Below are 56,269 nucleotides of genomic sequence, written 5' to 3'. Positions count from 1 at the left end.
GTGCCGCAGGGGCTCAGCGACACCGAGGCGGCCTCGCTGCCCGAGACCTTCTTCACCGTCTGGAGCAATGTGTTTGACCGCGCGCGTCTGCAAAAGGGCGAAACCCTGCTGATCCAGGGTGGCTCCAGCGGCATTGGCGTGACGGCCATCCAGATCGCCAAAGCCATGGGCGCGACGGTGATTGTGACGGCCGGAAGCGACGAGAAGTGCGCCGCGTGCCTCAAACTCGGAGCCGACCACGCGATCAACTACAAAACCGCTGATTTCGCCGAAGAAGCCAAAAAGCTGACCGGGGGAAAAGGCGTGAATGTGATTCTGGACATGGTGGCAGGCAGTTATGTCGCCAGCGAGATCGGCTGCCTGGCCGAGGACGGTCGCCTGGTGTTTATCGCGGTGCAGGGCGGGACCAAAGCCGAGTTCAATGCCGGTCTGGTGCTGCGCAAGCGCCTGACGATCACCGGTTCGACCCTTCGTCCACGCCCGCTCGAGTTCAAGGTTGCAATTGCCGCTGCGCTTAAAGATAAGGTTTGGCCACTGCTGGCCAGGGGTGAGATCAAGCCGGTCATCCACAGCACCTTTGCTGCGGCCGATGCCGCCAAAGCCCATGTGCTGATGGAGTCCAACCAGCACATCGGCAAAATCGTCTTGATCTGGTAGATGGGGGCACCATGAAAAAACTGATCGCAGGAAACTGGAAGATGAATGGCAACCTGGCTGCCAATGAGGCCTTGCTGCGCGACATCGCCGCAGGCCTGCCGGCGCAGCCGGCGTGTGCCGTGGCCGTGTGTGTTCCGGCACCTTATATGGCTCAGTTCAAGGCCATGGTTGCCGCCGTGCCCGTCTTGTCGGGGATTGACCTCGGCGCGCAGGACGTCTCCAGCCAGCAGTCAGGTGCGTTCACTGGCGAGGTCAGTGCGGCCATGCTCAAGGAGTTTGGCTGCCGCTATGCCATCGTGGGTCACTCCGAGCGGCGTCATTACCACGGGGAAACGGATGCCGTGGTGGCCGACAAGGCCAAGGCCGCGCTGGCGGCAGGCATCACGCCGATTGTCTGCGTCGGTGAAACGCTGGCCGAACGCGAAGCAGGGCAGACTGGCGAGGTGGTCAAACGCCAGCTGGCGGCAGTGATCCACACCAATGGCCACTGCATCAGCGAAATCGTGCTTGCCTACGAGCCTGTCTGGGCTATTGGCACCGGCAAAACAGCCACGCCGGAAGAGGCGCAGGCGGTACATGCCGTGCTGCGGACGCAGCTCAAGGCTGCGACCGACCAGGTCGCGCGCGTGAAAATTTTGTACGGCGGCAGCATGAATGCGTCCAATGCGGCGTCGCTGCTGGCGCAGGCTGATATTGATGGTGGCCTGATTGGCGGCGCTTCGCTCAAGGCCCCGGATTTTTTGAAGATTATTGCTGCAGCTAACGCCTGATGGGCATAGGTTGCTATTAAATTAGGAATAAATATGAACGCGATGTTAACTGCTCTTCTGGCGACCCAGATGATTACTGCCCTCGTCATGATTGGCCTGATTCTGGTGCAGCACGGCAAAGGCGCTGACATGGGCGCTGCATTTGGCAGCGGTGGCTCGGGGAGCCTGTTTGGCGCCAGCGGCAGTGCCAACTTCCTGTCGCGCACCACCGCCGTGCTGGCTGCGGTGTTTTTTGCCTGCACCCTGGCGCTGGCCTATTTTGGCAACCCGCGTCCGCAGACCGGCACCAGTGTGCTGGAAGGTTCTGCGTTGACGGCGCCAGTACCGGCACCAGCCGCATCGGGCGCTGCGCAGATTCCGGGAACTTCAGCGCCATTACCCGCGGCCCCCGACCTTGCTGTGCCGCCTTCGCCGACCAAACCTGACGCAGGTCAAATTCCGACAAAATAGCGCGATTAAACAAGCCGCTTCCCTCAGGGAGCGGCGCAATTTCAGGGTAAACTCTGAGACTGCCCGGAAAGCCAAAACCGCAAGGTTCCTCATGCCATCCGGGCAGTTAAAAACCGCGGACGTGGTGAAATTGGTAGACACGCTATCTTGAGGGGGTAGTGGCGAAAGCTGTGCGAGTTCGAGTCTCGCCGTCCGCACCATTTACAGGCAATGATCACTCCTGCGCAGGCGAGGCTGATCACCTTGAACTGCAAACTGGCACAAGGTAAAGCAGCTTCCAGAAGTTGAATTGACGATGAACCTCGACCAATACCTTCCCGTCCTGTTGTTTGTTCTGGTCGGCGTTGTTGTCGGCGTTGTGCCCCAGGTGCTTGGACGGCTGCTGGGGCCACACAGGCCGGACAGCGAAAAAAATTCCCCCTATGAGTGCGGCTTCGAAGCGTTCGAAGATGCTCGCATGAAATTCGATGTACGGTATTACCTCGTCGCCATCCTCTTCATTCTTTTCGACCTCGAAATTGCCTTCCTGTTTCCCTGGGCGGTGGCGCTCAAGGAAATCGGTGCGGTCGGTTTCTGGTCCATGATGATTTTCCTGGGCATTTTGGTCGTGGGGTTTGTCTACGAGTGGAAAAAGGGCGCGCTGGACTGGGAATAGCATATAGGGATAACCACGATTCAGCGGCAGCAGGGCTGCCGCCACAAAGGTACGGGCATGTCACTTGAAGGTGTTTTTAACGAGGGATTCATGACCACGAGTTACGACTCGGTGGTCAATTGGGCCAAAACCGGATCGCTCTGGCCAATGACCTTTGGTCTGGCTTGCTGCGCTGTGGAGATGATGCACGCCGGCGCGGCACGTTACGACCTGGACCGTTTCGGCATGCTGTTTCGCCCCAGCCCGCGCCAGTCCGACCTGATGATCGTGGCCGGCACGCTGTGCAACAAGATGGGCCCGGCCCTGCGCAAGGTGTATGACCAGATGTCCGAGCCGCGTTGGGTGCTCTCCATGGGCTCCTGCGCCAACGGCGGCGGCTACTACCACTACAGTTATTCGGTGGTGCGCGGCTGCGACCGCATTGTGCCGGTTGATGTCTATGTGCCGGGCTGCCCGCCCACGGCCGAAGCGCTGATCTACGGCATCATCCAGTTACAGCAGAAAATCCGCCGTACCAACACCATTGCGAGGGCTTGATGGGCCCCTTGCATCCCGCTTCTGCTGAGCAGATCGCAGACACGCTCACCGCTGCTCTGGGCGAAAAAGCCAAACGTGTGACCGTTGCATTCGGCGAGGTCACCGTGGTGGTGGCTGCGCCCGACTACCTCGCTGCTGCGCTGGTCCTGCGCGATACCCAGGGCTGCCAGTTCGAGCAGCTGGTTGACCTGTGCGGCATCGACTATTCTGAATACGCCGACGGCCGCTACGACGGACGGCGCTTTTGCGTCGCTACGCATTTGTTGTCTATCAGCCTGAACCAGCGCGTGCGGCTCAAAGTGTTTTGCGATGACGACGACTTTCCGGTGGTGGCCTCACTCAATGAGGTGTGGAACTCGGCCAACTGGTTTGAGCGCGAAGCCTTCGACCTGTTCGGCATCATTTTCGAAGGCCACAACGACCTGCGCCGCATCCTGACCGACTACGGTTTTATCGGCCACCCTTTCCGCAAGGATTTTCCGACCACCGGCCACGTGGAAATGCGCTACGACCCTGAACAAAAACGTGTGATTTATCAGCCGGTGACGATCGAGCCCCGCGAAATTACGCCGCGTGTGATCCGCGAAGACAACTACGGAGGGCTGCAATAGGCCATTTGTCGTTGCGGGCCTGACCCGCATCCACGGCGGCGGGAACGCCAATATGGATGCCGGATCAAGTCCGGCATGACAAGCCAAAGCAGAACTAAACATGGCTGAAATCAAAAACTACACACTGAACTTCGGGCCGCAGCACCCGGCCGCGCACGGTGTGCTGCGTCTGGTGCTGGAGCTTGACGGCGAAGTGATCCAGCGCGCCGACCCGCACATTGGTCTGCTGCACCGCGCGACCGAGAAACTCGCCGAGAGCAAGACCTACATCCAGTCGCTGCCCTACATGGACCGCCTCGACTACGTGTCGATGATGTCCAACGAACATGCCTACTGCCTGGCCATTGAAAAACTCATCGGCGTAGACGTGCCGGTGCGCGCGCAGTACATCCGTGTGATGTTTTCCGAAATCACGCGCCTGCTGAACCACCTGCTGTGGCTGGGCGCGCATGGTTTCGACTGTGGCGCGATGAACATCCTGATTTACTGTTTCCGCGAGCGCGAGGCGCTGTTCGACATGTACGAGGCCGTTTCCGGCGCCCGCATGCACGCGGCCTACTTTCGTCCGGGCGGCGTCTACCGCGATCTGCCCGAGACCATGTCCCAGTACAGGGTCAGCAAGATCAAGAACGCCAAGGCCATTGAAGCCCTCAATGAAAACCGCCAGGGCTCCTTGCTGGACTTCATCGATGACTTCACGGCCAAGTTCCCCAAGCTGGTCGACGAATACGAGACCCTGCTCACCGACAACCGGATCTGGAAGCAGCGCACCGTCGGTGTCGGCGTTGTTTCGCCGGAACGCGCGCTCAACCTTGGTTTTACCGGCCCTATGCTCAGGGGTTCAGGCTTCGCATGGGATTTGCGCAAGCAGCAGCCTTATGACGTGTATGCCCAGATGGATTTCGACGTGCCAGTCGGAAAAACCGGCGACTGCTACGACCGCTACCTGGTGCGTATTGAAGAGATGCGCCAATCCAACCGCATCATCAAGCAGTGCATTGACTGGCTGCGTGTGAATCCCGGCCCGGTCATCACCAGCAACCACAAGGTGGCTGCGCCCGACCGCGAATCGATGAAGTCCAACATGGAAGAGCTGATCCATCACTTCAAGCTCTTCACCGAAGGTTTCCACGTGCCCGAAGGCGAGGCTTATGCTGCGGTGGAGCACCCCAAGGGCGAGTTCGGCATCTACATCGTCAGCGACGGCGCCAACAAGCCTTATCGCCTGAAAATCCGCCCGCCTGGTTTCCCGCACCTGGCAGCCATGGACGAAATGTCACGCGGGCACATGATTGCCGACGCGGTAGCCGTCATCGGCACGATGGATATCGTGTTTGGTGAAATTGATCGCTAAACCTGATGATTTCCACCATGATTTCTGAACCTACCCCAACGCGTACCCCCGTGCTTTCAGCGCAGGCGCTGGCGCGTTTCGCGCGCGAAGTTGCCAAGTACCCGGCCGACCAGAAGCAGTCTGCCGTGATGGCCTGCCTGACCATCGTGCAGGAAGAGCAGGGCTTTGTCAGCGCGGACAGCGAAAAGCTGGTGGCCGACTACCTGGGCATGGCGCCGATCGCCGTGCACGAGGTCACCACCTTTTACAACATGTACAACCAGCGGCCGGTGGGCACTTACAAGCTCAATGTCTGCACCAACCTGCCGTGCCAGTTGCGGGATGGCGCCAGGGCACTCAAACACCTGGAGCACAGGCTGGGCATCACCATGGGCGGGACCACCGCAGACGGTTTGTTCACGCTGCAGCAGTCCGAGTGCCTGGGTGCCTGCGCCGACTCTCCTGTGGTCCTGGTCAACGACCTCACGATGTGCAGCTTCATGAGCAACGAGAAGCTGGACCAGCTGGTCGATGGCCTCACCTCAGCCGCAGCGAAACAACCATGACGCTTTCCAGCAATCCAAACAATGCCGCAGCGCAAAACGTGCTGTCGGAATTCGCCGCCACCGGCGTGCAGACCTGCTTTCACGGCAGGCACATCAATCCGCAAATCCTGGCGGACCTCGATGGCAGAAACTGGCGCCTGAAGGACTATGAGGCGCGTGGCGGCTACCAGGCGCTTCGCAAGATCCTTGGCAAGGACGGCAATCAATCGGAAGGCGACGCCAGCGTCGCGGGCATGACCCCGGACCAGGTGATCGCCGAGGTCAAGGCCGGCAGCCTGCGTGGCCGTGGCGGCGCCGGTTTTCCGACGGGTCTGAAGTGGAGTTTCATGCCACGCCAGTTCCCGGGCCAGAAGTACCTGGTCTGTAATTCGGACGAGGGCGAGCCAGGTACATGCAAAGACCGCGACATCATGCAGTACAACCCGCACAGCGTGATCGAAGGCATGGCGATTGCTGCCTATGCGATGGGCATCAGCGTGGGCTACAACTACATCCACGGTGAAATTTTTGCGACCTATCAGCGTTTTGAAGAGGCGCTGGACGAAGCCCGCGCCGCCGGCTTGCTGGGCGACAAAATCCTGGGTAGCGCCTTCAGCTTCCAGCTGCATGCTTCGCATGGTTTCGGCGCCTACATCTGTGGCGAAGAAACCGCCTTGCTTGAGTCGCTGGAGGGCAAAAAAGGCCAGCCACGCTTCAAGCCGCCATTCCCCGCCAGCTTTGGCCTGTACGGCAAGCCGACCACCATCAACAATACCGAAACCTTTGCGGCGGTCCCCTGGATCATCCGCAATGGCGGGCAGGCCTACCTCGAATGCGGCAAGCCCAACAACGGCGGCACCAAGATTTACTCGGTGTCGGGCGACGTTGAGTTGCCTGGCAACTATGAGGTGCCGATGGGTACGCCGTTTGCAAAACTGCTCGAACTCGCCGGTGGCGTGCGCAAGGGTCATACGCTCAAGGCGGTGATTCCCGGCGGCTCCTCGGCGCCGGTGCTGCCTGCCTCCATCATGATGGAATGCACCATGGACTACGACTCCATCGCCAAGGCCGGCTCCATGCTCGGCTCGGGGGCCGTGATTGTCATGGACGACAGCCGCTGCATGGTCGAGTCGCTCAAGCGCCTGTCCTACTTTTACATGCATGAGTCCTGCGGGCAGTGCACACCCTGCCGCGAGGGCACAGGCTGGCTGTGGCGGGTGGTTGACCGCATCCACAAAGGGCAGGGTCGCCAGAGCGACCTGGACCTGCTCAACTCGGTGGCTGACAACATCCAGGGTCGCACCATCTGCGCGCTGGGCGACGCAGCGGCGATGCCGGTGCGCGCCATGATCAAGCATTTCCGTCATGAGTTTGAGGCCATGATCAAGCCGCAAACGCCTGCGGCCTCCACCGTCCCAGTTCAGGCTTCCCTGCAAGCCTGATCGCGGAAAGAAATACATATGGTTGAAATACAACTCGACGGCCAGAAAGTGGAAGTGCTCGAAGGCAGCACGGTGATGCACGCAGCTGAAAAGGTCGGCACCTACATTCCGCATTTCTGCTATCACAAGAAGCTCAGCATCGCTGCCAATTGCCGCATGTGCCTGGTAGATATTGAGAAGGCGCCCAAGCCGATGCCGGCCTGCGCCACGCCTGTGACGCAGGGCATGGTTGTGCACACCAAGAGCGACAAAGCCATCAAGGCCCAAAAAGGCGTGATGGAGTTTTTGCTGATTAACCACCCGCTCGATTGCCCGATCTGCGACCAGGGCGGCGAGTGCCAGCTGCAAGACCTCGCCGTCGGCTACGGTGGCAGTGGTTCGCGTTACGAAGAAGAAAAGCGCGTGGTCTTCCACAAGGACGTGGGCCCGCTGATCTCGATGGAAGAGATGAGCCGCTGCATCCATTGCACCCGTTGCGTGCGCTTCGGCCAGGAAGTCGCCGGCGTGATGGAGCTTGGGATGTCGCATCGCGGTGAGCACGCCGAGATCGAGACCTTCGTCGGCATGTCGGTGGATTCCGAGCTCTCTGGCAACATGATCGATATCTGCCCGGTGGGCGCGTTGACCAGCAAGCCTTTCCGCTACAGCGCCCGCACCTGGGAGCTCTCGCGCCGCAAATCAGTCAGCCCGCACGACTCGACTGGCGCCAACCTGATTGTCCAGGTCAAGAACAACCAGGTCATGCGTGTCGTGCCTCTGGAAAACGAAGAGGTCAACGAGTGCTGGATTGCCGATCGTGACCGCTTCTCTTACGAAGCCCTGGGCAGCGACGAGCGCCTGACCAGCCCCATGCTCAAGCAGGGTGGCCAGTGGAAAGCGGTCAACTGGCAGACCGCGCTCGAATACGTGGCCAACGGCCTGAAGCAGATCAAGGCCGACCACGGTGCCGACAGCATTGGCGCGCTGGCCAGCCCGCACAGCACGTTGGAAGAGTTGTATCTGGCAGCCTCGCTGATGCGCGGCCTGGGCAGCGACAACATTGACCACCGTTTGCGCCATGCCGAGTTCAAGCCTGCGGGTAGTGTGCGCTGGCTGGGTACCTCGATTGCTTCGCTGTCGAAGCTGCAGCGTGTGTTGGTGGTGGGTTCCAACCTGCGCAAGGACCATCCGCTGTTTGCGCAGCGGATCCGGCAGTCTGTCCGCAAGGGCTGCGCGCTGAGCGCTATTAATTCTGTAGCGGAGCTGGCTTCTGCTGACGCCTGGGCCATGCCCGTTGCCAATGCTTTGCTGGCTGAACCCGGTGTCTGGGCGCAGGCGCTGGCCGATGTAGCTACTGCGATTGCGGCCGACAAGGGTGTGCCTGCACCGGCCTCCGGCCAGGCGACGGACGCCGCAAAGGCCATCGCCAAGTCCCTGCTGGGTGGGGAGCGTAAGGCCATCCTGTTGGGCAATGCCGCTGCGCACCATGCCAACGCCGGCAGCCTGCTCGCGCTGGCCAACTGGATTGCCGGGCAAACTGGCGCCAGTGTGGGTTACCTGACGGAAGCTGCCAACACGGTGGGCGCTCAGCTGGCGGGCGCTCAGCCGGCCGACAAGGGTCTGAACGCCGGGCAGATGCTGGCCGGCAAGCTGAAGGCTGTATTGCTGCTCAACACGGAGCCTGAATTCGATTCAGCGGCGGGCGCCGCGGCCAAGGCGGCGCTCAATGCTGCGCAGATGGTTGTGACCCTGAGTCCGTTCAAGGCCAACATGGCGTTCAGCGACGTGTTGCTGCCGATCGCACCTTTCACCGAGACGTCCGGTACGTTCATCAATGCCGAGGGCCGCGTTCAAGGCTTCCATGCGGTGGTCAAGCCACTGGGCGAAACCCGTCCGGCCTGGAAGGTGCTTCGCGTGCTGGCTAACTTGCTGGATGTACCCGGTTTTGACTTCGAGTCTTCGCAGGATGTGCTCAAGCAGGTGCCAGGCGCAGGCGCTGCACAGGTGCCGGCGGACCGGCTGGGCAATACCACAGAAGCGGGCATTGACCTTTCCACAGTGGGCGTTCGGCCAGCAGTGGCCAGCATTTACCAGCTCGACAGCCTGGTGCGGCGGGCGACATCGCTGCAACTCACTGCCGATGCGCGGCAGGCTGCTGCTCTTGAAGGGGTGGCTGCATGATTGACACCGTTTTTGGCTTTGGCCAGGGGTTGATGGGCGGCATCTGGCCCGGCACCGTCTGGCCCGTGGTGTGGACGCTGATCAAGATCATTTGCGTGTTGCTTCCGCTGATGGGCTGTGTGGCCTACCTGACGCTATGGGAACGCAAGGCCATTGGTTTTACCCAGATCCGCCTGGGGCCGAACCGGGTGGGACCCCTGGGCCTGCTGCAGCCGATTGCCGATGCGCTCAAGCTGCTCACCAAGGAAATCATCATCCCGACGGCTGCCAGCAAAGGCCTGTTTGTGCTCGGCCCCATCATGACCATCATGCCGGCGTTGGCCGCGTGGGCGGTGATTCCTTTTGGGCCGGACGTGGCGCTGGCTAATATCAATGCCGGCCTGTTGTTCCTGATGGCCATCACCTCCCTGGAGGTTTACGGCGTCATCATTGCCGGCTGGGCATCCAACTCCAAATATGCCTTCCTCGGCGCCATGCGTGCTTCGGCGCAAATGGTCAGCTACGAGATCGCGATGGGCTTTTGCCTGGTGGTGGTGCTGATGGTGTCGGCCAGCTTGAACATGACCGACATCGTGATGGGTCAGGCCAAGGGCATGGGCGTGGGTTACGGCATGAATTTCCTGTCATGGAACTGGTTGCCATTGCTGCCGATCTTTGTCGTGTTCTTCATCTCGGGCCTGGCCGAAACCAACCGCCATCCTTTCGACGTGGTCGAGGGTGAATCCGAAATTGTGGCTGGCCACATGGTCGAATACTCCGGCATGGCGTTTGCCATGTTCTTCCTGGCGGAATACGCCAATATGTGGCTGGTTGCGATTCTGGCTGTGATCCTGTTCCTGGGTGGCTGGCTTCCCCCGTTCGAGTTCCTGTCCTTCATTCCCGGCTGGATCTGGCTGGGCGCCAAGACCTTTGTTGTCGTGACCATGTTTCTGTGGGTGCGTGCCACCTTCCCGCGGTTCCGCTACGACCAGATCATGCGCCTGGGCTGGAAGATCTTCATCCCCGTGACCCTGGTCTGGCTGGTGGTCGTCGGGGCCTGGATGCAGACCCCTTACAACATCTGGAAATGAATATGGCCCCCACGCTTTTCACTTCGTGTAATGCGCTGCCCCCCGAGGGGCCGCATTTTTCCTTGGGGCAGCCCGGCGAAAAATTGATGAGCCCCCACGTTCGCTCACTTCGTGTAGCGCTCTGCACCTTGCAGGCCGCCGCTCGCCAGAGGCTTCGCTTCTGGCGCCTGTCCAAGCCTGCTCAAGCAGGGTTGGAGCCGCAGGCACCAGCCCCGAGGGGGCCGCTGCGCCTGCGGCCCGGCAAAGCCGGTTCCGCGCCCCCGGCTGGTTTGAAGAACCTCTGTGCGCGCCTTATTTCTGCAGGAATCTGATTTATGTCCGCCGCCGCCGTCAAAGACTTCCTCTCCAGCTTCATGTTGGCCGAGCTGTTCAAGGGCATGGCCCTGACCGGCAAGTACATGTTCAAGCGCAAGATCACGATCCAGTTTCCTGAAGAAAAAACTCCCTTGAGCCCGCGTTTCCGTGGCCTGCACGCGCTGCGCCGGTACGAAAACGGCGAAGAGCGCTGCATTGCCTGCAAGCTGTGCGAGGCGGTGTGTCCGGCCCTGGCCATCACCATCGAGTCTGACGTGCGCGAAGACGGCAGCCGCCGGACTTCGCGTTACGACATTGACCTGACCAAGTGCATTTTTTGCGGCTTCTGCGAGGAAAGCTGCCCGGTGGACGCCATCGTCGAGACCCATATCTTCGAGTACCACGGCGAAAAACGTGGCGACCTGTATTTCACCAAGGACATGCTGCTGGCCGTCGGTGACCGTTACGAAAAAGAAATCGCCGCTGCCCGTGCCGTCGATGCCAAGTACCGCTGACATGACCCCCTCCTTGTTGGCTCAAGAAAGATTCGCAGAACATGGACGCTAAAACAGGTCTTTTTTATGTCTTCGCCCTGGTGCTGCTGGTTGCAGCCTTCAAGGTGATCACTGCACGCAACCCCGTGCATGCCGCCCTGTACCTGGTGCTCGCATTTTTTCAGGCGGCGGCCATCTGGATCCTGCTGAAAGCCGAGTTCCTGGCGATCGCGCTGGTGCTGGTCTACGTCGGCGCTGTCATGGTGCTTTTCCTGTTTGTCGTGATGATGCTCGATGTCAACATGGACGGTGTTCGCAAGAACTTCTGGAAGCATTTTCCGCTGGCTGCCACTGTCGGGGCCTTGATCGCGCTTGAAATGGCGGCTGTGCTGATAGGCGGGTTCCGTCCCGGCCAGGAACCCAAGCCTGCGGTCGCACTGGCGGGGGAGGCCGCTGCGCAGGTATCCAACACCAAGGAGCTCGGCAAGGTGCTTTATTCAGAGTACCTCTACCCGCTGGAAATCGCCGCGGTGATTTTGCTGGTGGCCATCATTGCTGCCATTGCCTTGACCCTGCGTGAGCGCAAGGACTCCAAAAACATCAACCCGGCCGACCAGATTCGCGTCAAGCCCGGAGACCGGGTCCGCCTGGTCAAGATCCAGCCAACGGTCGCAGCACCCGTGGCCACAGTTACCGAGGACAAAGCATGATGGTCACATTGGGACATTACCTGACCTTGGGCGCCATCCTGTTTGCGCTGTCGGTGATCGGCATTTTCCTGAACCGCAAAAACCTGATCGTGTTGCTGATGGCCATCGAACTGATGCTGCTGGCGGTCAACATGAACTTTGTGGCCTTCTCGTATTACCTCAATGACATGGCCGGCCAGATTTTCGTGTTTTTCATCCTGACCGTGGCCGCTGCCGAATCGGCCATTGGCCTGGCCATCCTCGTGCTGCTGTTCCGCAACAAGTCCAGCATCAACGTGGACGAACTCAACACGCTCAAGGGATGATGATGACGCTCCCCCCCGACGCGGCTTTCAGCCGCCTCCCCCTCAAGGGGGCGCCGCTGACGGCCCGGCAAAGCCGGCTCCGTGGCGGCCCTGGCATGGCTTCCCTGTTTGCCTGCGCAACTTGCTTGGCGAAAGTAATCTGATATGGCATCCACCCTCAACGCCGCCACCCTGCTGGCTGTTCCCCTGGCACCTCTGGCGGGCGCTTTGCTCGCCGGTATTTTTGGCACGACCTTTGGCGGCAACTGGATTGGCCGCCGCCTGTCGCACACGTTGACCATCCTGGGTGTGCTGGTCGCTTTTGTCATCTCCGCGATGACGCTCAAAAGCGTGGCGATGGACGGCGCGCGCTTCAACGAAACTCTCTACACCTGGATGGTGGTCGGCGGCCTGAAGATGGAAATCGGTTTCCTCGTGGACGGCCTGACAGCGATGATGATGTGTGTGGTGACTTTTGTATCGCTCATGGTGCACGTTTACACTATTGGCTACATGGAAGAGGACGAGGGCTACAACCGCTTCTTTGCCTACATCTCGCTGTTCACCTTCTCCATGCTGATGCTCGTCATGAGCAACAACATGCTGCAATTGTTCTTCGGCTGGGAGGCCGTGGGCCTGGTGTCTTACCTGCTGATCGGTTTCTGGTTCAACAAACCAACCGCTATTTTTGCCAATATGAAGGCCTTCCTGGTCAACCGTGTGGGCGACTTTGGCTTCATCCTGGGCATTGGCCTGCTCGCCGCTTACGCTGGCAGCCTTAACTACACCGAAGTTTTTGCCAAGTCGGGAGAAATCGCCAAGCTCAACCTTCCGGGCACCGACTGGATGCTGATCACCGTGATCTGCATCTGCCTGTTCATAGGCGCTATGGGCAAGTCAGCCCAGTTTCCCCTGCATGTCTGGCTGCCTGACTCCATGGAAGGCCCAACACCGATTTCTGCACTGATCCACGCCGCCACGATGGTGACAGCCGGCATCTTCATGGTGGCCCGCATGTCACCGTTGTTCGAGCTGAGCGACACAGCGCTGAGCTTCATCATGGTGATTGGCGCCATCACCGCGTTGTTCATGGGATTTCTCGGCATCATCCAGAACGACATCAAACGCGTGGTGGCTTACTCGACGCTGTCGCAGCTAGGCTACATGACGGTCGCGCTGGGAGCCTCCGCCTATTCGGTGGCGGTGTTTCACCTGATGACCCACGCCTTCTTCAAGGCCTTGTTGTTTCTGGCTGCAGGCTCGGTCATCATGGGCGTGCACCACAACCAGGACATTCGCTGGATGGGCGGTCTGCGCAAGTACATGCCCATTACCTGGATCACCGCGCTTTTGGGTTCGCTGGCGTTGATCGGCACCCCTTTGTTTGCCGGTTTTTACTCCAAGGACAGCATCATTGAAGCGGTGCATGCGAGCCATTTGCCGGGATCGGGCTTCGCGCACTTTGCGGTGCTAGCCGGGGTTTTTGTCACCGCCTTTTATTCCTTCCGCATGTACTTTCTGGTCTTTCACGGCAAGGAGCGGTTTGACCAGAACCCCGACGCGCATCACGACGACCACGGGCACGGCCACCATGGCGACCACCATGCGCCGCACGAATCACCCTGGGTGGTGACTGCCCCATTGGTGTTGCTGGCCATCCCCTCGGTGGTCATCGGTTTCATGGCTATCGAGCCCATGCTGTTTGGCGATTTCCTCAAGGATGCGATTGCGGTTGATGCCGACAAGCACCCGGCGATGGCCGAGCTCGCGTCGCTGTTCCACGGCCCGGCGCAAATGGCGCTGCACGGCCTGATGACCGCACCTTTCTGGCTGGCGCTGGCCGGCGTGGTCACGGCCTGGTACATGTACCTGGTCAACCCGGCCCTGCCGGCCGCCATCAAGCGGGTCTTCCAGCCGGTCTACGTGTTGCTTGAGAACAAGTACTACATGGACTGGTTCAATGAAAAAGTGCTGGCGCGCGGCGCGCGCGCCCTGGGGACCGGCCTCTGGAGGGGCGGCGACGAAAAAATAATCGACGGTGCACTGGTCAACGGGTCCTGGAAGCTGGTGGGCTGGGTTTCCAGCCTGGTGCGCAAGGCACAGACTGGCTTCATCTACCACTACGCGTTCGCGATGATCATCGGCATCTTTGTGCTGATCAGCTATTTCGCGACCTGGCCGATGATCAAAGAACTGCTCAGCAAATAAGAGACAAGGGAAGAACAAAAATGGGATTGTTGAGCCTTGCCATCTGGACGCCGATTATTTTCGGCGTCGTGCTGCTGGCACTCGGACGTGACGAACAGGCACGCAGCGTGCGCTGGATCGCACTGATCGGTGCCGTGGTCAGTTTTCTCGTGACCCTGCCGCTGTACGGTGGTTTTGAGCTGGGCACGTCTGCAATGCAGTTTGTCGAAAAGGCTGCATGGATAGACCGTTTCGACATCAACTACCACCTCGGCGTGGACGGCATCTCGCTGTGGTTTGTGCTGCTGACGGCCTTCATCAATGTGGTTGTCATCATCGCCAGCTGGGAGTCCATCACGACCCGCGTGAATCAGTACATGGCCGCCTTCCTGATTCTCAGCGGACTGATGATTGGCGTGTTCACAGCGATGGATGGCATGCTGTTTTACGTGTTTTTCGAGGCAACGCTGATCCCGATGTACCTGATCATCGGTATCTGGGGTGGCCCGAAAAAGATCTACGCGGCCTTCAAGTTTTTCCTCTATACGCTGCTCGGGTCGCTGCTGATGCTGATCGCGCTGATCTTCCTGTACGTCAAGTCTAACGGCAGCTTTGATCTGGCGACCTGGTACAGCCTGCCTTTAAGCGGAACGGCGCAGACCTTCCTGTTCTTCGCCTTCTTTGCCGCCTTTGCGGTCAAGGTACCGATGTGGCCGGTGCATACCTGGCTGCCCGACGTGCACGTGGAGGCGCCCACAGGGGGCTCTGCGGTTCTGGCCGCCATCATGCTCAAGCTCGGCGCCTATGGCTTCCTGCGTTTCTCGATGCCGATTGCCCCCGACGCCGCGCGCGAGTGGGCCTGGCTGATGATTGCGTTGTCGCTGATTGCCGTTATCTATGTGGGGCTGGTCGCCATGGTCCAGCAGGACATGAAAAAACTGGTCGCCTACTCGTCCGTGGCCCACATGGGTTTTGTGACGCTGGGCTTCTTCATCTTCAATGACCTCGGCGTGTCCGGCGGCATCGTGCAGATGATTGCGCATGGCTTTGTGTCTGGCGCCATGTTCCTGTGCATAGGCGTGTTGTACGACCGCGTGCATTCGCGCGAGATCGCCAGTTACGGCGGCGTGGTCAACACCATGCCCAGGTTTTCGGCGTTTGCGCTGCTGTTTGCCATGGCCAATTGCGGCCTTCCAGCGACAGCCGGTTTTGTCGGTGAGTGGATGGTGATCCTGGGTGCCATCAAGTTCAACTTCTGGATCGGCCTGGCCGCCTCCACCGCCCTGATTTTCGGTGCGGCCTATACGCTGTGGATGTACAAGCGGGTGTATCTGGGCCCGGTCACCAATGACGATGTCAAAGGTCTGACCGACATCAATAGCCGCGAATTCCTGATGCTGTCCCTGCTGGCAATTGCCGTGATGTTCATGGGCATCTACCCCAAGCCTTTTACTGATGTGATGGACAGCTCGGTCGCCGGCTTGCTCAAACATGTCGCAGTATCCAAACTGCAATAAGCCACCTATCCAGAAGAATTCAGATGATTGACAAACTCAGTTGGATCGCGGTTTCTCCCGAGATCGTCCTGCTCACGATGGCTTGTGTCATCCTGCTGGTGGACCTCGGCGTCAAAAGCCCGCAGCGCACGCTGACCCATGTGCTGACATTGCTCACGCTGGCCGTGGTGGCTGCGCTGACGGCGGTCTATGCGGTCAACGGCAACACGGTCTATGGCTTCGGCAACATGGTCGTCAGTGACCCGATGGGCAACTGGCTCAAGTGTTTTGCCTCCATTGCGATGATGGCGACTCTGGTTTACGCCCGGCCCTATGCGGCGGACCGCCAGATGTTGCGCGGCGGCGAGATGTTCACGCTGGGCCTGTTTGCGCTGCTGGGTATCTTCGTGATGATTTCCGGCCACAACTTCCTGGTGATCTACATGGGTCTGGAGTTGATGGCGCTGTGCAGTTATGCCCTTGTGGCACTGCGCCGCGACAATGCGACGGCCACCGAGGCAGCGATGAAGTATTTTGTGCTCGGTGCGCTGGCCTCGGGTTTTCTGCTTTATGGCATGTCCATGATGTACGGCGCCACCGGTTCGCTGGACGTCAACGAGGTGTACAAGGCGATTGCCAGCCGCCAGGTGAAACATTCGGTGCTGGTGTTTGGCCTGGTCTTCATTGTGGCTGGTCTGGCCTTCAAGCTGGGCGCCGTGCCTTTTCACATGTGGCTGCCTGACGTTTACCAGGGTGCCCCCACGGCCATCACGCTCTTGATAGGCGCTGCGCCCCAGCTTGCCGCCTTTGCCATCTGTATCCGCGTGCTGGTGCAGGGCCTGTTGCCACTGGCCATCGACTGGCAGCAAATGCTCGCGATTCTGGCGATAGGTTCGCTGCTGGTTGGCAACCTCGCGGCCATCGCGCAGTCCAACCTCAAGCGCATGCTGGCGTATTCGACGATTTCGCAGATGGGTTTTTTGCTGCTGGCCCTGCTCGCCGGTGTGGTCAACGGCAACAAGCTCAACGCCGAATTCGCCTATGGCGCGGCCATGTTTTATGTCATCACCTATGTGCTGACCACGCTGGCGGTGTTCGGCATTATTTTGCTGCTGGCGCGTGTCGGCCATGAGTCCGAAGAAATCACTGATCTGGCCGGTCTGAACCAACGCAGCCCGCTGTTTGCCGGTGTCATGGCGATCTGCATGTTCTCGCTGGCTGGTGTGCCGCCTGTGGTCGGCTTCTTCGCCAAGCTCGGCGTGTTGCAGGCGCTGGTGTCGTCACAGCAAACCCCCTACGTCGTGCTGGCGGTGTTTGCCGTGATGATGTCGCTGATCGGCGCCTTTTACTACTTGCGTGTCGTGAAGGTCATGTACTTTGACGCGCCCAACCCGGGCATGCCAACCGCCATCGTCGCGCCCGCCGATGCCCGCGTGGTGCTGACCATCAACGGCGCGCTGGTGCTGTTGCTGGGCCTCATGCCTGGCGGTCTGATGACCTTGTGTACGCAGGCGATTGCCAGCGTCGTGAGGTCGTTGGGGGTATGAACCAGACCTTCTCGGTGTGGCTGCTGGTGGCGCTGGCGCTGCTGGCTGCCAATCTGCCATTCATCAGCAACCGCCTGCTCGTGGTGGTCAGGCTCGCCTCACCCAAGTTGCTGGCCGTTCGTGTGGCGGAGATGGTGTTCTGGTATTTTGTGGTCGGCGGCATCGGCCTGTTTCTCGAACAGCGGGCCGGGCAGATTGCGCCGCAAGGCTGGGAGTTTTATGCGATCACTGCCACGCTGTTCATCACCTTCGCCTTCCCCGGCTTTGTATACCGTTACCTCTTCAAGCACCGCTGAGCATGGCTTCGGCTGAGCTGCCCGCAGGGCTTCCCGATTCGTCGGCGGACCGCCATCTGCGGGAAGAAAAAATCACCAGCCAGGAACTGCTCAAAGGGCATTTCCTGCATGCCTTTCGCGATACGGTCAGGTTGCCCGACGGTCGCGAGGCGACGCGCGAATATGTGCGTCATCCAGGGGCGGTCGTGATCATTGCCCAGCTGGACGACGGCCACGTGGTGCTTGAGCGCCAGTTTCGTTACCCCGTGCAGTCGGTGATGATCGAATTTCCTGCCGGCAAACTCGATGCCGGCGAAGATCCCCTGGCATGCGCCAAGCGCGAGCTGCTGGAAGAAACCGGCTACACCGCGCGGCGTTGGGCCCGGGCCGGCGTGATGCACCCGGTGATTTCCTATTCCACCGAATTCATCGATATCTGGTTTGCCAGAGACCTCACAGCGGGCGAGCGTCAACTTGATGCCGGCGAGTTTCTCGACGTGCTTACCGCCGCACCGGACGAGCTGGTGCAATGGTGCCGCGATGGCCACGTCACCGACGCCAAGACCCTGACCGGCGTGCTTTGGCTGCAAAATGTGTTGTCCGGCGCGTGGGTTTTGGACTGGCAGGACGACGCGTCTTGAGTCCGACGCGATAATCCTTGCATGAAAGTCCTCAACCTCCAGTGTTCGCACCAGCACGCCTTCGAAGGCTGGTTTGGCTCGGAAGAAGATTTTCAGGGCCAGCTGGCCCGCGGCCTGGTCACCTGCCCGCTGTGCGCGGACCCGGCTATCCAGAAAATGCCGAGTGCGCCCCGGCTGAATTTCGGCGTTGCTGTTGATGCGAAGCTGGCGGTGTCGCCATCGCGTGAAGTGTCTGTTCCTGCATCAGCGCCGGCCGCGTTGCCTGGCCATGACGTAGCCGCTGGCAGCCCAGCCATGCGGGCGGAGTTTTTGTCAGCGCTCAGGCACGTTCTGGCCAACACCGACGATGTGGGTGAGCGTTTTGCCGACGAAGCGCGCGCCATGCATTACGGCGACGTCGAGCCGCGCAGCATTCGCGGCCAGGCCAGCCGGGCCGAAGCGATAGAGCTGATCGAAGAAGGCATCGAGGTCATGCCCCTGCCGCTGCCCGCTGCGCTGAAGGAAACACTCCAGTAGATATAAACCCCCACGGTCGCTCATTGCGTGTAGCTTCCGAGGCCTTGCAGGCTGCGGCTCGCGAGGCGCTTCGCCTCTGTCGCCTGTCCAAAGCTGCGCAGGCAGCTTTGGAGCCGTAGGCTCCAGCCCCTCGGGGCCGCGGCCCCTGCGGGCCGGCGGACCCGCACTCGCACCCCTGCTTGAATTGAACGCAAGGATGGCCCTTCGTGACGACTCGAGGCCGCGGACGCTCAAGGGTACAAACCCCGCAGCTCACGCGTGTGCAGAATGCGTTTGCAGGCCACGATAAACGTGGCTGTGCGCAGGCTGACCTTGTTGTCCTGGGCCACCTGCCAGACGCCGGCAAAGGCCTCTTTCATGATGCGCACCAGACGGGCGTTGATCTCGGCTTCGTCCCAGAAAAAGCTCGAAAAATCCTGCACCCATTCAAAATAGCTGACCGTCACGCCACCGGCGTTGGCGATCACGTCGGGCAACACCAGCACATTGCGCTCCTGAAGAATGTCGTCGGCCTCGGGCGTGGTCGGGCCGTTCGCACCTTCGATGATCATGCGGGCCTTGATGCGGCTGGCGTTGTCCTTGGTGATCTGTTGCTCCAGCGCGGCGGGGATCAGGATCTCGCAGTCAACGTCCCAGAACTTGTCGTCGGCCAACACCTCGGCCTGGGCAAAGCCGGCCACACTGCCGCTATCCAGAACGTGTTTGAGCAGTGAGGGCACATCCAGCCCGGCTTCACGGTAAATCGTGCCGCCGTGGTCCTGCACCGCGACAATGCGCGCGCCCGCCTCGGCAAACAGCTTGCCGGCCACGCCGCCCACATTGCCGAAACCCTGCACCGCAATGCGGGAGGTGGCGATGTCCAGTCCTATGTGTATGGCGGCTTCCGCACCCACGGTGAAAACACCGCGGCCGGTGGCTTCGCGCCGTCCCAGCGAGCCACCCAGATCCACCGGCTTGCCGGTGACTACGCCAGTGGCGGTCGAGCCGGTGTTCATCGAGTAGGTGTCCATCATCCAGGCCATGATCTGCTCGTTGGTGTTGACGTCCGGTGCGGGGATGTCCTTGTTCGGGCCGATGATGATGCCGATCTCGCTGGTGTAGCGGCGCGTCATGCGTTCGAGCTCGCCACGCGAGAGTTTTTTCGGGTCTACGCGGATGCCGCCCTTGGCGCCGCCGTAAGGCACATTGACCGCGGCGTTCTTGATGGACATCCAGGCCGACAAGGCCATGACTTCCGACAGCGTGACGTCCTGGTGAAAACGCACGCCGCCCTTGCCGGGGCCGCGTGAGACATTGTGCTGCACGCGGTAGCCCTCAAAGTGCGCCACCGTGCCGTCGTCCAGGTGGATGGGTACATCGACGATCAGGATGCGTTTGGGTCGTTTGAGTGTTTCGGCCCAGCGCGCGAGGTTACCCAGGTGCGGGATCACGCGATCAACCTGCTGCAGATAGTTGCCCCAGGGGCCGAGTTTGTCGGCCTGCAGGTAAGAGGGCAGGGGATGGGCGCCGGCGGCGGCGGGTGACGAGGACGGTTGCGACATGAAAAACTCCTGGTGGACGAATCAATGCCCAGAGCTTAGGCGCATGGCTTTCAACTGTCCAAGGCCGGCTTCATGCGTTCTCATGCAAATAATGCATAACAGAGGGTTGCCGCAGTTTGTCATTGCGGCCTTGAGCCGCATTCCATGCGGCGCGGGCCTGAGGCGGTGGTTCATGCGGCATGGATCCCGGATCCAGTCCGGGATGACAGGCAAGGCTCGGGATGACTATCGCCTCAGGCGTTGAACTGCAGCGCCGCCAGGCGCGCATAGATACCGCCACGCTCCACCAGCTCGGTATGGGTTCCCTGCTCCACCAGCCGGCCGTGGTCCAGCACGATGATGCGGTCGGCCTGTTGCACAGTCGCCAGGCGGTGGGCAATGACCAGGGTGGTGCGCCCCTTCATGGCAGACTCCAGCGCCGCCTGCACCATGCGTTCGCTCTCGGCGTCGAGGGCACTGGTCGCTTCGTCCAGCAGCAGCAAGGGCGAATTTTTCAGCATCGCGCGGGCTATCGCGATGCGCTGGCGCTGGCCACCCGAGAGGCGCACGCCGCGCTCACCCAGAAAGGTGTCATAACCCTCGGGCAGCGTCATGATGAAGTCATGCGCAAACGCGGCCTGGGCCGCCGCTCTGGTTTCCTCGTCGCTGGCGCCGGGCTTGCCGTAGCGGATGTTCTCCAGCGCGCTGGTCGAAAAAATCACCGCATCCTGCGGCACAATGCCGACGCGATGGCGCAGGTCTTCCAGTGCCAGATCGCGCGTTTCCGCGCCGTCCAGCTCGATGCGCCCGGAGGCCGGGTCGTAAAAGCGAAGCAGCAACTGAAACACCGTACTTTTACCGGCGCCGCTGGGCCCGACCAGGGCCACGGTTTCGCCCGGCTGGACATTCAGCGTGAAGTCGGTCAGCGCCGGTTGCAGCGGCCGGGACGGATAGTGAAACGTCACTGCTTCGAATTTGATAGCGCTTCCCGACCGCAGGACGGGGGCTGCAACCGGATTTGATGGTGAAGTGACAGGCGAACGGGTTTCCAGCAGTTCCATCAGCCGTTCTGTGGCGCCAGCGGCGCGAAGCAGGTCGCCATACACCTCGCCGAGCACGGCCGTGGCGCCGGCCAGCATGATCACGTAGACCACGGTCTGGCCCAGGTGGCCGGCCGTGATGTCGCCGCGCAGCACGGCCTGCGTGCCCTGGTACAGGCCCCAGAGCAGCGCACCCGACGTGGCAATGATGATGAAGGCAATCAGCACAGAGCGCGCGCGGGTGCGGCGCACGGCGGTCTCGAAGGCTTCCTGGGTCGAGGCATCAAAGCGTGCCGCCTCGCGCGTTTCGGCGGTGTAGCTTTGCACCACGGGTATCGCGTTGAGCACTTCGGCCGCAATCGCGCTGGAGTCGGCGACACGGTCCTGGCTGGCGCGCGAAAGCTTGCGCACGCGTCGGCCAAACCACGCCGATGGCAGCACGATCAGCACCAGCACACCCATCACCTGGAACATCAGGTAGGGGTTGGTGTACACCAGCATGCCCAGCGCGCCCACACCCATCACCGCATTGCGCAGGCCCATGCTGAGCGAGGAGCCCACGACAGTCTGCACCAGCGTGGTGTCACCGGTCAGGCGCGACAACACCTCGCCGGTCTGCGTGGTTTCAAAAAACTCCGGGCTTTGCCGCAAGACGTGGCCGTACACCGCATTGCGCAGGTCGGCCGTCACACGTTCGCCCAGCCAGCTCACCATGTAAAAGCGCCCGGCCGAAAAAAGCCCCAGTGCCGCTGCCACGCCAAACAGTTCAAAGAAGTGGGTGCGCAGCGCCATCAACTGTTCACCCTTGTCAGCTTCGCTCAAGCCTCCGTCGATCAGGCCTCGCAGCGCCAGCGGAAAGATCAGCGTGGCCACCGCCGCCATCACCAGGAAAACCATGGCCAGCGCGATGCGGCTGCGGTAGGGCCGCAAAAAAGGCAGCAGGCCAGACAGGGAGCGGGGTGCGCCCTTGGATGCGTCGGAGGGAGATGTAGTGGCCATCGCTTCAGTTTAGTCGGGTGCGCTCGTGCGTTCTGGCGCGCAGTTGGCTACAGTTTGCGGCTGCGCCGCGACGCGCTGACGGACGACCCGCGCGGGGGCGGCTTGACCTGTGGGCCCTTTGCAGGCGCCGTGGCAATGCGCGGCCTGGAGGTGGCTTTTCCCGCGACACTCCGCAATCCGGCCAGCGCCGGCGCCAGCACCGTCATGTCGGCATCGGCCGCATACACCGCATAGGCCGGGTACAAAAATTCCGGCGCGCCAGCGACGCGGTGCAGCCGTCCTTCCTGGATGTGTTTGCGCACCACGTTCTGCCGGAAAAAACCCGCGCCGCCGACCGCAAGCAGGTACTCCAGGCCCAGCGGTCCCAGGCTGGACGACACGCCCACGCTGGACAGCTCGGGAAAGGCCAGGCTGTGTTGCGCCGCAAACTCGCGCCCCCAGTCCACATACACATAGTCGGCCGTCTGCGGCGCCTGCCCGCCGGGCGCGGTGCTCACCAGCACCAGTTTCTCCTCGATCAGCAGCTCGATGCGCAGGCCCGGCCGCTGCCGCGGCGCATACGCAATCACGATGTCCAGGGTGCCGTGCGCCACCCGTTCGAGCAGTTCCTCGGCCAGGCCGACCTCGGTGCGCAGCGCCAGATCTGGCGCGCTCTTGCGCATCCACAGCAGCCAGTCCACAAGCAGGGGGTGCCACAGGCTGATCTCGCAGCCCACCGTGACCAGTGCGCGCCGCCCCGGCGGCACCGCCATCTGCTGGCGCGCACGTTCCCAGACCTGCACCAGCGTCATCGCGTGACGGACAAACTGCTCGCCCGCCGGCGTCAGCGAGGCACCGGCCTTGTTGCGCACAAAGAGCTGGCGCCCCAGCATTTCTTCCAGCGTTTTCACGCGCGCGCTGACGGCCGTCTGCGTGACGTGCAGACGCTCGGCCGCCTGCACAAAGCTGTGGCAGGCCACGATCTCCAGGAAGGTGCGGGCGAGGTTGATGTCCATGCTTGTCTCCTTTTTTTGGGCAGGCCTACCTAACAAAATTATTGCATTCAAACGAAATATAAGTCGTTTTACTTTTATACAGGTTAACCCTACATTTGAGACCTGACCCCTGTTCGACAGCCTTCTTCTGTCGTCATGTCAGTTTGAAAGGACATCCCATGACCTCCACTACTTTTTTCTCTGGCTCCACACCTTCCGGCGTTACCGGCAAGCGCTCCGCACCTGCCTCGGCGCTGATCAACAAGGCCGTCGGCGGCGGCCAGGCGCCTTTCAAGGTGCCCCGTTCCGTTGTCAGCGCCATCACGGCTTATCCGTGGATGACGCAGGCCATGCTGGCCAGGATGAGCCCGCGCGCCCGGCGCCTTCTGCGCGCCGATTACTGACGCGGCGCAAAATCCGGCGGTGCACAGGCCCATGCACCGTTTGCCGCTCATGCGTTTCTTCATGTTCCAGATCAAACGCTGGTGACTCCGGCAGGCGCACAATTTCCTGAAGTTGCCCGGTGCGCCTTTTTCTGAGGCGTTGCCGCAGGCGGCGGGTCGACGGCACCATGCCGCCAGAGTCACAGGACGAACCGACATGCTGAAAAACAAAGTGGGCTTGGTCACGGGCGCTTCATCGGGGATTGGCCGCGCCGTCGCGTTGGCGTGGGCACGCGAGGGCGCCCGGGTGGTGGTGTCAGACGTCAGCATTGCTGGCGGCGAGGAAACGGCTGCCTTGATACGCGCCCAGGGCGGCGACGCGCTGTTTGTCGCCGCCGACGTCGGCAAGCCCGAAGACGGCGAGGCGCTGGTAGCGCAGACGCTGGCCCGCTACGGCCGCCTCGACATCGCCTGCAACAACGCTGGCATCGGCGGTCCGCAGGCCTCCACGGCAGACTACCCGCTCGACGGCTGGGCCCAGGTCATCAACATCAACCTGTCGGGTGTGTTCTACGGCATGAAATACCAGATCCCGGCGATGCTCAAAAGCGGGGGCGGCAGCATCATCAACATGGCCTCCATCCTTGGCGCCGTCGGCTTTGCCGGAGCGCCGGCCTACACCGCCGCGAAACACGGCGTGCTTGGGCTGAGTCAGGCTGCTGCGCTTGAATACAGCGCACACGGCGTTCGCATCAACGCCGTCGGACCGGGCTTCATCCACACCCCCATGATCACCGGGCTTGAAGAAGACCCCGCCATCAACGCCATGCTGGTCGGCGCGCACCCGATAGGCCGGCTGGGAAAGCCGGAGGAAGTTGCCGAACTGGTGCTCTGGCTGTCATCGGACAAGGCGTCGTTTGTGACGGGCGCCTACTACCCCGTGGACGGCGGCTACCTGGCGCGTTGAGTACAAACGCCAGCGTGAGTGGTGCATCCGGATTTTCCAGGCAAAAATAGCTATGCATTTGATAGCTGCTAACGACCACGCGACAAGGGCTGGCGGCCTGAAACATGCGTCATCTGGCATGTGCACGGGGTTCTGGCAAAGCGCGTTACACGCCACTTCGTCGGCCAGGCCACACAGCCGCACCCACTTCCCCTACGATAGGGGCTGGCGACAAGCACACCTGCCGTAGCGGTGCGAACGCCGCAACCTGGGCTTACAGCGATGTACCGAATGCCGGTCGGTCAGGAAACCCATATCTTCAAGGACCTCGCCACGCTGATGGCCTGCGCCTCGCCGCTGCGCAGTGGCGATGTATTAGCCGGGCTGGCGGCAACATCGGCCGAGCAGCGGGTGGCGGCGCAGTTTGCACTGGCCGATGTGCCTCTGACAGATTTCCTCAAACACGCTGTCGTGCCTTATGAGGCTGACGAAGTCACGCGGCTGATCATCGACACGCATGACGCTGCTGCGTTGGGGCAGGTCGCGCACCTCACGGTGGGTGGCCTGCGCGACTGGCTGCTGGCCGACAGCACCGTCACTGCCACGCTGACCGCCCTGGCGCCCGGCCTCACGCCGGAGATGGTGGCGGCCGTCAGCAAACTCATGCGCCTGCAGGATCTGATGATCGTCGCGGCCAAGTGCAACGTGGTCACGCGTTTTCGCAACACCGTCGGCCTGCCCGGGCGCTTTTCTGTGCGTCTGCAGCCGAACCACCCGACCGACAACCTGCGCGGCATCGCGGCCAGCATTCTTGACGGCCTGCTGCTGGGCGCGGGCGACGCGATGATAGGCATCAACCCCGCCACCGACAGCCCTGACAGCGCGCACACGCTGCTGTGCCTGCTCGACGAGGTGCGCAACAAGCTGGCCATCCCCACACAAAGCTGTGTGCTCGCGCATGTCACCACCACGCTGGGCCTGATCGCCCGCGGCACGCCGGTGGACCTGGTGTTCCAGTCCATCACCGGGAGCCAAGGCGCCAACCGCAGCTTTGGCATCAGCCTGGCAATCCTGCAGGAGGCGCACGACGCGGCGCAGTCGCTGGCGCGCGGCACGGTCGGCAACAACGTGATGTATTTCGAGACCGGGCAGGGCAGCGCGTTGTCGGCCGGGCAGCACCACGGGGTGGACCAGCAGACCATGGAGGCGCGCGCTTATGCGGTAGCGCGTCACTTCAAGCCCTTTCTCGTCAACACCGTGGTCGGCTTCATCGGCCCTGAGTATTTGTACGACGGCAAGCAGATCACGCGCGCCGCGCTCGAAGACCAGTTCTGCGGCAAGTTGCTGGGCCTGCCCATGGGCTGCGACGTTTGTTACACCAACCATGCCGAGGCCGACCAGGACGACATGGATGCGTTGCTGGCCCTGCTGGTGGCGTCGGGCGTCAACTTCGTCATGGGGGTGCCCGGTGCCGACGACATCATGCTGGGTTACCAAAGTACCTCTTTCCACGACGCACTGGCCATGCGCGACCTGCTGGGCAAACGGCCCGCGCCCGAGTTCGAGGCATGGCTGGGTGCGCAAGGACTGATCGACGGGCAGGGCCGCGTGCGGCCTGGCGGCGTGCCTGCGTCTTTCAGGCAGTTGCTGGGCAAGAACGCATGACGGACGACAAGGCCCCGACCCCTGCCGGTGATCTGCCATCGGCTGTCAGCGAGATGTGGGCAGCGCTGCGGCCGCTGACCGCTGCGCGCATCGGCCTGCCACGCACCGGGGCCTCGCTGGCGACGCCCGCGCTGCTCGACTTTCGCCTGGCTCACGCAAGGGCGCGCGACGCTGTCGGTGCGGCGCTGGACGCTGCCGCTCTGACGGCGGAGCTGGCGCAGCTGGGCCAGCAGGCGCTGGTGTGCCACAGCGCCGCGACAGACCGGCGCAGCTACCTGATGCGGCCCGACCTGGGGCGTCAACTTGACGAGGGTTCGCTGGCCTTGTTGCAGGCCAGCCCTTCGCCGGGCGGGCTGGCCATCGTGCTGGCCGATGGCTTGTCGGCGCAGGCCACGCAAAACCACGCCGTGCCAGTGTTGCGGGCCTTGCTACCGGCATTGAAGGCGCAGGGCTGGACGCTCGCGCCTGTCGTCGTGCTGCATTACGGCCGCGTCGCGGCGGGTGACGCGGTGGCGCGGTGCCTGCAGGCCGAGGCCGTGCTGGTGCTGATCGGCGAGCGGCCCGGCCTGTCCTCGCCCGACAGCCTGGGCGCCTACCTGACCTGGGCACCCGGCGCAGGCGCCAGCGACGCCGACCGCAACTGCGTCTCCAATATCCGGCCCGAGGGTTTGGCGCCTGCGGCTGCGGCGGCCAAGATCGCCTGGCTGCTTGACCAGATGCGGCTTCAAAAGCGGTCGGGCGTGGCGCTGAAAGACGACATGGAACAAGGTCTGCCGCGCGTGCCTGACCGCTGAGCAACTGGGGCGTTCACGTTATGCTATCTATTTAATAGCTGCTTACGCCCATCCGCCAGGGGCTGGAGGCCAAAATCGTTCATAAATGTCAGGGGAGCAGCGCGCGGCGCACTTCCTCGAACACCGCTTCTAACGCAGGCTTGTCCAGACTTACCAGGTCAAAGTGCCCGGCGTGCGCCACATCTCGCAGACTTGACTGCTGACCCCTACCAAGCGCCTGACCAGGCCCCGCCGCGCGCACCCATCACAGCCGCAGTGGGGACGCATACCCCGTCATCTCCAGGTACCCGCGCCCCACGCGCTTGCCATTGCTGTCAATCAGCTCGCTCAGTCCCTCCCAGTAGATCGCCCCAGTGGACTGGCGGCTGTCGAGTTCCTGGTTGTCAATCACCGCGCGCACCGTATAAAAGTCTGCGGGTGTACGCAGGATCCACTCGACCGGGTAACTGGCCTGGCTCAGCGGGCTTTTCCAGCGGCGCACGGGTTTGAAGACCACTTCGCCGCGGCGGAATGTGTACGCGTTGCCTTTTGCGGGGCGGAAAGAGCCGCCGTCCCACACTGCGTTGCCGTCCTTGTCGCGCAGGCGGAAAGCGGTCAGCGCGCTGCCGTCGTCAAGGTTCATGCCAATCCAGTCCCAGCCCACGGCGTCGGGGTGCAGGATCTCCTCGCTCCACTCATGGTCCAGCCAGGCCTTGCCGCTGACCTCGAAGGTCTGGGCCTTGATACGCAGGCTGCCGCTGGTCGCCAACTGCGGCAGGCTGTAGTAATAGCTGGCCTGTTTTGGCTCGGGGCCTTTGCGTGACAGGCCCTGGTCGCCCTGCAGCAGCAGCGGCTGTGTCTCGGTGAACTGCAGGTCCAGCGCAAAGTCGCTTGCAGGCAATTGAGCGCGGTGCGTTCGGCCCTGGCTGTTCAGGGACCACTCGCGCAGCTTGAGCGCCATGGCTGACACCGAGGCGCTGGCAATGTCAAAGCCTTCGCGGGCAATGCGCTGGTCATGCCAGAGCTTGTTGCCTTGCACATCGGTGATGGCGGCATGCGCAAAAATCAGCTGCCTGGCGGCGAACTTCGAGGTCATGGCTTGCGTCGCGTCCACGCGTGAGCGGAAGAAAGTGAGCTGAAAACCGAAAGACCGTGTGCCGGCGTTGGCGTAGCCGGTGACGTACCACCACTCGGTGCGAAAGTCAGGGTGTGCACCAAAGTCGCGCGGAAACTGCAGGGCTTTGAGCGGCAAGCCGAGCGCGGGCCGGCCTGTTGCCATGGCGCCCAGGCCCGCAAGCCCGCCGGCAAGCAGCAGGTGGCGGCGTGGCAGGCCAGAGAGCAAGGGAGGACGCATGGGCTGATTCTCGCAGCAAGGGAGATTCCGTCTTGCGTGGATGCCATGGACGGTCTATCCTTTTATTCATCTTTTCACCGCATGGGCTGTACGTCACACTGACGCCCACACTGGAGATTCTCACCGTGTACAAAAAAATATTGCTGGCTTATGACGGTTCCAAGGCGGGGCAGAAGGCGCTGCTGGACTGCCAGGAGATTGCGCAGTGGAGCCAGGCCTCACTGACCCTGATCGCCGTGACGCCCCTGTACATGGACCTGATCGGCGTGGAAGGCGGCGTCTACGACCGCAGCCTGGCCGAGGCTGAAAAAGAAAAATACCGGGGCATTCTCGATGAAGGTCTGAGCCAGCTGGCTCAGGGCGGCCACCATGCCGCCGGTGAAGTGCTGCTGGGTGAAACCGTGGACGAGATCTCCAAATACGCGAGCAAGATGGGCGCTGACCTGATTGTCGTCGGCCACAAGCACCTCGATGGCTGGGCCGCACGCTGGTGGCGCGGGTCGGTGTCCAAGTCGCTGATTGAACACGCGCCCTGCAGTGTGCTGGTGGTGATCACGCACTGAGCTTTCGGTCCGATACGCGGACTGATCAGGCCAATGCCTCACGGCCAGGGTTGGTGTTTAGTGGCTGATGAAAGAAGTCTGAAAAACAACTTCGCCGCTGGGAATATGCACCACGCGGATTTCCTGGCAGGTCGGGTCGCCCACGCTTTTTACCGCTACGGCTACAGCCAGTGACCGGTCGGCGTACAGCGAGCGAAACGTGGCGAGCGGCAACAGGCTGTGCTGAAGGGAGTTTCTGCTTTCAATGCGGTATTGAGCGGAGGCCATGATGAATTCCTTGTTGGCAGTGATGCGACCATCGTAGGCGCGCCCTGCGGCCTTGTGATGACAATGCGGCGTCGAAAGCGTGACCAAGGTAAGCAAACGAAAAATTTGATTGCCAAAAGCTTTTAGATAGTTGAAAACAATTGCCGGGCGATTATCCTTAAGCAATTCCGGAGCAGGCAGATTGAGTCAGTGGGCAAGTTTTGATAACGCGGCCTGCACCCAAGTGAACCCTATTCTTTCCTGCTCAAGACGTAGCCTTGGGCGCAAACGGTTGTCTCGCAGATCGTCATAAAGTGCCAACTCATCCGCTGTGAGCCGAGGCAAGTCTCGCTGCGTTCGCATCTCGTCTTCACCCCATTGGGATTCAAATGCCATTAAGGTAGCGCGATCCATGAGAAACGAATCGACGTGGCCAAAGTGGGCGCGCAACTGATCAAGAATGGCAAACCCGTGGGTATCGATATCGCCCCAGTAGTAGATTCGACACCGGGTTAGCCATGAAGTTTGAGCCAGCATTTCAAAACCGTAACCTGCACCGAAAATGACAAGGGCGTCCTTGACAGTCGGGAAAGCCAAGAAGTTCACTTCGTTCTCGGTGATGAACACCCGTGAAACGCTGACCTCCAGCCGCGCGAAACTGAGGGCGTCCAGGGTTATATCTTGTTCCGGGCTCGTGATGCCCAATGCATGCTTTGCATCGAGAATGCGAAAGCGGATTCGAAGTGGTTTTTTGCGAAAACCGTAACGCTGTGCAAATTGGCTTGCGCCAGTTGCTGCTGGATCAACTGTTTCTGGTGGCAAAACGAGATCCAGCAACTCCGAGAGTACGCCACGGTATGCCTCGATGAACTTGGTATGTACGCCAGGAATATCTACTTGACGAATATAGATGCCGGGACGTGGATGGGCTCGCATCCAGGAAATGATCTCCAGCAGTCGGTGCCAGTCATTGGATAACTCCAGGGCTCGAAGTGGCCGTCTGGCCAGCCAAGCTAACAATTTCGGCTCGCGCTCGCGTGTGGCAAGGACAAGCGCGGCAAAGTGCGCGGCATCCCGCCGTTTGCCGACGAGTACCAATGCATCGTCGAGGCTATCCACCCATAGTTCGTGTGGAACGCTATTCGTGCCGAACACCCGATGCCTGAATTCCCGCATGGTGACGCGGCAGCATGGCATGGAACGTAGCTCGCCAACCCAGACGCGGACTGCGTCGAAACTGTCAGCCATCTCCCTTGATGTAGGGGTTTTGATAGCCAAGCGCAAGGGGAACAGCGATTTTCCTGTCACGAGACTGGCGAGCAACTCTCCGCGGTCCCAGAGTTTTTGAATTTGTGCACGAAGGTCCGCTGGGCTTGTCCAGCTCATACCGTCGCCTGAGCTTTTTCCGAGCGGTACTCTTCAATGGAAAGATTCCGCAATTTCGAGGCGCGGCCTTCTTCGTTATGTACAAAGCCGACACTTGAAACAAAAGGCTCAATAATGTGAATTTTCTGCAAGGGCGTCACGATGAGCAACTGCAAATTGAGCTCAGCAAACAAACGCAGACCGTACTGCGCTGATTCATCAGATCCGCGTCCGAAAGCCTCGTCAATCACTACGAAGCGGAAGGAACGGGAGCGCACTTCTCCCCACCCCAAACCAAATTGATAGGCCAAACTGGCTGCGAGGATGGTGTAGGCCAGCTTTTCCTTTTGACCTCCCGATTTCCCCCCGGAGTCTGAGTAATGCTCATGTTCGCTGTTGTCTGCACGCCAGCGTTCGCTGGCAGCAAATACGTACCAGCTGCGCACATCAGTGACCTTGCTGGCCCAACGACGATCCTGCTCGGACAGGCCTTCTCGCCCTCGAAATCGCTCAATGATGTGCTTGACTTGAAGAAATTTGGCTTCTGAGTATTGGGCGTCGTCCGAGCCTGTCAGTGCGCCTTCGGTACAGGCGCGCAACTCTGTCTGAAAATCGCGAACATCTGCATCGGGTGTTGGCTGGGCCTCCAGTACGATGAAGCGGTCGGGGTTGTAATCGATGTGATTGAGCGATTCGTTGATCCGTGTAATCCGCTCCCGAATTGTCTCCCGCTCCCGCGCCAACTGCGACTGGAAATTGGCGACTTCGCGTATCGTGTTTTCGTTGAGTAGTTCTTTGAAGCGCGCCTCGAAGCGGGGCAGGTCGTCGGCTTGTAACTCAATGAGCATGGCCCGATATTCAAACCCAGCCTCTACACTGGCATCGACCTCTGCCGTTTCAAGCTTGAATGCTTCCTTGTACGCTGCCATTGACTGAATGATCTTGTCGCGCAGCCGTTTGAGTTTTTGATCTTCTGCATCAATCTTGGTTTGAAGCCAGTCCCGCATATCACGCTCCCGGCTGTCGCACGTCTCGACAGTCAACGGGTGCGCTCCAGGGGCTTCATCCCTTGTGATGTCGAGCTTTGTAAAGTACGCAGCGTGTACGTTGAAGCTTGGCTCCTCCATCAGAGCCTGAATTTGCGTGCGAAGTGCTTCAGCGTCGGTTTTCTTCTGCTCGTTCTTTGAGCGTTTGTCCCGATATCCTTCCTGCCCCTCTAGTTGGGCTTCTATTTTTCTCAACGCCTGTTCAACTTCAACAAGCTGTGCGGCCAGCGTGATGAGCACATCAGAGGCAGACTCCAGCGCATGCTTTTCATCTTCTAGCTTGGCAACTTCAGCAGCGAGTGACTGCCAGTCAAGCTCCATGAAATTGTCATAAACATCAAGTTTTGACAATGAGTCCAAACGCTCTTTTAGCAAACCCTGCTGGGTCTGTATCTTGCTGATGAGGCTTGCCACTTCATCCATTTGTTTCTCTAACTGCCTGGCTTGAGTTTCGAGTGTTGCTATTTTGGCGGAATTACTCCAGCCGAGGACATAACGGCTGCGGTCGTCCAGGCGGTGGCGATCATCTTTTTCATGACGCTCGCCACGGGACTTGATCTGTCCGGCACGGGTGATCGCGTGCACCTCCCTGCGGAACTGTTCTTGTGTGGTGCAGCAGGCTACATCGAAGCGGTGAAAAACCTCCCGCTCCAGCCAAGCGTAGAAAGGGGAGTCAGGCTTGATCGCCAGCTTGCGCGCCAGGGAATCACGATGAAGACTTGGCGTCTCTGCACGCACACCTGTTCGCACTCTGAAATAAACCAGCCGGCCTCTTAAATGTGTTTTATCCACCCACTCAGATACTTCGGCGTAATGGATATCTGGTACCAAAAGCGACAGTCCGAAGGTATGCAGCAGCCGTTCGGCAGCGCCTTCCCAATCGCGTTCTTCGTCCCGCACTCGAAGCAGCTCGCCGGCAAAAGGCATGTCACCCTCAGACAGGCTCACGGCTTGACATAAGGCTGTACGCATGGCGATCTGGTCTGCTGGAATATTGCTGCGCCTTGCCTTCAGGCTTGTGATCTCGGCAGCCAAGCCATCATGCGTTTGCTTGCCTTGGCGAAGTGTCACCGAATGCTCGGTCAAATCGTTTTGAAGATCGGCATCCCGGTTCTGCTCCGCCTGCTTCATACCCGACAGACTATGCCGCTGCGATAAAAAGTCGGCTGCCGACCCCATCTTGAGCAAGCCAACAGACCGAGCGAGGGTGCTGTAGTTCGTTGCTTTTTCACGTCGCCTGTCAGTTTCTTTCAATTTTTCGCTGATGGTTGTGGCCAGCTGTTCCAGCCGCTCGCCCCCGTTTTCGGCAATGCTGCGTTTAAGTCCGCTCTCCTGGATGCGCTGCGAATTACGGAGCCCGTCGAGGCGCTGCACATGCGCGTCCAGGCGCTCCCATTCCTCTCCCAGCGTCGTGATGCGCCGGTTGAGCAAACCAAGCTTCAAACCTGCAAAGTAAGGCCTGAGCGCGTCGCGGCAACTGCGCAGCTCGTCGGTGTTTATAGAAAGAAAAGCATGACGCTCGCAATCCGCGACCAGCGGCGTGAGCAGTTCCACCTGGCGTTTGGCTTTGAGCACGGCCTCGTGGGCTCGGTTCAGATCGTCAAAATGGCCGATGAGCGCTGTGATGCGCGGTGCCACATCAAAAGGCTCAAGCATGTGGCTGCGTACAAAGTCAGTTAGATTCCCGACAGACTTCATCGACACCGTCTGATGAAACAACTCCATGGCCTGGTCGTTTTCAATGCCGAAGCGGCGGCGAAACCAGGCACCGTAGGGTGGAAAGCTGTCGGCTATTTCCGCACCGCCTGATCGCAGTTTCTTGCGCAAGGCTGCGATATCCGTACCGAAATGCGCGAAATCTGTAGCGATCGACAAGGAACGCTCCGCACCGACAAACAGCCGGGCGGGCTGGCTCTGCGCATCCTTCATCCAGAACACCTGCGCCAACGTGACGGTTTGGTCGTAACCCTCGTTGTAAAAAACGCCGAGAATGACGCTGTAGTTGTTGTGGTCCCGCAGTGGCACAGGCTTTGATGCACCGCTGGTTTCATTGCGCTCGGATTTATAGTGCCCGAGCACATAGGACCGCAGCGTGCGCTCCTTGTTGTCGGCGCCGGCAGCCTTGTTGTAAGCCACCCGGTGCGCGGGAACCAGCAGCGTCGTCACGGCATCCACCAGCGTGGATTTTCCCGAGCCGATATCGCCGGTCAGCAATGCATTTTTGCCATCCGGGTGCAGTATCCAAACGCGGCCGTCAAATGTTCCCCAATTGAAAACTTCCAGGCGGTGCAAGCGGAAACCCGACAAGGTGTCGTCCGCAACGAAATCCAGCTCCGGAGCTTGCTTGTCATTCATCCGCAGTACCTTCCAAACCAGCCTGGAGTTGCAGCCGGTACCTGTTGAGCCGGGTGTCGAAATCTGCGAGCCATTGCGCGTCGATGAAGGCTTTGAGGATACGCCGGACCTCAAATGTCCCCGCTTTGCTGGCCTGAGTCCCGCTACTGGACTTGAGTCGGCGCAGGAAGCCGAGGTCCACGATCTTGTTCAGATGGGTGTCGAGCTGATCGATCAGCTTGGCCTCGTTGCTTTTATCTGGCAGGAACACCCGGATGATGTCGACGATCTGATCAAGCGAGAGAATGAGCCGCGTGTCACTTCCGCTCGCATCGAACTCTGCCAGCTTCTTGCGTAACAGGGCCAACAGCAGGCTCACGGGAAAAGAAAGTGGACGCCTGGCGATCAATCTGGGTAACTTTTCTGCTGACGGGTCATCCACACCTTCAGAAAATTGCGGTCGAGACCGCAAAAAGGCATAGCCTTCTGCTTCGTCCAGCACCAAGTCTAGGCCCAGCACCGAGACATAGTCGCGCACGCGCGACTGCAAGCTGAAGAGCGCACTCCATAGCCGGGCATCCGTTTCTTGGTAAACGACGCCCTTGAGCAGGGGAATAACCACTGCCGACAAGTCGTAAGCTCCCGGCACCGGGCCAGACGCCGCCGCCAGCCCTGACGTGATGGGGTGTTCGCCATCGTCTTCTGTCATTCAATCTCCCCGTGTTTATCGAACGAATATCACGCGCGGTAAATGTGCCCGCCGTGGATGTGTCAGACCATCTCGCCCCGGGCCGTCCCAGGCGATGATTTCAGTCGTTTCTTCATCGACAACTGCGCTGAAAGCCTCGTCTGCGAGCTGTAAATAGGCGACCAGTTCGGCCAGTCCTTGCCGTAGCGGCTGTATTTCCGTCAGTTCCCGCAATGTGACCCGTGAGCGATTTTGCAAAGTATGGCGGATATGCCCGGCAAGTTGCACCTTGTCAACAACCACCTGCGCGAACAGGGCGGCGGCATTCAGGTCGTCGTCGCCAGACTCCAGTGCCACGTCGGCAATCACGGGCTTGAACGCCGGCACATGCAGTGGTCTTTCCATGGGCAATTCAACATCGGCCGAAGTAGCCGCAACAGTCATCACTTCCCCGATGGGTGGCGACTCACGCAGCGCTAAAGCCTGGCCTTCTATGCTGCGGAGAATATCCATGATTCGGCGGTTTTCCAACCATGCCTGATCGTCCAGAAAACGTCGCAGTTGTTGCGACAGCTGTGCCACAGTTCGCTGAGCGTGCTCACCTGCCTCCAGCCAGTCGTAATGCACCCGGCGGGTGCGGACGTCTGGCTTGAGATCAGCAATCGGCGGCAGCGTCAGCACGCGGTCCAGCAGCGTCGTCAGCTCCTCCTGGCGGCGGCTCGACATGAGAAAGTCCCAAAATGCGCGAAAGCTGCGCCCTTGGTCGGAATCGGAAATCACATCGCGCTCGCCCATGATGTCTTCCAGCAGTGAGCCCTTGGCGCCGTCCCACAAGGCAATGCGTTCACGCACGCGCCGGTCCAGTTGGCGAAAATTCTGTTCCACCTCGCGAAAATCGGTTAGCAAGTCGCGAGCCAAAGCTGTGAACTGTTGAAAACGCTCTTTGAGTTCAGTGTCGTCCAGCAGTGGAATATTTCCCTCCAGCACCTGAGCGATTTCTGCGTCGATTTCATCTCGCCGTTTGTGGAGTTTGATAACGCGAGTCTGCGGGTCAGTTTCGCTTCCGTCGCTCATCTGCTTGAGCAGTTCAAACAGCGTCAACAAACGCGATTCGGTGCCTACGAAGGCGCGTTCAGTCAGCGTGGCAAGCCATGCAATGGCCTTTTCGGTGGCCGGCGTCAGGTCGAACTGCGCTTCATCAGAGCCTGCTGCATAGAACTTTCGCAGCCATCCCTTTTCGTGTGCGGCCCAATCGTTAAGGTATTCGAGAGCAGACTTGGGAAAGGTTTCCGAGCCTACATGGGCTCTCAGGCCAAACAATTCGTCTTCCAGTGCTTCGGCCAAATCTGCTTGCGCCATGGCGCGAGCGTTGGGTGTGATAAATACGCGCTGCAAAAAACTCGCAATCAGGGGCGCATGATCCGAACGTAAAAGACGCCAGGCGGGATGGCTCTGGCGCAAGAGGTTGAGCGTGGTGTAGTCGAGGCTCAACTTGCAGTCTCCGGAACAGAAAAACCGACCATCTCCTGCTTCTCCGTCCTGAGGGGCGAGCCGTAGCCTGTGTTTGACACGCCGGGTTGTAGTGGCTCAACGGGACCAGACCGGTATTCAGCACCCAAGCAACGGCCAATTGCCGTCTGCAACGATCCTATTGTCCCAGGTACAAAAAGTGTCGGAATATGAGTCGGGTTCATGATGAACAAGTGGTGGCTGCGGGTGTTTCCGTTCGGTGCGTCCGGGCTCCACAGGATAGCGGGTAAGTGGCTCGATCTGGCTGCACCGGCACCTCACCAATCCTCCTTGACCGCAAGCACCGCGTCCTTGCCCGCCGCTGCCCGCCCGGCCAGCCAGGCGGTGACGGTGCCGGCCACGATGACGGCTGCGCACAGCGCCAGCAGCCGGTCCCAGGGCAGCGCCAGGTCCATGGTCCAGTGAAAGCTCTGCGGGTTCACCACATGCACCAGCACCAGCGACACGGCCAGCCCCAGGCCCAGGCCGGCCATCGCGCCAGCCAGCGTCCAGGCCGCGCCTTCGCCGGCCACCAGCGTGAGGATTTGCCGGCGCGTCAGGCCCAGGTGCGCGAGCAGGCCAAACTCCTTGCGCCGCGCCAGCACCTGGGCGCTGAAACTGGCCGCCACGCCAAACAGGCCGATGGCAATCGCCACCGCCTGCAGCCAGTAGGTCACGGCAAAGCTGCGGTCGAAAATCCGCAGCGAGGTCGCGCGGATCTGGCGGCTCGATGCAAACTCGATCAGCTCGCCGGCACCCGGCGACTGGGCCTGCGCCAGCGCGCGCACCGCCTGCTGCAGCGGCGCATCGGCGGCACCGGGCACCAGCCACAGCGCCAGGTCGTTGACACGCCGGTCGCCGGTCAGGCGCTCGAAGTCGCGCTGGTCCATGGCAATGGCGCCAAACTGGCGGGCGTAGTCGCGCCAGACACCGGCCACGAAGAAGTGTTCGCCCCCCCGCTTGTCGCCTTGCGTGCTGGGCGGCTGCTTGGCAGGCGCAGCTTGGACTGCTCCTGAATTGATAGCTGGTGACGTCCGTCTGTCAAGGGCTAGAGCCCCAAAAGACTGTGAAAGCGGCGTGAACACCGTGCCGGGGCGCGCGCCGTACAAATCGAGCATGGGTTCGCTCACATAAATACCGACCAGGCCGGCCGGCACCGGCAGCGGCTCGCCCACCAGCGGCAGGCTGCCGGCCGGGTCCTGCAGGTCGCGCGCGATCAGCGCGACCGCCGGCTGGTTCGCGTCGAGCAGCAAGCTGGTCACGCGCAGCGAGCCGACGCGCGCCACGCCCGGCAGTTGCGCCAGCGCCTGCACAAATTCCGGGCTGAAAAACACCGTGTCGCTGGCCGCCGTCTGGCTGGCGCTGCGCACATACAGGTCGGCCGGCAGCACCACGTCCAGCCAGTGCGTGACCGAGTCGCGAAAGCTCGCCACCATGACCGTCAGCGCCACCGCCAGGCTCAGCGAGGCGACCACGCCGCTGACGGCCACGGCCGCGCTGCCGCGCACGCGGCGCGCGCGTTCGACCGCCAGCAGCGGCAGCAGGCGCCGCTCCACGCGCGGGGCGATACGGTCGTAGAGCAGGGCGATCAGCCAGGGCAGCGCGCTGATGCCGCCCACCAGCAGCAGCCCGACCGAGAAATAAGCGCCCAGCGCGATGCCGGCCACCGGCGGGCTCAGGGCCAGCAACGCGCCGACGCCCACCAGCAGCAGGCTCAGGCGCCACGGTGTGCCGCCGGCCGGCGGCGCACCCAGGCCCTTGAGGGTTTGCGCGGGCGGCAATTTTTGCGCGGCGCGCGCCGGCCACCAGCCGCCGACCAGCGCCGCAGCCATGCCGAGCAGCCCGTAGACCAGCGCCGCGCCAGCATCCCACTGCAGGGCTGGTTTCACGCCCGAGAAATAGCCACCGCCCAGGTCGCCGCCCAGCAGCCGCAAGGCCAGTGCCGCCAGCGCCGTTCCCAGCGCGATGCCGGCGGCGCTGCCGACCGCGCCCAGCAGCGCCGACTCCCACAGTACCAGGCGCAGCCGTTCGCGCCCGGTCAGGCCCAGCACGCCCAGCAGGGCGAACTGCTGCGCGCGTTTGGCGACGCTCAGCGACAACACCGAAAAAACCAGAAAGGCGCCGGTGAACAGCGCTACCAGCGCCAGCACGGTGAGGTTGACGCGGTAGGCACGCGAAAGATTACTCACGCGCTGGGCGTCATCGCCTGGCTCGGTGGCCGTGATGTCGGCTGGCAACTGGAGCGAGGCCAGAAAAGCGGCACGGTCGCTGCCGGCCAGGCTTCCGGGTTGCAGGCGCACGTCGATGCGCGAGAGCTGGCCGACGCGGTCAAACAAATCCTGCGCGGCACCAATGTCCATCACCGCAAGCGGCGTGCCGCCGGCGCTGACGCTGCCCGCGACAGCCACGTCCAGCAGCTGAAGGCCGCTTTGCAGACGCAGCCGTTCGCCCGGCAGGGCCTGCCGCGCGGCGGCATTGAGAAAGACGGTGCCGGGCGAAAATAGCGCCAGACGGTCAGCGCCGGCAGCAGGCATCGGCATCAGCGCCGGTGCCAGGGTGGCCACCACCAGCGCATCCACACCGACCACGCGCAGAGCCACGCGTTGGTTGTCCGCGGCGATGGCATAGGTGTCGAGCGCCAGCACCGGGCTGGCGGCAACCACCTGCGGGTGCGCGGCAACCCGCGCGTAAAGCGCCTCGTCAAAGCCGCCGCGCGCAGCGCGCAGCTCCAGGTCGGGCTGGCCGTTGACCGAGCGCACCGCCTGCGAGAACTCGCTGAGCGCCGAGTTATTGATCAGGTGCACCGAAAACGCCAGCGCCACACCCAGCATCACCGCCATCACGGCCGCGGCGTTGCGCCACTTGTGGTGCAGCAGTTCCTGCCAGGAGAAGGTGAAAAGAAGGGCGCGCATGGGTCTGATTGTGCCTTTTAGCGTGCGAATGCTGATTGAGCTATTGTTCAACCCGAGGCATTGAACAAAGCATTGAAAAAAGGTTTAATTTTCCATGCGACTTCCCACTTATGACGATGTTGTTGCCGCCGCTGCGCGGCTGGCAGGCCATGCGCATCACACGCCGGTGCTGCGTTCGGCCACCGCCGATGCGCGCTGGGGTGCGCAATTTTTCTTCAAGTGCGAGAACTTCCAGCGCATGGGCGCCTTCAAGTTTCGCGGGGCCTTTAACGCCTTATCGCGGTTTGACGCCGCGCAGCGGCGGGCCGGCGCCATTGCGTTTTCCTCGGGTAACCACGCGCAGGCGGTCGCGCTGTCGGCGCGGCTGCTGGGCATGCCGGCGCTGATCGTGATGCCGCAGGACGCCCCGGCGGCCAAGCTCGCAGCCACGCGCGACTACGGCGCCGAAGTCGTGCTGTATGACCGCTTCACTGAAGACCGCGAGGCGCTGACGCAGCGGCTCGCGACGGAGCGCAGCATGACCCTGATCCCGCCTTTTGACCACCCCGATGTGATCGCTGGCCAGGGCACGGCCGCCAAAGAACTGCTTGAGGAAACCGGCGCGCTGGACCGGCTGTATATCTGCCTGGGCGGTGGCGGGCTGACGAGCGGCTCGGCGCTGGCAGCCCGCGCGTTGGCACCGCAGTGCAAGATTTACGGCGTCGAACCCGAAGCCGGCAACGACGGCCAGCAGTCGCTGCGTGCGGGCCACATCGTGCACATTGCCACGCCAAAAACCATTGCCGATGGCGCGCAAACCCAGCACCTGGGCGATTACACGTTCGGCATCATCCGGCGCGATGTGGATGACATCCTGACCGTCAGTGATGTGCAACTTGTCGAGGCGATGCGCTTCTTTGCGGAGCGCATGAAGATGGTAGTAGAGCCGACCGGCTGCCTGGCTTTTGCAGGCGCGTGTGCGGACGCATACGCTGACGCAGACGCGATTCGGGGTGCCCGCATTGGTGTGATTGTGAGCGGCGGCAATGTAGATCTGGCGCGTTATGCGGAGTTGCTGGGCTCGCGCTGAGCGGGCAGTGGCGCTGTCCGCCCGCCCTAAGCTGTGATGCCTTCGCTGCTCAGGTGCAGTACCCGGTCGGCGCGTGCTGCCGCAGTTTCGGAGTGCGTGACCAGCACCAGCGAGGCGCCGTGGGTGCGCATTTGTGCCACCAGCGCATCCATCACTTTGGCGGCGGTGGTCGGGTCCAGGTTGCCGGTGGGCTCGTCGGCCAGCAGCAGGCTGGGCCGGTGTACCAGCGCTCTGGCAATCGCCACACGCTGCAATTGCCCGCCCGAGAGCGTTTGCGGCAGGCGCTGGCCCATGCCGCCCAGGCCCACGGCCTCCAGCAGGGCCTGCACCCGGGCATCGTCGTGCAGGCCAAGCAGCAGCAGGGGCAGGGCGACGTTCTGCGCCACGTCCAGGTGCGGCAACACGTGGAAGGCCTGAAAGACAAAGCCGACCTTTTCACGGCGCAGCAGCGCGCGCTGGTCGTCGCTGAGCGCGCCCAGGTCCACGCCGTCCAGGCTGACCGAGCCTGTGTCCCAGGTGTCGAGCCCGGCCATGCAGTTGAGCAGCGTTGACTTGCCGACGCCGGACTCGCCGACGATGGCGACAAATTCGCCGGGCGCCACCTCGAGCGAGACGTCGCTGAAGACGGGGACGTCGCCGTAATGTTTGCCGAGCTGGTGGATGCGCAGGCTCATGGCAAGAAGCCCGGCGTTAAATCTGTCATTGCGGGCGTGACCCGCCATCCATGCTGCGCCAGCGCCTGACATGGTTCATGCGGCATGGATCCCGGATCACGTCCGGGATGACGGGCGGGGGATTTTTCCGGGTTCAAGACGCCTCCAGCGTGGTCACGAGATCAAGCACCTGCTGCACTGCGTCTGGCGCATCGCAGGGTACCACCTGCCGGTCCGGCATGGAGCGCAGCCAGGTGATCTGGCGCTTGGCGAGCTGGCGTGTGGCGGCGATACCCTTGTCGCGCAGTTCCGCCATCGGAAAGAGGCCATCGAGTCCGCGCGCCTCGCTCGCGTCCAAGGCGTCCAGGATTTCCCAGGCTTGGCGATAACCGACGCAGCGCATGGACGGCAGGTCGGGGTGCAGGTCGCCGCGCGCGCGCAGGGCACGCACCTCGTCGAGAAAACCGGCGGCCAGCATGGCGCCAAAGCGCTGCGCAATCCGCGCGTGCAGCCAGGTGCGGTCTTGCGGTTCAAGAGAAATAAGGGCTCCAGCCCTTGTCGAATGGGCGTTAGCAGCTACATTTTCGATAGCATGCTGCTTCTGGAAAAACGACAGTGGCCGACCCGACACGCGGTACACCTCCAGCGCGCGCGAGATGCGCTGAGAATCATTGGGCGCCAGCCGCGCGGCCGTCAGTGCGTCCACCGCCGCCAGCTCGGCATGCAGGGCTGGCCAGCCCTTGTCGGCGGCTTCGGCTTCCAGCGCGGCACGGGTGGCCGGGTCGGCTTTGGGCATGTCGTCCAGCCCGTCGCGCAGGGCCTTGAAGTACAGCATGGTGCCGCCCACCAGCAGTGGCAGCTTGCCGCGCTCACGGATGTTGTCAATCAGCCGCGCAGCGTCTGCGACGAACTCTGCGGCGCTGTAGGCCTTCAGCGGGTCGCGGATGTTGATCAGGTGGTGCGGCGCGGCGGCCAGTTCGGCGGGCAGGGGTTTGGCCGTGCCAATGTCCATGCCCCGGTAGACCAGGGCTGAATCGACGCTGATGATTTCTACCGGGTGCCGGGCGGCGACAGCCAGCGCTGCGGCGGTTTTGCCCGACGCCGTGGGGCCCGCAATGCCTATCCATCGAGCCCCCATGCTGCGTTCGTCCGACATCGTGTCAGGCCTTCGCAGAGGCAAACGGTGCCGGCTCGCCGTGTTTCTGAACCAGCGTCCAGGCGATTGCGGCGATGCAGATGCTCCAGAAAAGGATGCCGTGGACCAGCGGAAACACCGTGCCGTCCATGTGCGCGCCCAGCCAGCCACCCATGGCAAAGGCGGCAACCATCATCAAAAAGCCATTGAGCGCTGAGGCCGCACCGGCCGCGCCGGGGAAGGGCCCAACCGCACCGCTCTGGCTGCAGGGCTGGTGCACGCCGTGCGCCAGGATAAACAGGTAAAACGGCAGCAGGATGGCCCAGACCGAACGGACACCGGCCCAGGCCAGCGCGGCGCTCAGCAGGCCGCCGGCCAGGGTCAACACCGCCGCCACGGCCACCGAACGCCGCACGCCGAAACGCGGCAGCAGACGCCGGCAGGCAAAGGTGCCGAGGATGTAGACGAAGGACATGGAAAACATCACCAGGCCGTACTGCGTTTTACTCAGCCCCAGCACCCCGATGAACACAAAGGACGACGAAGCCAGAAAGGTGAACAGCCCGCCATAAGATGCGGTGGACAGCAGCGAAAACGCCACAAAGGTGGGGTTGCGCACAATCGTCCACCAGGTGCGGGTCAGCATGCGCGGCTCGAGCGCACGCGGATTTTTCAGGCCCAGGGTTTCCTCGAAGCGCAAGGCGATCACGGCCAGCGAGAGCGCGCCGAACACCGCCAGCGCGAGCAGGGCGGCGCGCCAGTTGAAGATGTCCGACAGCAGCCCGCCCAGCGGCGCGCTCAGGCAGGCGATCACGCCCAGGCCGGTCAGCCCGCGCGACATGGCGCGGGCACCGGCCACCGGCGTGTACAGGTCGCGCACGATGGCGCGCGCGCACATCACGCCCGCACCCATGGCCGCGCCCTGCACGATGCGCCAGACTACCAGCAGCGCCATCGACGGCGCCAGAGCGCTGCCGATGGCCGCGACCACATAGGCGGCCAGGCCGCAGAGCAGGATGGGCCGGCGCCCGAAACGGTCGGACAGCGGGCCCCAGAACAGTTGCGAGACACCGAAAGCCAGCAGCAGGGCACTCAGCGTGAGCTGCGCCTGTGCCACGGGCGCGCCGAACCCTTCGGTCAGCGCGGGCAGGGCCGGCAGGTACAGGTCGGTGGTGATCGGCTGGATGCCCAGCAGCAGGGACAGCACCAGCACCACCAGGGCTGTTGACATGGTCGGTACGGGTGCGGCTGCGGTGGCGGGAAGAGCGGAAGGCGGGATGACGGACATTGATCTGAGGGTATCAGATCGAGCCCCTTATTTCAGGCTGAAGAGCTGCGCCAGCGCCTGCCGGTACTGCGACTGGCCGACCCAATTGGTATTGTGGTGCGAGCCGCCTTCAACCAGCACGAACAGCTTGGGCTGCGCTGCCGCTTCATACAGCTTGCGCCCCAGGCTGGGCGCGATCAGGCGGTCGTCGCCGCCGTGCACCACCAGCAGCGGCGAGCCGATCTTGCCCACCTTGCGGGCGGCCTCGAAACGCTGGGTGATCAGCAGCGAAACCGGCATCCAGCCCCACCTGGACGTGCTGACCACGTCGGCAATCGAGGTGAAGCTGCCTTCCACAATCGTGCCGCTTTCGTCGCTGACCTCGGTGGCCAGGTGGATGGCAATCGGGCCGCCCAGAGAATGGCCGAAGACGTAGCGGGGACGATCCGGGTATTTTTTCGCCAGCCAGTCCCAGGCCGCGTGCGCGTCTTCGTAGGCGGTCTCTTCAGAAGGCAGTGCCTGGGTGCTTTTGCCAAAACCGCGGTAGTCCACCCCCAGCACCGAAAAGCCCAGCTCCTGCATGCGGCGCATGCGTGGCGCCGAGCCGGTCACGTTGTAACGCGCGCCATGCAGGTAGAGCAGAACCGGTGCGTTCGGCCGCGCCGCCGGCAACCACAAGCCGTGCAGCCGTGCAGCTTCTGCGTCGGCCCTAGGCTGGAAGTCGATCCAGACATCTTCCATACCCTCTGCGGCTGCCAGGCCGCCGCCCCAGGTCCGGTCGCTGGGTTGAAAAATCCAGGCGCGCTGCCGCTCGTCGAGCGAGCTGCAGCCCGCCAGCACGGCAAAACCAAGAGCCAGTGCCATGGCGGCAAAAAGGGTCCAGCGTTTCATGAGGAAGATGGAGTGACAAGGGCGGCAAAAGTTCGCAGCAGCGTGGATGGTTGCCGCGTCTTCCGTTCTAAACTGGGGCGATGTCTCCTCTGCTTTCTTCGCCTGCGGGCGCCCCGGACCGACCGGTCGGGCTGACTGGCCCCTCTACCATGGCGCGCGTGCTGGGCGTGGCGGGCCTGCTGCCTTTCATCGCCGGTGCGGCAGCCGTCTGGCTGGTGGGGCCGCAGGATCGCCTGCCAGCCGCAGCGCTGCTGGCCTACGCTGCGCTGATTGCCAGCTTTCTGGGCGGTATCCATTGGGGTCTGGCCATGCGCGATTCGCCTGCCGATGCGGCGCAACTGCTGTGGGGCGTGAGCCCCAGCCTGCTAGGCTGGCTCGCCGTTTTACTTCCGCCGCGCTGGGGCCTGCTGCTGGCGCCTGCCACGCTGATCGCCTGTTATGCGGTGGATCGTCAGCTCTACCTCCGCTTCGGCCTGGGCTCCTGGCTGGGCCTGCGCGCGGGCCTGACGCTGGTGGCCTCGCTGTCCTGCCTGCTGGGCGCGCTCGCCTGGTGGCTGCGATGAGTCCGGACGGTGACCCCGTAGATTCCTAACGCCCGCGCAAAAAAAGGCTGTCCAGCTCTTTGACCGTGATCTGGCGCCAGGTCGGCCGGCCGTGGTTGCACTGGTCCGAGCGTTCGGTGGCTTCCATCTGGCGCAGCAACGCGTTCATCTCATCGATGGTCAGTTTGCGGTTGGCGCGCACTGCGCCGTGGCAGGCCATGGTTGAGAGCAACTCGTTTTGCGCGCGCTGGATCACGGTGCTGGCGTCGTGTTGCGCCAGCTCGGCCAGAACGCTGCGCGCCAGTTCCACCGCATCGCCCTGCGCCAGGCTAGTCGGCACGGCACGCACCGCCAGCGTGCGCGGCGAAAACGGGGTGATCTCCAGGCCCAACGCCTGCAAGGTGTCGATGTGCGCCTCGGCCGTGGCCACCTCTTGCGGCGAGGCGGCAAAAGTCGCGGGAATCAGCAGCGGCTGGCTGCTGATGGCGGTGGCGCTGTCGAGCTGGTTTTTGAGGCGCTCGTAAACAATGCGTTCGTGCGCGGCGTGCATGTCCACGATGACCAGGCCCTGGGTGTTTTCCGCCAGCACATAGATGCCCTGCAGTTGCGCGATGGCGCGTCCCAGCGGCCAGTCGCTGGCGGGCAGATCGGTAGCAGCCGTTGCGACGGGGTCTGTCGAAGCGCCGGTCAGGGGATACCCCCCGGCAGACTCGGGGCGAACAGCGAAGGGGGCGGCAGACGATGGGGGGGACGGCCACATGGCCTCGAAGTCGGAGGCGCGCGGGTTGCCATGTCGCGGCTGGTACGCTCCGAAATTGATAGCTGGTTGCGCCCACGGGGAAAGGGCTGGAGCCTGATTTGACTCAAAACTACCGGGAATGATGCCCTTGGGCGCGGCCAGCGCGGCAGCGGCCGCACGCGGCGCAGCCAGTGCGTTTTCGACCGCGTGCCGCACCGCCTGGTGTACCTCGCGGCTGTCGCGAAAGCGCACCTCGATTTTGGTCGGGTGCACATTGACATCCACGCGTGCCGGGTCCATCGCCACGTACAGCGCGTATACCGGCTGGCGGTGGCCATGCAACACGTCTTCGTAGGCGCTGCGTGCAGCATGGGTCAGTACCTTGTCGCGCACATAACGCCCATTGACATAAGCGAACTGCTGGTCAGCCCGTGCCCGCGCCGCATCCGGAATGCCGGCGCGCCCGGTGACGTGCAGCGCGCCGGCCCGGTAGTCGACCGCCACGCTGTGCGCCAGCAGCTCGCTGCCCAGCACATCGGCCAGTCGCTGACCGTGCGCGTCATCACCCGTGCAGGCGCGCCACTGCTCGACCAGCTTGCCGTCGTGCCAGATCGCAAAACCCACATCAGGCCGTACCAGCGCATGGCGGCGCACAGCTTCAATGCAATGCGCTAGTTCGGTCGCGTCGGTTTTAAGGAACTTGCGGCGCGCCGGTGTGGCATAAAACAGCTCGCGTACCTCCACGGTCGTGCCGCGGCTGCGTGCGACCGGCTTGAGCTCACCGGAGCGGCCGTCGAGCTGCCAGGCATGGGCGGCCTCTGCGCCACTGCCTTCGGTGCGCGACAGCAGGCTCATGTCGGCGATCGAGTTGATGGCGGCCAGCGCCTCACCGCGAAAGCCCATGGTGCCGACAGCCTCCAGGTCTTGCAGCGAAGCAATCTTGCTGGTGGCGTGGCGTTTGAGCGCCACGGCCAGCTCGTCACGCGGGATGCCGGATCCGTCGTCCTCGACAGCAATCAGCCGCACACCACCGGCCTGCAGCCGCACGGTGACCTGCGTGGCACCAGCGTCCAGCGCGTTGTCCACCAGCTCGCGCACCACCGAAGCCGGGCGTTCCACCACCTCGCCAGCGGCGATCTGGCTGATCAGCTCGTCAGGCAGTTCGCGGATGGGGCGGCGGGGAGGGGGTGGGGGGGTGGGGGCTACGGGGATCACCCTGCGATTTTAGGGGGAAGCGCTGCGTGCGACAGCAGAACACATGTGCATCACGCTGCGTCAATGGTTCGCCATGGGCAGTAGGGCCAACTCCTCACTCCCACCCCTCGCCCCTCCCTCGCCCCGCTGGGCGATGGAGGGGGACTTCATTTGGCCGCGTGAGCTGCGACCACGTGCATACATGACAGTCGCGTATTCCGACCTGACGCGCTGCGCGCGCCAGGTCTCCCCGCATTCGGTCCCGTTTCCGATTTCTTTCCCACCACCCTTCTGTCTGCGCCGAGGAGCACAGGCAAAAGCGGATCAGGGCGAGCGATTGTCTGAGCCGAAGGCGAGTTCGAGCTCGACCCCGCTTTTGACGAGCACCGCAGGCTGCCCGCAGCGAAGCGGAGGGACGCAGACAGCAGGGGCGCCTTTTTCTTTGCTTACTTTCTTTTTGGCGACGCAAAAAGAAAGTGAGTTGCCGCCGGGCAACCCCCCGGCTTGATCGAAGCACCCACAAAACACAAGCTTGTAATGGCTTGGGGATTTCTGCATGGCAAAATCCCGCCATGGAAATAATCGCCTTTCTGATGGACTTCATCCTGCATGTGGACAAACACCTGGAGGCTTTCACCCGAAGCTACGGGATGTGGGTCTACGCCCTGCTATTCCTCATTATTTTTGTGGAGACCGGGGTGGTGGTCATGCCCTTCCTGCCCGGGGACTCGCTGTTGTTTGTGGCGGGTGCCCTTTGTGGCGTTGGCTTGCTGAACCTGCCGCTGGTCATGGGCCTGCTGGTGGTGGCCGCGATTCTCGGCGACCAGTGCAACTACGCCATTGGCCGCTACTTCGGGCCCAAAGTGTTTCAGTGGGAGCAGTCGCGCTTTTTCAACAAACGTGCGTTTAACCAGGCGCATGATTTTTACGAACGTTACGGCGGTATCACCATCATCCTGGCGCGCTTCATGCCTTTTTTGCGCACCTTCGCGCCGTTTGTAGCAGGCGTGGCCGAGATGAATCGCGCGAAGTTCACCGCTTACAACGTGGTGGGTGCGCTGATTTGGGTAGTCGGTCTCACCAGCGCTGGCTACTTCTTCGGCAACCTGCCCTGGGTGCAGGCCAACCTGAGCAAAATCATCTGGGCCATGATCCTGATCCCGGGCCTGGTGGTGCTCTACGGCGCCTGGAAGGCCAGCCGCAGCACAGCTACCGCGGCGTGACGCGGCTCGCCAGCGGCGGGCTGCGGTAGTCGGGCTGGATGCGGCAACCCTTGCCGTAGGCGGCCTCGTAGCCCCGGCACAAGGCCAGCACTTTTTGTGGTGTGGGTTTGTCGCCCTGGGTGACCCAGTCGAGCAGCGCGGTGAAAAGTGCAGGGTATTGCGCTTCAGCCAGGTAGCTGTGGGCGGACTCGTCGGTGAAGGTCTGTACCAGCAGGTGCGCTGTGCCGGCCCGTTCACGCACTTCCCGGTAGGCGGACTCCAGCTCGACGAACGCGGTCGGGTCGTTGGCGCCGTGGATCATCAACGTGGGCACGTTGACGCGGCCATCGGGGGCGCTGTCTTTGGCCAGCACGGCCACGGCCTGCGGATCAGCCCTGTAGCGCAACACGCCGGCGTTGAGCGCGGTGTCGTTGGCCGAGCCGCTGTAGACCGCCGTTGAATTGTCAAACGGGTTGCGTTTGTCCAGGCGCAGCTGGGTCAGATCGCGAAACAACCAGGTCGCCCAGTTCATGTGGCCGACCAGCGATTGTTCGCTTAGCTTCAGCACATTGACGATGGTGGCGAGATTCGCGCTTTGTTGCGCGCTGCGCTGGGCGGCGGGCTTGCGCACGCCGGTGCAGTCGTCGATCCGCGTCAACAGGTCCGCGCGGGTGAGGTTGGCGTCCATCGGCAAGCCTTGCCACAGCGGGTAGGGCGGCTCATCGGGCTTCGGGTGGTTCTTGCAAACGTACTGGTACACCACACGCAGGTCCAGCCGGAAGGTGTAGGCCAGCTGGCCGCCACCGAGCACGCTGTTGGTCAGCAACACGCCATCGTAAGGGCCGCGCTGGCCGCCTGCTGTGGCGTAAATTTCTGCCGCTTTGGAGGCCACGCCGCCGCCATAACTTTGCCCGTGTAGCAGCGTGCGGCGCGTCGCGCCGAAATGCTGCACAAAGATCTGCCGCAGGCGCTCGGTGTCTTCTGCGGCCATGGTCACACCGTAGCCGCCGCGGCGGTAACTGGAGCCAGCCCAGGCGTAGCCGGCCTTGACGGTGACGGCCCAGCGTTTGAGGTCTTGTTCACTGCGCTCGGCTTTGGCCGGGCCGGTGTCTGCCGGGCCGCCGTGGGCATGCATCACCAGCACCTGTTTGTCCCAGTTGGCGGGGATGGCGATACGGTAAAACGCGCCGCGCCCGTCCTCCCCGCCGTAGCATCGGGCGCCGGCCGGCACTTCGGCCGGGCAGGCCTGCAGTTGCGGCGGCGGGGCATCGACACGCGGCGCTGCACAGCCGTAGCTGACCAAAACAACCAGAGCAAGGACGGAATAAAGTGGTATGGGCAAGTTCATGGGGGGGGATCTTAGGCCTTGCCGATCTGCGCGTCATGGTGGAAAACCAGTGGGTTCCAACCGCCGGTTGGCTGAAAGTAGTAAGTGCGCGTATTATTTATGCTGAAGCGGCGCCGGGTGGTTGCCGCACCGGAGACACTGTCAGATGAATGCACCGCAAACCCTGTCGCGCTGGAGCCAGCCTGGCTCCAGCCGCGTGCCTTTCTGGGCCTATACCGACGCCCAGCTCTACCAGCGCGAGCTGGATCAGATTTTTTATGGTCCGCACTGGGCTTACGTCGGGCTGGAAGTTGAAATCCCCAACACCGGTGACTTCAAGCTCAGCCACGTGGGCGAGCGCCAGGTGATTCTGGTGCGCGACCGTGTGGCGCCCAAAGACCGGGCCACCGACCACGGCATCCGTGTCGTGGAGAACCGCTGCGCCCATCGCGGTGTGCGCTTCTGCCAGCACCCGCAGGGCAATGCCCGCAGCTTTGTCTGCCCCTACCACCAGTGGACCTACAAGCTCAACGGTGACCTGGCCGGCCTGCCTTTCAAGGACGGCGTCAAGGACGGCGACTGCGTCAACGGCGGCATGCCGGAGGACTTTGAGCTGAAAGACCATGGCCTGACCAAGCTGCGCGTGGCGGTGTTGCATGGCCTGGTGTTTGCAACTTTCAGCGAAACGGCGGAGCCGCTGGAAGACTACCTGGGCCCCAATGTCATGCCCTGGCTGGAGCGGATCTTCAAGGGTCGGCAGCTGACGCTGCTGGGCTACAACCGCCAGCGCATTCCGGGCAACTGGAAATTGATGATGGAAAACATCAAGGACCCTTACCATCCGGGCCTGTTGCACACCTGGTTCGTGACTTTTGGCTTGTGGCGCGCCGACCAGAAAAGCCGCATGGTGATGGACGAACATGGTCGCCACGCGGTCATGATCTCGCGCCGCAACGAGGGCGGGCAGAATGCCGCGGTGACCGAAGGCGTGACGTCGTTCAAGGCCAGCATGGCCTTGCACGACGACCGCCTGCTTGACGTGGTGCCCGAGGCCTGGTGGACGGTGGACGACCCGTCGAATCCCGGCACCCCCATCACACCCACGGTGACCATGATCACGCTGTTCCCCAGCCTGATCATCCAGCAGCAGGTCAATTCGCTGAGCACGCGGCATATCGTGCCGCGCGGGGAGGGCGAGTTTGACTTTGTCTGGACGCATTTCGGCTTTGCCGACGACACGCCGGAGATGACCCGACGCCGCCTGCGTCAGGCCAACCTGTTTGGGCCTGCCGGTTTTGTCAGCGCTGACGACGGCGAGGTTATCGAGTTCAGTCAACGTGGCTTTAAACAGGCTGGAGATGCTGGCAGCACCTTGTGCGAGCTGGGCGGTACCGGCACTGAAGGAGCAGAACACATGGTGACTGAAACCCTGATTCGCAGCATGTACGCCTACTGGCGCAAGGTGATGGCGTTATGAGCAGCGCCGTTGAATCCATGCTGTTGCACCACCAGGTTGATCAACTCAACGCGGCCTATGCTGCTGCCTTGGACGAAAAGCGCTTTGACGACTGGCCGCTGTTCTTTATTGAAGATGGCCAGTACAAGGTGCAGGGGCGCGAGAATTTTGACCGGGGTTTGCCGTTGGCGTTGATCGCTCTTGAAAGCCAGGGCATGATGAAAGACCGCGTTTACGGCATCACACAAACCATCTACCACGGGCCCTACTACATGCGGCATGTCGTCAGTCCGGCCCGCATCACGTCTTATGACGATGAAGTGATCATGGCAGTGGCAAATTACGCGGTGTTCCGTACCAGACCTGGCAGCGTCAGCGAGGTTTATAACGTGGGTCGCTATATTGATGAGGTCGTAAAAAAAGGCAACTCCTGGAAGTTCAGGAGTCGCCTCTGCGTGTACGACAGTGAAATGATTCTCAACTCACTGATTTACCCCATCTGATTCGACCAGTTGAGGTATTGCGTACAGACAGGCGGGTTGGTTGGGAAGACTACTTGTTCTTGCCAACTTCATTACCAATCAACGCGCCAGCTGCTGCGCCGCCAACTGTGCCCAATGTTCCGCCCAATACCGCGTTGCCAAGCACACCGCCGGCGACCGCGCCGACGCCGGTGCCAATCTGTGCATTGGTAGGATTGGTACCGCAACCCGTCAGGGCAATCAAGGATGCTGCGGCAACGGAAAGTAAAAGTTTTGGTGTCATGATCAATACCTTTGTAAAAAATTGAAGACTCTGTTTGCCAAAGCTCTGTTTACCGAAAGTTTGGCTCGCTTGAGGTCTTTAATTTAGACGCATGGCAGCGCTTGTCGTGTAGGTAAAAGACGGCTTTGGCTGTGCGTTCCTCGCTCGATTGCGACCAGTTGTAACGCCTTTGTCGAGGTCGCAATAGCTACAAAGGCTACAAAGGGCGATTTCTTGCCAGTGGCGGATTTTTCGCGAAGTAGCTGCCGATGCCGCGCATCAACGCATCGGCCAGTTGCACCTGGTAGGCCTCGCTGCGCAACTTGGCCTCTTCATCGGGGTTGCTGATGAAAGCGGTTTCGACCAGCACGCTGGGAATGTCGGGTGCCTTGAGAACCGCAAATCCGGCCTGCTCGACCCGCGGCTTGTGCAGTTTGCCGACGCTGCCGATCTCGCCGAGCATGGCGCTGCCCAGCTTGAGGCTGTCGTTGATCTGCGCCGTAGTGCTCATGTCCAGCAGGGCTTGTTGTACCTGCGCATCCTTGGCCTTCACGTTGACGCCGCCCACCAGATCAGCGGAGTTTTCCTTGTCGGCGATCCAGCGCGCCGCACTGCTGGAGGCGCCTTTTTCGCTGAGTGCAAACACGCTGGCGCCTTGCGGACGCGGCGTGAAAAATGCGTCGGCGTGAATGCTGATAAACAGGTCGGCCTGCACGCGCCTGGCCTTTTGCACGCGGATGTGCAGTGGTACAAAAAAATCGGCGTCGCGCGTCAGGTAAGCGCGCATGTTGGGGGTGGCGTTGATGCGCTCGCGCAGGCGCAGCGCAATCTGCAGCACCACGTCTTTCTCGCGCGTGCCGCCAGGGCCGATGGCACCCGGATCTTCGCCGCCGTGGCCCGGGTCCAGCGCCACGATGATGAGCCTGTCGGTCTTGTTGCGGCTGCCCGCACCCGCGCCCACCGTTTCTGACGGCGGCGTGGGGGCGGCCGCAGTGGCTGACGACTTGTCTGCGGCTGGGGGGGGCAGCGCACGGGTGGCGGGGGCGGGGCGGTCGCTCTGACGGGCGATCAGCTCGCCCAGCGGGTCTTCCGCCTGCGCCGCTGGCGTTTGCGCTTGCTGCTTGTCCTTGAGGCGCGCGGCAATCAGCGCTTCCAGCGGGTCCACCACCTGGGTCGGGTACAGGTCGAACACCAGCCGGTGCTGGTAGGCCGCGACCGGTTGCAGGGCAAAGACCTGCGGCATCATGGGTTGCTTGAGCTCGACCACCAGGCGCACCACGCCTGGCGCGTTTTGCCCGACACGGATGCCGGCGATGTTCGGATCGTCGGGTTTGACCTTGGCCACCAGCTCACGCAGCGCGGGGATCAGGTCAATGCCCTCGATGTCCACCGCCAGGCGGGGCGGCTCGGCGATGAAGTAGTACTTGGTCTTCAGCCCCGCATCGGACTCGATGGTCACGCGGCTGTAGTCCCGGGAGGGCCAGATCCGCACCGCAAGAATGGTCAGGCCGCGCGCGATTTGCTGCACGCCCAGCAGCAGCACCAGACTGCCCATTTGCAAGGCATGGCGCCGGTTGAGTATCTTCGTCATGGCAGGAGCGCCGCGCCGGCCGCGCTGCGGGCGGTGAGGGTGACGGCGCGGACATCGCCTTCCAGCAGCTCGACCGCGATGTTCAGGTCTGCGGCCGGCAGATGATCGCCGGCCTTCTCCGGCCACTCAACCAGTTTCAGGCCGGGGCTGGCGAAGATGTCGCGAAACCCGGCTTCTTCCCATTCGTCCGGGTTGTTGAAGCGGTAAAAGTCAAAATGCCAGATGTCCAGGGCCAGGAGTGCGCCCGCGGTGGCAACGTCCACGGTGTAGGCCTCGACCACGGCATAGGTCGGGCTCTTGACGCGGCCGGTCACGCCCAGGGATGTGAGCAGGTGCCGCGCGAAGGTGGTTTTACCGCTGCCGAGGTCGCCGTGTAATTCGATCAGCAGATTGCGCTCCGCCGTGCCGGCCTGCAACTTCGCGGCCAGCGCCGCAGCGAAAGCCTGGGTGTCGGCCTCAGTGGTCCAGGCAATACTTTTTACAATGAGCGGGTGATCGTCAATAGCCATCAATTCGTTTCTCAAATTCAAACGTGGGCGCGCGAGCTTGGATTTTCGCAAATCGGCATTGCAGGCGTTGATCTGTCATCGGCGGAATCCGGATTATCGGCCTGGCTCGCAGCCGGCTTTCATGGTGACATGAATTACATGGCTGCGCACGGCCTCAAGCGTGCGCGGCCTGCCGAACTGGTGCCTGGCACTGTCAGCGTGATCACGGCGCGCATGGACTACCTGCCCGCATCCACACCGCAGGAGCCGGGGCAGTGGCAGGCCACGGAGCTGGCGCGGCTGGAGCGACCGGGCGAAGCGATTGTGTCGGTGTATGCGCGGGGCCGCGACTACCACAAGGTCATGCGTACGCGCCTGCAGAAACTCGCCGAACGCATCGCTGGCCATGCGCAGCCGCTGGGCCACCGCGCCTTCACCGATTCCGCGCCTGTGCTGGAAGCCGAGCTGGCGTCGCGCAGCGGGCAGGGCTGGCGCGGCAAACACACGCTGCTGCTTAACCGCGAGGCGGGTTCCATGTTTTTTCTGGGCGAGATTTATGTGGATGTGGCCCTGCCCCCCAGCGAGCCGGTGACGCCGCACTGCGGCAGCTGCAGCGCCTGCATCGATATTTGCCCGACGCAGGCCATCGTGGCGCCGCACCGGCTGGATGCGCGCCGCTGCATTTCCTACCTGACCATCGAACACGCAGGCGCCATCCCGCTGGAGCTGCGGCCCCTGATCGGTAACCGTATTTACGGCTGCGACGACTGCCAGCTGATCTGCCCGTGGAACAAGTTTGCGCAGCGCAGCGCCTTGCCGGATTTTGACGAGCGCCAGGGCCTGACCGGCCAGCAACTGACCACGCTGTTCGCCTGGAGTGAGGACGAGTTTTTGCGCCACACCGAAGGCAGCGCGATCCGGCGCATCGGCCACGAGCGCTGGCTGCGCAACATCGCGGTGGCCATGGGCAATGCCATCCATGCGGGCGCTGGCGAGCCGGATGTATTGCGGGCTGCCCTGCAGGCGCGGCGTGACCATGCCAGTGAGGTGGTGCGTGAACATGTGGTGTGGGCGCTTTCTGTTCCTATTATGAGTGAAATAGGCCACCAGCCCTTGTCGGACGGGCGTGAGTAGCTCCTGATTTTGTAGCATTTTGTGCTGCTGCCGTGCGGCTCCCTATAATCACCGGGTGCCAGTAACCCCGTCTTACCGCCCGCTTTGGGCCCGCCTTGCCACGTGGCTGGGGTTGGTTGCCGTCTTTGCGGCACTGATCGCGCCGGTGTCCATGCTGGCCGAGGACGTGCGCACCGGTCAGCTTGGCGGGCTTTGCAGCGTCAGCACCACAGGCCCAGGCGCGGCCTTCGACGCATCGGGCAACCCGGATGAGGCATCCTCAGGAGCGCACTGCGACCTGTGTGGCTCGGCCGGTGCGGGTTTACCAACGCTGCAACGATCCTGCGCAATAGTTGCCCCCGTCACCACGCGGCTGGCGGTCTTCGACGATGCAGTTCGCGCTGTACCAGCGCCGGGGCTGCCTTTCAGCCGCGGCCCGCCTGCAGGTTGAAGTGAACCGCCTCTGACGAGGCTTGTTGCGCGGTTGCCTCACAAGCAACGCGCGATTTTTGACTTTTTGCCCGCCGCCCGGCCCGCCGCAGCCGTTCATGCCCATCACCGATGCGCAACACCCTGATCCCCTTGAATGCTCAAAGGAAGAAAACCATGAAATCAACATTTTTTGCCGCCATGCTGGCACTGAGCGCCGGCATGGTGTCGGCCCAAACCATCGAAGTAAAAAACGCCTGGGTCCGCACCGCCGTGCCCGGCCAGTCCGGCACCGGCGCCTTCATGACCCTCACCGCCAAAGACGGCGCGAAACTGGTGGGCGTGTCCACGCCGGTGGCTGACGTGGCCGAAGTGCATGAGATGAAGATGGAAAACGACATCATGCGCATGCGCGCCGTGCCGGTGCTGGACCTGCCAGCCGGCAAAGCCGTGCAGCTCAAGCCCGGCGGTTACCACGTGATGCTGATGGCGCTGAATCAGGCGCTGCCGAAAGGAGCCACGGTGCCCCTGACGCTGACCTTCAAGGACGCCAAAGGGCAGGAGAGCAAGGTCGAGCTCAAACTGCCGGTGGCTGCTTCCGCGCCGGGAGCGGCCATGCCAGCATCCGGCACGGGCCACAAGCATTGACTATTTGCCGGCCTTGCCGCCCAGCCGCCGATAAACCGTCGCGCGGCTGATGCCCAGCGCCCGCGCGGCCTTCATCACGTTGCCGCGGGCTTCGCTGACGGCCTTGTGGATCAGCGCGGTCTCGACATCTTTCAGCGGCAGGGCAGGGGCCGGCGCGGCGCGGCCACCGAGTCGGCCCGGCACCGCCGCCTGACCGCGCAGCAATGGCAGCGCGTGCAACCGCAGCCCGGACCACAGCGGCACGTCCATGGCTTGCGGGTAGCCGAGGGTGGCGCTTTTGGCGGCGTCAAACAGCATCTCGTAAGGCATGGCGAACAGCTCGCTGCAATGCACAGCAGCCGGGTTGCCGGCCTGCAGCGCGGGCACCATCTGGCGGGCAGCCGGGTTGGCGCCCAGCACCCAGCCGTCCGGGTCCAGCCCCACCAGCCCGTCCATGTCGTCGCCCAGGCTATGGCTGGACCAGTTCAGGCGGATCAGCAGATCGTGCGGACGGCTCTGGATCAAGGCGTTTTCGATGCTGCGTGCCGACTGCACCACCAGATGCTTGAGCTCGGGGCGTTCCACCGTGTCCACCCCGGTCAGGTCCAGCATGCCGACGCAGTGGCCATCGGGACCGAACAGCGGCGCGCCGGCGCAGCTGTAAGCCGAGTTGGCATTGAAAAAATGCTCGCCGCGGTGCAGCCAGACCGGCTGCAGCTCGGCCAGTGCCGCGCCGATGGCGGTGGTGCCCACGCTTTGTTCGGACAGGTCCACGCCGATGCGGGTGATCAGGTCGACGCGCCGGTCGCGC

At 62.2% G+C, this 56,269-nt stretch carries 54 protein-coding genes and 1 tRNA gene (1 of these 55 cut by a window edge); 34 read left to right on the top strand and 21 right to left on the bottom strand.

Features of this window, described 5'->3' with window-relative positions; genetic code table 11:
• The 21 genes from ACESMT_RS05805 to ACESMT_RS05705 all read left to right on the top strand — a co-directional run.
• A protein-coding gene (locus ACESMT_RS05805; protein ID WP_372825629.1) for an NAD(P)H-quinone oxidoreductase crosses the window boundary here: on the top strand, positions 1-657 show its 3' portion. The gene continues 330 nt to the left of window position 1, outside the view; the window shows 657 of its 987 coding nt (coding positions 331-987); its start codon lies off the left edge, out of view; the stop codon is at positions 655-657.
• A gap of 11 nt (positions 658-668) precedes the next feature.
• The gene (gene tpiA, locus ACESMT_RS05800) at positions 669-1,427 is read left to right on the top strand and encodes a triose-phosphate isomerase (protein ID WP_372825628.1); all 759 of its coding nucleotides are present in this window, start codon (positions 669-671) and stop codon (positions 1,425-1,427) included.
• A gap of 33 nt (positions 1,428-1,460) precedes the next feature.
• Positions 1,461-1,877, top strand: coding sequence for a preprotein translocase subunit SecG (secG, locus tag ACESMT_RS05795; protein WP_372825627.1), 417 nt, complete (start codon positions 1,461-1,463; stop codon positions 1,875-1,877).
• A 115-nt stretch (positions 1,878-1,992) separates the two neighbouring features.
• Positions 1,993-2,077, top strand: a tRNA-Leu gene (locus ACESMT_RS05790).
• Between the two features lie 95 nt (positions 2,078-2,172).
• Positions 2,173-2,532, top strand: a complete 360-nt coding sequence (locus tag ACESMT_RS05785; protein ID WP_372825626.1) for an NADH-quinone oxidoreductase subunit A — start codon at positions 2,173-2,175, stop codon at positions 2,530-2,532.
• Between the two features lie 57 nt (positions 2,533-2,589).
• Positions 2,590-3,069 carry an NADH-quinone oxidoreductase subunit B family protein gene (locus ACESMT_RS05780; protein WP_332776398.1) on the top strand — a complete coding sequence of 160 codons (480 nt, stop codon included), beginning with the start codon at positions 2,590-2,592 and terminating at the stop codon, positions 3,067-3,069.
• Complete coding sequence (locus ACESMT_RS05775; RefSeq protein ID WP_372825625.1) at positions 3,069-3,680, top strand: NADH-quinone oxidoreductase subunit C; 612 nt, start codon at positions 3,069-3,071, stop codon at positions 3,678-3,680. The genes ACESMT_RS05780 and ACESMT_RS05775 overlap by 1 nt, the downstream gene beginning before the upstream one ends.
• Before the next feature lie 100 nt (positions 3,681-3,780).
• A complete protein-coding gene (locus ACESMT_RS05770) occupies positions 3,781-5,034 on the top strand; it encodes an NADH-quinone oxidoreductase subunit D (RefSeq protein ID WP_372825624.1) in 1,254 nt (417 codons plus the stop codon).
• A gap of 17 nt (positions 5,035-5,051) precedes the next feature.
• Positions 5,052-5,579 (top strand): NADH-quinone oxidoreductase subunit NuoE, encoded by a 528-nt coding sequence (gene nuoE / locus ACESMT_RS05765; RefSeq protein ID WP_372825623.1) that lies wholly within the window; start codon positions 5,052-5,054, stop codon positions 5,577-5,579.
• Positions 5,576-7,000: an NADH-quinone oxidoreductase subunit NuoF gene (nuoF, locus tag ACESMT_RS05760; RefSeq protein ID WP_372825622.1), complete on the top strand. Its 1,425-nt coding sequence runs from the start codon at positions 5,576-5,578 to the stop codon at positions 6,998-7,000. Before nuoE ends, nuoF begins: the two co-directional genes overlap by 4 nt.
• An 18-nt stretch (positions 7,001-7,018) precedes the next feature.
• Positions 7,019-9,160 carry an NADH-quinone oxidoreductase subunit NuoG gene (gene nuoG, locus ACESMT_RS05755; RefSeq protein WP_372825621.1) on the top strand — a complete coding sequence of 714 codons (2,142 nt, stop codon included), beginning with the start codon at positions 7,019-7,021 and terminating at the stop codon, positions 9,158-9,160.
• Complete coding sequence (gene nuoH, locus ACESMT_RS05750) at positions 9,157-10,230, top strand: NADH-quinone oxidoreductase subunit NuoH (protein ID WP_372825620.1); 1,074 nt, start codon at positions 9,157-9,159, stop codon at positions 10,228-10,230. Before nuoG ends, nuoH begins: the two co-directional genes overlap by 4 nt.
• Positions 10,231-10,544: 314 nt before the next feature.
• Positions 10,545-11,039 carry an NADH-quinone oxidoreductase subunit NuoI gene (nuoI, locus tag ACESMT_RS05745; RefSeq protein ID WP_372825619.1) on the top strand — a complete coding sequence of 165 codons (495 nt, stop codon included), beginning with the start codon at positions 10,545-10,547 and terminating at the stop codon, positions 11,037-11,039.
• 41 nt (positions 11,040-11,080) lie between these two features.
• On the top strand, positions 11,081-11,728 hold the full coding sequence (locus tag ACESMT_RS05740) for an NADH-quinone oxidoreductase subunit J (RefSeq protein WP_372825618.1): 648 nt from the start codon (positions 11,081-11,083) through the stop codon (positions 11,726-11,728).
• A complete protein-coding gene (gene nuoK / locus ACESMT_RS05735; protein WP_372825617.1) occupies positions 11,725-12,033 on the top strand; it encodes an NADH-quinone oxidoreductase subunit NuoK in 309 nt (102 codons plus the stop codon). Before ACESMT_RS05740 ends, nuoK begins: the two co-directional genes overlap by 4 nt.
• 144 nt (positions 12,034-12,177) lie before the next feature.
• Positions 12,178-14,220, top strand: coding sequence for an NADH-quinone oxidoreductase subunit L (gene nuoL / locus ACESMT_RS05730; protein WP_372825616.1), 2,043 nt, complete (start codon positions 12,178-12,180; stop codon positions 14,218-14,220).
• A gap of 20 nt (positions 14,221-14,240) precedes the next feature.
• On the top strand, positions 14,241-15,716 hold the full coding sequence (locus ACESMT_RS05725; RefSeq protein ID WP_372825615.1) for an NADH-quinone oxidoreductase subunit M: 1,476 nt from the start codon (positions 14,241-14,243) through the stop codon (positions 15,714-15,716).
• Positions 15,717-15,739: 23 nt separating this feature from the next.
• The gene (gene nuoN / locus ACESMT_RS05720) at positions 15,740-17,242 is read left to right on the top strand and encodes an NADH-quinone oxidoreductase subunit NuoN (RefSeq protein ID WP_372825614.1); all 1,503 of its coding nucleotides are present in this window, start codon (positions 15,740-15,742) and stop codon (positions 17,240-17,242) included.
• Positions 17,239-17,538, top strand: coding sequence for a DUF2818 family protein (locus tag ACESMT_RS05715; protein WP_372825613.1), 300 nt, complete (start codon positions 17,239-17,241; stop codon positions 17,536-17,538). The genes nuoN and ACESMT_RS05715 overlap by 4 nt, the downstream gene beginning before the upstream one ends.
• Positions 17,539-17,540: 2 nt before the next feature.
• Positions 17,541-18,158, top strand: a complete 618-nt coding sequence (locus ACESMT_RS05710; protein ID WP_372825612.1) for an NUDIX domain-containing protein — start codon at positions 17,541-17,543, stop codon at positions 18,156-18,158.
• Positions 18,159-18,179: 21 nt separating this feature from the next.
• Positions 18,180-18,674 carry a DUF1178 family protein gene (locus ACESMT_RS05705; RefSeq protein WP_372825611.1) on the top strand — a complete coding sequence of 165 codons (495 nt, stop codon included), beginning with the start codon at positions 18,180-18,182 and terminating at the stop codon, positions 18,672-18,674.
• 230 nt (positions 18,675-18,904) lie between these two features.
• Here the strand turns inward: ACESMT_RS05705 and ACESMT_RS05700 are convergent, their stop codons facing one another.
• The 3 genes from ACESMT_RS05700 to ACESMT_RS05690 form a co-directional block, all read right to left on the bottom strand.
• Positions 18,905-20,215: a Glu/Leu/Phe/Val dehydrogenase gene (locus ACESMT_RS05700; protein WP_372825610.1), complete on the bottom strand. Its 1,311-nt coding sequence runs from the start codon at positions 20,213-20,215 to the stop codon at positions 18,905-18,907.
• A gap of 233 nt (positions 20,216-20,448) precedes the next feature.
• Positions 20,449-22,233, bottom strand: a complete 1,785-nt coding sequence (locus ACESMT_RS05695; protein WP_372825608.1) for an ABC transporter transmembrane domain-containing protein — start codon at positions 22,231-22,233, stop codon at positions 20,449-20,451.
• Between the two features lie 47 nt (positions 22,234-22,280).
• A complete protein-coding gene (locus tag ACESMT_RS05690; RefSeq protein WP_372825607.1) occupies positions 22,281-23,228 on the bottom strand; it encodes a LysR family transcriptional regulator in 948 nt (315 codons plus the stop codon).
• A 158-nt stretch (positions 23,229-23,386) separates the two neighbouring features.
• Here ACESMT_RS05690 and ACESMT_RS05685 point away from each other — a divergent pair, with 158 nt between their 5' ends.
• From ACESMT_RS05685 to eutC, 4 genes are all read left to right on the top strand, one after another.
• A complete protein-coding gene (locus ACESMT_RS05685) occupies positions 23,387-23,611 on the top strand; it encodes a hypothetical protein (RefSeq protein WP_372825606.1) in 225 nt (74 codons plus the stop codon).
• A gap of 196 nt (positions 23,612-23,807) precedes the next feature.
• The gene (locus tag ACESMT_RS05680) at positions 23,808-24,557 is read left to right on the top strand and encodes an SDR family oxidoreductase (RefSeq protein ID WP_372825605.1); all 750 of its coding nucleotides are present in this window, start codon (positions 23,808-23,810) and stop codon (positions 24,555-24,557) included.
• A gap of 261 nt (positions 24,558-24,818) precedes the next feature.
• A complete protein-coding gene (locus tag ACESMT_RS05675) occupies positions 24,819-26,201 on the top strand; it encodes an ethanolamine ammonia-lyase subunit EutB (protein WP_372825603.1) in 1,383 nt (460 codons plus the stop codon).
• Positions 26,198-26,995, top strand: coding sequence for an ethanolamine ammonia-lyase subunit EutC (gene eutC / locus ACESMT_RS05670; RefSeq protein WP_372825602.1), 798 nt, complete (start codon positions 26,198-26,200; stop codon positions 26,993-26,995). The genes ACESMT_RS05675 and eutC overlap by 4 nt, the downstream gene beginning before the upstream one ends.
• Before the next feature lie 244 nt (positions 26,996-27,239).
• Here eutC and ACESMT_RS05665 read toward each other — a convergent pair whose 3' ends face one another.
• Entirely contained in the window at positions 27,240-28,328 is a 1,089-nt protein-coding gene (locus ACESMT_RS05665) for a lipocalin-like domain-containing protein (protein WP_372825601.1), read from the bottom strand.
• Positions 28,329-28,453: 125 nt separating this feature from the next.
• Between ACESMT_RS05665 and ACESMT_RS05660 the strand changes: the two genes are divergently transcribed.
• Positions 28,454-28,891 carry a universal stress protein gene (locus tag ACESMT_RS05660; RefSeq protein ID WP_372825600.1) on the top strand — a complete coding sequence of 146 codons (438 nt, stop codon included), beginning with the start codon at positions 28,454-28,456 and terminating at the stop codon, positions 28,889-28,891.
• A 57-nt stretch (positions 28,892-28,948) separates the two neighbouring features.
• Here the strand turns inward: ACESMT_RS05660 and ACESMT_RS05655 are convergent, their stop codons facing one another.
• From ACESMT_RS05655 to ACESMT_RS05630, 6 genes are all read right to left on the bottom strand, one after another.
• Complete coding sequence (locus tag ACESMT_RS05655; protein ID WP_372825599.1) at positions 28,949-29,323, bottom strand: hypothetical protein; 375 nt, start codon at positions 29,321-29,323, stop codon at positions 28,949-28,951.
• 21 nt (positions 29,324-29,344) lie between these two features.
• On the bottom strand, positions 29,345-30,523 hold the full coding sequence (locus tag ACESMT_RS05650) for a DUF3322 domain-containing protein (RefSeq protein ID WP_372825597.1): 1,179 nt from the start codon (positions 30,521-30,523) through the stop codon (positions 29,345-29,347).
• A complete protein-coding gene (locus ACESMT_RS05645; RefSeq protein ID WP_372825596.1) occupies positions 30,520-33,903 on the bottom strand; it encodes an ATP-binding protein in 3,384 nt (1,127 codons plus the stop codon). The genes ACESMT_RS05650 and ACESMT_RS05645 overlap by 4 nt, the downstream gene beginning before the upstream one ends.
• Positions 33,896-34,591, bottom strand: a complete 696-nt coding sequence (locus tag ACESMT_RS05640) for a DUF4194 domain-containing protein (protein ID WP_372825595.1) — start codon at positions 34,589-34,591, stop codon at positions 33,896-33,898. The genes ACESMT_RS05645 and ACESMT_RS05640 overlap by 8 nt, the downstream gene beginning before the upstream one ends.
• A 15-nt stretch (positions 34,592-34,606) precedes the next feature.
• Entirely contained in the window at positions 34,607-36,061 is a 1,455-nt protein-coding gene (locus ACESMT_RS05635; protein WP_372825594.1) for a DUF3375 domain-containing protein, read from the bottom strand.
• A gap of 296 nt (positions 36,062-36,357) precedes the next feature.
• Positions 36,358-38,991, bottom strand: coding sequence for an FtsX-like permease family protein (locus ACESMT_RS05630; RefSeq protein ID WP_372825593.1), 2,634 nt, complete (start codon positions 38,989-38,991; stop codon positions 36,358-36,360).
• Positions 38,992-39,085: 94 nt separating this feature from the next.
• Here ACESMT_RS05630 and ACESMT_RS05625 point away from each other — a divergent pair, with 94 nt between their 5' ends.
• Complete coding sequence (locus ACESMT_RS05625) at positions 39,086-40,060, top strand: threo-3-hydroxy-L-aspartate ammonia-lyase (RefSeq protein ID WP_372825592.1); 975 nt, start codon at positions 39,086-39,088, stop codon at positions 40,058-40,060.
• Positions 40,061-40,086: 26 nt separating this feature from the next.
• Here ACESMT_RS05625 and ACESMT_RS05620 read toward each other — a convergent pair whose 3' ends face one another.
• The 4 genes from ACESMT_RS05620 to ACESMT_RS05605 all read right to left on the bottom strand — a co-directional run bounded on the left by ACESMT_RS05620 (position 40,087) and on the right by ACESMT_RS05605 (position 44,006).
• Complete coding sequence (locus tag ACESMT_RS05620; RefSeq protein WP_372825591.1) at positions 40,087-40,734, bottom strand: ABC transporter ATP-binding protein; 648 nt, start codon at positions 40,732-40,734, stop codon at positions 40,087-40,089.
• A 133-nt stretch (positions 40,735-40,867) separates the two neighbouring features.
• Positions 40,868-41,869 (bottom strand): tRNA (adenosine(37)-N6)-dimethylallyltransferase MiaA, encoded by a 1,002-nt coding sequence (miaA, locus tag ACESMT_RS05615; RefSeq protein WP_372825590.1) that lies wholly within the window; start codon positions 41,867-41,869, stop codon positions 40,868-40,870.
• Positions 41,870-41,873: 4 nt separating this feature from the next.
• The gene (locus tag ACESMT_RS05610) at positions 41,874-43,079 is read right to left on the bottom strand and encodes a multidrug effflux MFS transporter (RefSeq protein WP_372825589.1); all 1,206 of its coding nucleotides are present in this window, start codon (positions 43,077-43,079) and stop codon (positions 41,874-41,876) included.
• 84 nt (positions 43,080-43,163) lie between these two features.
• The gene (locus ACESMT_RS05605; RefSeq protein ID WP_372825588.1) at positions 43,164-44,006 is read right to left on the bottom strand and encodes an alpha/beta hydrolase; all 843 of its coding nucleotides are present in this window, start codon (positions 44,004-44,006) and stop codon (positions 43,164-43,166) included.
• A gap of 80 nt (positions 44,007-44,086) precedes the next feature.
• Here ACESMT_RS05605 and ACESMT_RS05600 point away from each other — a divergent pair, with 80 nt between their 5' ends.
• A complete protein-coding gene (locus ACESMT_RS05600) occupies positions 44,087-44,569 on the top strand; it encodes a DUF3429 domain-containing protein (RefSeq protein WP_372825587.1) in 483 nt (160 codons plus the stop codon).
• Between the two features lie 25 nt (positions 44,570-44,594).
• Here ACESMT_RS05600 and mutL read toward each other — a convergent pair whose 3' ends face one another.
• Positions 44,595-46,499 (bottom strand): DNA mismatch repair endonuclease MutL, encoded by a 1,905-nt coding sequence (mutL, locus tag ACESMT_RS05595; protein ID WP_372825665.1) that lies wholly within the window; start codon positions 46,497-46,499, stop codon positions 44,595-44,597.
• A gap of 306 nt (positions 46,500-46,805) precedes the next feature.
• A complete protein-coding gene (locus ACESMT_RS05590; protein WP_372825586.1) occupies positions 46,806-47,039 on the bottom strand; it encodes a hypothetical protein in 234 nt (77 codons plus the stop codon).
• Positions 47,040-47,053: 14 nt separating this feature from the next.
• Here ACESMT_RS05590 and ACESMT_RS05585 point away from each other — a divergent pair, with 14 nt between their 5' ends.
• Positions 47,054-47,704, top strand: a complete 651-nt coding sequence (locus ACESMT_RS05585) for a DedA family protein (RefSeq protein ID WP_372825585.1) — start codon at positions 47,054-47,056, stop codon at positions 47,702-47,704.
• On the opposite strand, the gene ACESMT_RS05580 is transcribed toward ACESMT_RS05585, so the two are convergent.
• Entirely contained in the window at positions 47,691-49,031 is a 1,341-nt protein-coding gene (locus tag ACESMT_RS05580) for a hypothetical protein (RefSeq protein ID WP_372825584.1), read from the bottom strand. The two genes, ACESMT_RS05585 and ACESMT_RS05580, sit on opposite strands and share 14 nt — an antisense overlap.
• Before the next feature lie 145 nt (positions 49,032-49,176).
• On the opposite strand from ACESMT_RS05580, the gene ACESMT_RS05575 reads away from it, so the two are divergent.
• Together ACESMT_RS05575 and ACESMT_RS05570 are read left to right on the top strand one after the other, a co-directional pair.
• On the top strand, positions 49,177-50,487 hold the full coding sequence (locus ACESMT_RS05575; protein ID WP_372825583.1) for an aromatic ring-hydroxylating dioxygenase subunit alpha: 1,311 nt from the start codon (positions 49,177-49,179) through the stop codon (positions 50,485-50,487).
• The gene (locus tag ACESMT_RS05570; RefSeq protein ID WP_372825582.1) at positions 50,484-50,969 is read left to right on the top strand and encodes a nuclear transport factor 2 family protein; all 486 of its coding nucleotides are present in this window, start codon (positions 50,484-50,486) and stop codon (positions 50,967-50,969) included. The genes ACESMT_RS05575 and ACESMT_RS05570 overlap by 4 nt, the downstream gene beginning before the upstream one ends.
• Positions 50,970-51,018: 49 nt before the next feature.
• Here ACESMT_RS05570 and ACESMT_RS05565 read toward each other — a convergent pair whose 3' ends face one another.
• From ACESMT_RS05565 to tsaE, 3 genes are all read right to left on the bottom strand, one after another.
• Positions 51,019-51,231 carry a glycine zipper 2TM domain-containing protein gene (locus ACESMT_RS05565; protein WP_372825581.1) on the bottom strand — a complete coding sequence of 71 codons (213 nt, stop codon included), beginning with the start codon at positions 51,229-51,231 and terminating at the stop codon, positions 51,019-51,021.
• A 196-nt stretch (positions 51,232-51,427) separates the two neighbouring features.
• Positions 51,428-52,801, bottom strand: a complete 1,374-nt coding sequence (locus ACESMT_RS05560; protein ID WP_372825580.1) for an N-acetylmuramoyl-L-alanine amidase — start codon at positions 52,799-52,801, stop codon at positions 51,428-51,430.
• Positions 52,798-53,310 (bottom strand): tRNA (adenosine(37)-N6)-threonylcarbamoyltransferase complex ATPase subunit type 1 TsaE, encoded by a 513-nt coding sequence (gene tsaE / locus ACESMT_RS05555; protein ID WP_372825579.1) that lies wholly within the window; start codon positions 53,308-53,310, stop codon positions 52,798-52,800. Before tsaE ends, ACESMT_RS05560 begins: the two co-directional genes overlap by 4 nt.
• A gap of 15 nt (positions 53,311-53,325) precedes the next feature.
• Here tsaE and queG point away from each other — a divergent pair, with 15 nt between their 5' ends.
• The 3 genes from queG (at position 53,326) to ACESMT_RS05540 (ending at position 55,479) form a co-directional block, all read left to right on the top strand.
• Positions 53,326-54,423: a tRNA epoxyqueuosine(34) reductase QueG gene (gene queG, locus ACESMT_RS05550; RefSeq protein WP_372825664.1), complete on the top strand. Its 1,098-nt coding sequence runs from the start codon at positions 53,326-53,328 to the stop codon at positions 54,421-54,423.
• A 55-nt stretch (positions 54,424-54,478) separates the two neighbouring features.
• The gene (locus ACESMT_RS05545) at positions 54,479-54,853 is read left to right on the top strand and encodes a DUF2946 family protein (RefSeq protein WP_372825578.1); all 375 of its coding nucleotides are present in this window, start codon (positions 54,479-54,481) and stop codon (positions 54,851-54,853) included.
• Between the two features lie 155 nt (positions 54,854-55,008).
• The gene (locus ACESMT_RS05540; protein WP_372825577.1) at positions 55,009-55,479 is read left to right on the top strand and encodes a copper chaperone PCu(A)C; all 471 of its coding nucleotides are present in this window, start codon (positions 55,009-55,011) and stop codon (positions 55,477-55,479) included.
• On the opposite strand, the gene ACESMT_RS05535 is transcribed toward ACESMT_RS05540, so the two are convergent.
• The coding region (locus ACESMT_RS05535; RefSeq protein ID WP_372825576.1) for a helix-turn-helix domain-containing protein at positions 55,480-56,269 on the bottom strand (790 nt) is incomplete at its 5' end.

It is taken from the genome of Polaromonas sp., from assembly GCF_041689105.1.
GTDB lineage: Bacteria > Pseudomonadota > Gammaproteobacteria > Burkholderiales > Burkholderiaceae_C > Polaromonas.
This window is presented reverse-complemented; position numbering and strand designations above follow the sequence as displayed.

Bases quoted from the DNA above. Each gene is read 5' to 3' on its own strand.
- tpiA (WP_372825628.1), top strand. From the start codon at position 669: ATGAAAAAACTGATCGCAGGAAACTGGAAGATGAATGGCAACCTGGCT.
- secG (WP_372825627.1), top strand. From the start codon at position 1,461: ATGAACGCGATGTTAACTGCTCTTCTGGCGACCCAGATGATTACTGCC.
- ACESMT_RS05785 (WP_372825626.1), top strand. From the start codon at position 2,173: ATGAACCTCGACCAATACCTTCCCGTCCTGTTGTTTGTTCTGGTCGGC.
- ACESMT_RS05780 (WP_332776398.1), top strand. From the start codon at position 2,590: ATGTCACTTGAAGGTGTTTTTAACGAGGGATTCATGACCACGAGTTAC.
- ACESMT_RS05775 (WP_372825625.1), top strand. From the start codon at position 3,069: ATGGGCCCCTTGCATCCCGCTTCTGCTGAGCAGATCGCAGACACGCTC.
- ACESMT_RS05770 (WP_372825624.1), top strand. From the start codon at position 3,781: ATGGCTGAAATCAAAAACTACACACTGAACTTCGGGCCGCAGCACCCG.
- nuoE (WP_372825623.1), top strand. From the start codon at position 5,052: ATGATTTCTGAACCTACCCCAACGCGTACCCCCGTGCTTTCAGCGCAG.
- nuoF (WP_372825622.1), top strand. From the start codon at position 5,576: ATGACGCTTTCCAGCAATCCAAACAATGCCGCAGCGCAAAACGTGCTG.
- nuoG (WP_372825621.1), top strand. From the start codon at position 7,019: ATGGTTGAAATACAACTCGACGGCCAGAAAGTGGAAGTGCTCGAAGGC.
- nuoH (WP_372825620.1), top strand. From the start codon at position 9,157: ATGATTGACACCGTTTTTGGCTTTGGCCAGGGGTTGATGGGCGGCATC.
- nuoI (WP_372825619.1), top strand. From the start codon at position 10,545: ATGTCCGCCGCCGCCGTCAAAGACTTCCTCTCCAGCTTCATGTTGGCC.
- ACESMT_RS05740 (WP_372825618.1), top strand. From the start codon at position 11,081: ATGGACGCTAAAACAGGTCTTTTTTATGTCTTCGCCCTGGTGCTGCTG.
- nuoK (WP_372825617.1), top strand. From the start codon at position 11,725: ATGATGGTCACATTGGGACATTACCTGACCTTGGGCGCCATCCTGTTT.
- nuoL (WP_372825616.1), top strand. From the start codon at position 12,178: ATGGCATCCACCCTCAACGCCGCCACCCTGCTGGCTGTTCCCCTGGCA.
- ACESMT_RS05725 (WP_372825615.1), top strand. From the start codon at position 14,241: ATGGGATTGTTGAGCCTTGCCATCTGGACGCCGATTATTTTCGGCGTC.
- nuoN (WP_372825614.1), top strand. From the start codon at position 15,740: ATGATTGACAAACTCAGTTGGATCGCGGTTTCTCCCGAGATCGTCCTG.
- ACESMT_RS05715 (WP_372825613.1), top strand. From the start codon at position 17,239: ATGAACCAGACCTTCTCGGTGTGGCTGCTGGTGGCGCTGGCGCTGCTG.
- ACESMT_RS05710 (WP_372825612.1), top strand. From the start codon at position 17,541: ATGGCTTCGGCTGAGCTGCCCGCAGGGCTTCCCGATTCGTCGGCGGAC.
- ACESMT_RS05705 (WP_372825611.1), top strand. From the start codon at position 18,180: ATGAAAGTCCTCAACCTCCAGTGTTCGCACCAGCACGCCTTCGAAGGC.
- ACESMT_RS05700 (WP_372825610.1), bottom strand. From the start codon at position 20,215: ATGTCGCAACCGTCCTCGTCACCCGCCGCCGCCGGCGCCCATCCCCTG.
- ACESMT_RS05695 (WP_372825608.1), bottom strand. From the start codon at position 22,233: ATGGCCACTACATCTCCCTCCGACGCATCCAAGGGCGCACCCCGCTCC.
- ACESMT_RS05690 (WP_372825607.1), bottom strand. From the start codon at position 23,228: ATGGACATCAACCTCGCCCGCACCTTCCTGGAGATCGTGGCCTGCCAC.
- ACESMT_RS05685 (WP_372825606.1), top strand. From the start codon at position 23,387: ATGACCTCCACTACTTTTTTCTCTGGCTCCACACCTTCCGGCGTTACC.
- ACESMT_RS05680 (WP_372825605.1), top strand. From the start codon at position 23,808: ATGCTGAAAAACAAAGTGGGCTTGGTCACGGGCGCTTCATCGGGGATT.
- ACESMT_RS05675 (WP_372825603.1), top strand. From the start codon at position 24,819: ATGTACCGAATGCCGGTCGGTCAGGAAACCCATATCTTCAAGGACCTC.
- eutC (WP_372825602.1), top strand. From the start codon at position 26,198: ATGACGGACGACAAGGCCCCGACCCCTGCCGGTGATCTGCCATCGGCT.
- ACESMT_RS05665 (WP_372825601.1), bottom strand. From the start codon at position 28,328: ATGCGTCCTCCCTTGCTCTCTGGCCTGCCACGCCGCCACCTGCTGCTT.
- ACESMT_RS05650 (WP_372825597.1), bottom strand. From the start codon at position 30,523: ATGAGCTGGACAAGCCCAGCGGACCTTCGTGCACAAATTCAAAAACTC.
- ACESMT_RS05645 (WP_372825596.1), bottom strand. From the start codon at position 33,903: ATGAATGACAAGCAAGCTCCGGAGCTGGATTTCGTTGCGGACGACACC.
- ACESMT_RS05640 (WP_372825595.1), bottom strand. From the start codon at position 34,591: ATGACAGAAGACGATGGCGAACACCCCATCACGTCAGGGCTGGCGGCG.
- ACESMT_RS05630 (WP_372825593.1), bottom strand. From the start codon at position 38,991: ATGCGCGCCCTTCTTTTCACCTTCTCCTGGCAGGAACTGCTGCACCAC.
- ACESMT_RS05625 (WP_372825592.1), top strand. From the start codon at position 39,086: ATGCGACTTCCCACTTATGACGATGTTGTTGCCGCCGCTGCGCGGCTG.
- ACESMT_RS05620 (WP_372825591.1), bottom strand. From the start codon at position 40,734: ATGAGCCTGCGCATCCACCAGCTCGGCAAACATTACGGCGACGTCCCC.
- miaA (WP_372825590.1), bottom strand. From the start codon at position 41,869: ATGTCGGACGAACGCAGCATGGGGGCTCGATGGATAGGCATTGCGGGC.
- ACESMT_RS05610 (WP_372825589.1), bottom strand. From the start codon at position 43,079: ATGTCAACAGCCCTGGTGGTGCTGGTGCTGTCCCTGCTGCTGGGCATC.
- ACESMT_RS05605 (WP_372825588.1), bottom strand. From the start codon at position 44,006: ATGAAACGCTGGACCCTTTTTGCCGCCATGGCACTGGCTCTTGGTTTT.
- ACESMT_RS05600 (WP_372825587.1), top strand. From the start codon at position 44,087: ATGTCTCCTCTGCTTTCTTCGCCTGCGGGCGCCCCGGACCGACCGGTC.
- ACESMT_RS05590 (WP_372825586.1), bottom strand. From the start codon at position 47,039: ATGCAGAAATCCCCAAGCCATTACAAGCTTGTGTTTTGTGGGTGCTTC.
- ACESMT_RS05585 (WP_372825585.1), top strand. From the start codon at position 47,054: ATGGAAATAATCGCCTTTCTGATGGACTTCATCCTGCATGTGGACAAA.
- ACESMT_RS05580 (WP_372825584.1), bottom strand. From the start codon at position 49,031: ATGAACTTGCCCATACCACTTTATTCCGTCCTTGCTCTGGTTGTTTTG.
- ACESMT_RS05575 (WP_372825583.1), top strand. From the start codon at position 49,177: ATGAATGCACCGCAAACCCTGTCGCGCTGGAGCCAGCCTGGCTCCAGC.
- ACESMT_RS05570 (WP_372825582.1), top strand. From the start codon at position 50,484: ATGAGCAGCGCCGTTGAATCCATGCTGTTGCACCACCAGGTTGATCAA.
- ACESMT_RS05565 (WP_372825581.1), bottom strand. From the start codon at position 51,231: ATGACACCAAAACTTTTACTTTCCGTTGCCGCAGCATCCTTGATTGCC.
- ACESMT_RS05560 (WP_372825580.1), bottom strand. From the start codon at position 52,801: ATGACGAAGATACTCAACCGGCGCCATGCCTTGCAAATGGGCAGTCTG.
- tsaE (WP_372825579.1), bottom strand. From the start codon at position 53,310: ATGGCTATTGACGATCACCCGCTCATTGTAAAAAGTATTGCCTGGACC.
- ACESMT_RS05540 (WP_372825577.1), top strand. From the start codon at position 55,009: ATGAAATCAACATTTTTTGCCGCCATGCTGGCACTGAGCGCCGGCATG.